Genomic DNA, 57,525 nt, shown 5'->3' on the forward strand with positions numbered 1-57,525 from the left:
AGGACGATGTCGGAGCAGGCGCGGTTGCGGGCGAGTTCGGTCAGTTCGGCGTGCATGGCCGCGTCCACGCCCTTCTGGGCCCAGCGGCCGTCACTGCGGGTGAGGGCACCGAGCCGGACGGTGACCCGGGGCATGACGCGCAGCCTGCGGTGTTCGGGCTGGGGCACCCTGTCGGGGGCGCCGTCGAACCAGTAGATGCGCAGCAGTGGGCGCTCGGTGTCGGCCTCGGCGCGTTCACGCAGCCCCTGGATGAGGGCGGCATGGTCGACGGTGATCCGGGAACGCGACGGTTCACCGGCGAGGAGACTCGCGGCGGCTCCCAGCAGATACCCGGCGTCCACCAGGACGATGCAGCGGTCCACGCGACTCACCCTCTTCCTGGGAGGATTGCTACAGGCTGTGCTTCGAGTCTGCCCGACCACGCGGGGGTTAACGGCCGGAACTCGATCTTCGGCGTGGCGTTTCGGTGCCGTGGTCACCGACATTCCCTGTCACAGACGGTAATTATCCGACATGCGCCTCCTGTCTGCCTATGTGAATCTGATGGCGGCCCTGGCCCCTCATCCCCCTCAGGAGGCAGATCACCATGGCCAAGAACAAGAACCGCAAGCAGGCCGGCCCGCAGAACCGCGCCTCGCAGGCCGAACAGGCATCGGAGCAGGCGCACCGGTCGGAGACGCACGAGTCCCCGATACCCCAAGTGCAGGGCGGCCCGGCGGATGTTGCGCGTAAGCAGCAGAAGCGCTTCGGCCACAACTGAGGCCGCCGTCCCGGGACTCGATCGACCCGGTGGGGCCGGTGACGGCCCGAGCGCCTGAGAGGGGCGCACCCCACGCGGGGTGCGCCCCTCTTCGTGTCGCGCTCGCTCAGCCGGCCAGGCAGGACGGGCCGAGCAGCACCTTCAGGTCGCCGAACAGGGCCGGGTCCGGCTTCACCCGGTGCCGGTCGAGGCGGAGCACCGTGGTCTTGCGGGGGCCCTGGAGCTTGATGCGGACCTCGCTGTCGCCCTTGTGGTGGCTGAGGATCTCGCCGAGGCGGCTGACCATCGGCGGGGTGACCCGCGTGGCCGGGATGGTGAGGATCACGGGCGCGTTGGTGCCGGCCGTGGACAGGTCGGGGACCGTCAGCTCCATCGCGACGAGGCGCGGCACGTCCTCGCGCTTGTCGAGGCGGCCCTTGACGAACACCACGGCGTCCTCGACGAGTTGGGTGGAGACGAGCTGGTAGGTCGCCGGGAAGAACATGCACTCGATGGAACCGGCGAGGTCCTCCACGGTGGCGATGGCCCAGGCGTTGCCCTGCTTGGTCATCTTGCGCTGGAGGCCCGAGATGATGCCGCCGATGGTGACGACCGCGCCGTCCGCGTGCTCCCCGCCGGTGAGCTGGGCGATGCCCGCATCGGCCTTGTCGGACAGCACGTGCTCCAGGCCGAACAGCGGGTGGTCGGAGACGTAGAGGCCGAGCATCTCCCGTTCCTGGGCGAGCAGGTACGTCTTCTCCCACTCCTCGGTGGTGAACTCGACGTCGAGTCCGAAGCCGGGCTCGCTGCTGGTGTCCTCGCCCATCCCGCCGAAGAGGTCGAACTGTCCCTCGGCCTCCTTGCGCTTGACCGCGACCACGTTGTCGATCATCGGTTCGTACTGGGCGGTGAGTCCCTTGCGGGTGTGCCCCATGGTGTCGAAGGCGCCGGCCTTGATCAGCGATTCCGTGGTGCGCTTGTTGCAGGCGATCGCCTCGACCTTGTCGAGGTAGTCCGGGAAGGACGCGTACTTGCCCTTGGCCTTGCGGCTCCTGATGATGGACTCGACCACGTTGGTGCCGACGTTGCGCACGGCCTCCAGGCCGAACAGGATCACGTCGTCGCCCTGCGCCGCGAAGTTGTGGACCGACTCGTTGACGTTCGGCGGGAGCACCTTGATGCCCATGCGGCGGCACTCGTTGAGGTAGACGGCCGACTTGTCCTTGTCGTCCTTGACCGAGGTGAGCAGACCGGCCATGTACTCGGCGGGGTGGTTCGCCTTCAGGTAGGCGGTCCAGTACGAGACCAGGCCGTACGCGGCGGAGTGCGCCTTGTTGAAGGCGTAGCCGGCGAAGGGCACCAGCACGTCCCACAGGGCCTGGATCGCCTCATCGCTGTAGCCGTTCTTCTGCGCGCCGGCCTGGAAGATGGTGAAGTTCTTGGCCAGTTCGTCGGGCTTCTTCTTGCCCATGACGCGGCGCAGGATGTCGGCCTCGCCGAGCGAGTAGCCGGCGATGATCTGGGCGGCCTTCTGCACCTGCTCCTGGTAGACGATCAGGCCGTAGGTGACGGCCAGGACCTCTTCCAGGGGCTCCTCCAGCTCCTTGTGGATCGGGGTGATCTCCTGGAGCTTGTTCTTGCGCAGCGCGTAGTTGGTGTGCGAGTCCATGCCCATCGGGCCCGGACGGTAGAGCGCGGAGACGGCGGAGATGTCTTCGAAGTTGTCGGGCTTCATCAGGCGCAGCAGCGAGCGCATGGGGCCGCCGTCGAACTGGAAGACGCCCAGGGTGTCGCCGCGCTGGAGGAGCTCGAAGGTCTTCGGGTCGTCGAGCGGCAGGGCCAGCAGGTCGAGGTCGATGCCCTTGTTGGACTTCACCATCTTGACGGCGTCGTCCATGATCGTCAGGTTGCGCAGGCCGAGGAAGTCCATCTTCAGCAGGCCGAGCGACTCGCACTGCGGGTAGTCCCACTGCGTGATGGTCACGCCGTCCGTGTGCCGCACCCAGATCGGGGCGTGGTCGACGATGGGCTCGCTGGACATGATCACGCCGGCGGCGTGCACGCCCATCTGCCGCACCAGGCCCTCGACGCCCTTCGCGGTGTCGATGACCTTCTTGACGTCCGGCTCGTTCTCGTACATCCCGCGGATCTCGCCGGCCTCGTTGTAGCGCGGGTGCGAGGGGTTGGTGATGCCGTCGAGGTCGATGCCCTTGCCGAGGACGTCGGCGGGCATCGCCTTGGTGAGGCGGTCGCCCATCGCGTACGGGTAGCCCAGCACGCGCGCGGAGTCCTTGATCGCGTTCTTGGCCTTGATCTTGCCGTAGGTGCCGATCATGGCGACCTTGTCGGCGCCGTACTTCTCCGTCACGTACCTGATCACCTCGACGCGCCTGCGCTCGTCGAAGTCGATGTCGACGTCGGGCATGGAGATGCGCTCGGGGTTGAGGAACCGCTCGAAGATCAGACCGTGCGGGATCGGGTCGAGGTCGGTGATGCCCATGGCGTAGGCGACGATCGAGCCGGCCGCGGAGCCTCGGCCGGGGCCGACCGCGATGCCGTTGTTCTTGGCCCACATGATGAAGTCGGCGACCACGAGGAAGTAGCCGGGGAAGCCCATCGAGATGATGACGTCCATCTCGTAGTCCGCCTGCTTCTGGCGGTCCTCGGGGATGCCGCCGGGGAAGCGGCGCTCCATGCCGCGGCGGACCTCCTCCTTGAACCAGGTGACCTCGGTGAAGCCCTCCGGGATGTCGAACTTGGGCATCAGGTCGCGCTTCTCGAACATGCCCGTGGTGTCGACCATCTCGGCGACCAGGAGCGTGTTGGCGCAGCCCTCCTGCCAGGCGTCCGAGGAGTCGACGGCGTACATCTCGTCCGTGGACTTCAGGTAGTAGCCGGTGCCGTCGAACTTGAAGCGGTCGGGGTCGGAGAGGTTCTTGCCGGTCTGGATGCACAGCAGGGCGTCGTGGGCGGTCGCCTCGTGCGCGTAGGTGTAGTGCGAGTCGTTGGTGACCAGCGGGGGGATGCCCAGCTTCCTGCCGATCTCGAGCAGGCCGTCGCGGACCCGGTGCTCGATGTCGATGCCGTGGTCCATCAGCTCCAGGAAGTAGCGGTCCTTGCCGAAGATGTCCTGGTAGTCGGCGGCGGCCTTCAGCGCCTCGTCGTACTGGCCGAGGCGCAGCCGGGTCTGGAGCTCGCCGGAGGGGCAGCCGGTGGAGGCCACGATCCCCTCGGACCACTGGGAGATCGTCTCCTTGTCCATCCGGGGCCACTTCTGCAGCCAGCCCTCGGCGTAGGCGTCGGAGGAGAGCCGGAAGAGGTTGTGCAGGCCGGTGCTGTTCACGGCCCACATCGTCTTGTGGGTGTAACCGCCGGAACCGGAGACGTCGTCCCGCTTCTGGTGCGGCTGACCCCACTGGATCTTGCGCTTGTTGCGCCGGGACTCGGGGGCGACGTACGCCTCGATCCCGATGATCGGGGTGATCCCCGCCTTCTTCGCGGTGTGGAAGAAGTCGTACGCCCCGTGGAGGTTGCCGTGGTCGGACATGGCGATGTGCGTCATGCCCATCTCGTTGCAGGCGTTGAACATGTCCTTCAGCCGCGCGGCACCGTCCAGCAGCGAGTACTGGGTGTGGACGTGCAGGTGCGTGAAGGGCGGCTTTGACACGGTTTCTGCCTCCGAGGGAAACATGCGTCGACGATCTTCCGACCGGCTGCGAACGGTCTGGGGGACAGCGCCGAAGTCTATGCCCCGGCACTGACACCTGACGGGCACTCCCACGTACCGTCGTGCGTTGGACACGACAGACCCGCTGTCGTTCACGTCATGCACCAGGAGGCACCCCGCGATGTCGGTTCCCCGGCTCAACGACGAGCAGCGCGGCGAGGAGATCCTCGCCGTCTTCGACACCGCCTTCGGCCAGCTCCTGGCCGCCGATCCGGCCGCGTTCCGCGTCAAGTTCCGCAAGATGGCGGCCTCGGCCTTCGCGTTCTACCGGGGCACGGCGTGCCTCTTCTACCACGACCTCGACGCGGGGAACGCCGGGCGGGGCGGCGGGAGGGTGCTCAGCGGACCGTACCTGGACGAGCGCACCTCCCGCGTGTGGATCCACGGCGACCTCCACGCGGAGAACTTCGGCACGTACATGGACTCCAACGGCCGTCTGATCTTCAACGTCAACGACTTCGACGAGGCGTACGTCGGCCCCTTCACCTGGGACCTCAAGCGCTTCTCCGCCTCCATCGCCCTGATCGGCTATGCGAAGGCGCTCGGCGACGAGCAGATCACCGAGCTGGTGCGGATCTACGCGGGCGCGTACCGCGAGCGTGTGCACGCGCTGGCCACGGGCGCCAAGAGCGACGAGGTGCCGCCCTTCACGCTGGACACCGCGCAGGGCCCGCTCCTGGACGCGCTGCGCGACGCCCGCTCGCTGACCCGCTTCGGCCTGCTGGACTCGATGACCGAGATCCGCGACTTCGAGCGCCGCTTCGCGCCGGGCGGCGGCTCCGTCGAGCTGGACGCGGCCACCCGGTACAAGGTCCTCGCGGCCTTCGACGGCTATCTGGAGACCCTGCCGGAGACCTCCCTGGCCCGCCCCGACTCGTACCGGGTGAAGGACGTCGTGGGCCGCCGCGGCGTCGGCATCGGCTCGGCCGGCCTGCCCTCGTACAACATCCTCCTGGAGGGCCACAGCGACGCCCTGGAGAACGACGTCGTCATCTACATCAAGCAGGCCCAGACCCCGGCGGTCTCCCGCCACGTCACCGACCCGGCGATCCGCGACTACTTCCTGCACGAGGGCCACCGCACGGTGATCTCCCAGCGCGCCCTCCAGGCGCACGCGGACCCGTGGCTGGGCTGGACCGAGCTGGACGGCACGGGCCAGCTGGTCGCCGAGGTCTCGCCGTACGCGGTCGACCTGGACTGGGGCGACATCGACGACCCGGAGGAGATCGCCTCCGTCGTCGCCGACCTGGGCCGGGCGACGGCCACGATGCACGCGGCCGCCGACGACACCTCCGGCGAGTCCCTGGTGCCGTTCTCCACCGAGCGGGCCATCGACGCGGCGATCGCGGCCGACGAGGACGGCTTCGCGGACCTCCTGACCTCGTTCGCCCACGACTACGGCGCCCGCGCGCGGACCGACCACCAGATCTTCGTCGACCTGTTCCGCAACGGCCGGATCCCGGGGCTGTGACCATCCGGACTCACAGGCATCCTTTAGGGGTCCCTTACCCGAGGACGTGACAGACTCTCCACCGTTATGGACATATCCGGGATCCCGCTCAGAGCCGTGCGCGCGGCGCTGTTCACGGCTGTGGTCGTGACGCTCAGCACCGCGTCGCACGTGCTGCTGTCACGGGTCCCGCTGCCCCTGCCGACCGTGGCGGCGGTCGCGGCCGGCGTGTTCGCCACGGCGTACGCGCTGGCCGGCCGCGAGCGCGGCTTCGGCCACATCGCGGCCCTGCTGGTCCCGCTGGAACTGGCCGCCGACACGGTGTTCACCACCGGCCAGCACGCCTGCTACGGCAGGGCGGGCGGCCCGGTCGCCGGCCCGCTGCGCGCGGTCGGCCTGGACGTGCTGTGCCAGGGCGGCACCGTCGGCACCCCGCTGGCCCGGGTGACCGGCGGACACGGCGGACGCGCCGCCGCGCTGCTGGCCGACGCCGACCCGGGCGCCGCCTGGCTGCTGCTCGCCGCGCACGTCGGCATCGGCCTGCTCGCGGCCGGCTGGTTGCGCCGCGGCGAGCGGGCCCTGGCCCAGCTGCTGCGCGCGGTCGCCGCCACCACCTTCCGGCCGCTGCTCGTGGCGGCCGCCGCCGTGGCGGTCCGGCTGACTCCGGCCCGCCGTCTGCCGCGCCCTGCGCCGCGTACGGCCGCCGCCCGCGATCTGCTTCTCGCGCTCTCCCTGGGACGGCGTGGCCCGCCGTGCTCCCGCCTCCGCTCCCCGGCTCCCGCCTGGCGCTGAGCGGCATCCCGCGTCCGTCCGCGGCGGACGGACGCCCTGAGCACGACCGTTCCCCCACACGTATCCCGTGCACAGCGTGTGCGCGTCCCCTAGGGAGATCACCACCATGAGCAAGCGGAACAGCCAGACCGAGAAGTCGGCGGCCCGGGAGCGGCTGCGCGTCGAGCGCGAGAAGCAGGCCAAGCGCGCCAAGGTCAGGCGGCAGGTCATCGTGGCCGGTTCGGTCGTGGCCGTGCTCGCGGCGGCGGGCGGCATCGGCTACGCCGTCGTCCAGGCCAACAAGCCCAGCTACTGGGAGGGCCTGAAGTCCGACAAGGTCGTCGCCCCGGCCAACACCACGGGAACCGACGGCACCACCGTGGTCATAGGCAAGGCCGACGCGAAGAAGACCCTCAAGGTCTACGAGGACCCGCGCTGCCCGATCTGCGCCCAGTTCGAGCAGGCCGTCGGCCCCACGGTGAAGAAGGACATCGACGACGGCAAGTTCAAGATCCAGTACGTCGGCGGCACCTTCATCGACGGCGACGCGCTCGGCAAGGGCACCATCGGCTCCCGCGGCGAGGGCTCCAAGAACGCGATGAGCGCCATGGGCGCCGCCCTGAACGTCAGCTCGGAGGCGTTCCTGGAGTACAAGACCGCCCTGTACTCCAGCAAGTACCACCCCGAGGAGACGGACGACAAGTTCAAGAGCGACGACTACCTGATCAAGGTCGCCGACACCGTCCCCGCCCTCAAGGGCAACACCAAGTTCCAGGACGCCGTGAAGAACGGCACCTACGACGCCTGGGCCCTGGCCATGTCGAAGACCTTCGACACCAACAAGGACAGCGTGACGGGCACCCCGAGCTTCGTCATGGACGGCAAGATGCTCACCGCGCCCGGCAGCCAGAACCCGCCGATGACGGTGGAGGAGTTCAACACGGTGGTGGACGCGGCCCTCAAGGCCTGACCCCCGCCGCGCGCCGAGCGACGGCCGGATGAAGAGCGGGCGAACATTCCCGGTTCGCCCGCTCTGGCATATACCGATCAGTAACCTGATCGGTCGTGACCAGTCGATACAGACCATCCGAGGACACCAACTCCCTTACGCCACGCCGCCGTACGGTCGTCAAGGCCGCGGCGGCGACCGCTGTCCTGGCCGGGCCTCTGGCCGCCGCCCTGCCGGCCCGCGCCGCCACGGACGCCCCCGCCTTCCTGCACGGCCTCGCCTCCGGCGACCCGCTGCCCGACGGCATCCTCCTGTGGACCCGTGTCACCCCCACCGCCGACGCCGTACCCGGCTCCGGGCTCGGTCCGGACACCGAGGTGAGCTGGGTCCTCGCCACGGACAAGGCGCTGACGAACGTCGTCCTCCGGGGATCGACCACGGCCACGGCCGCCTCCGACCACACGGTCAAGGCCGACGTCCGCGGCCTGCGCCCGGCCACCGACTACTGGTTCCGCTTCTCCGCGGGCGGCACCGACTCCCCGGTGGCGCGCACCCGCACCGCGCCGGCGGCGGACGCCGCCGTGCAGGGCCTGCGCTTCGGCGTGGTCTCCTGCGCCAACTGGGAGGCCGGCTACTTCGCCTCCTACCGCCACCTCGCGGCCCGCGGCGACCTCGACGCCTGGCTGCACCTCGGCGACTACATCTACGAGTACGCCTCCGGCGACTACGGCACCCGCGGCACCGTCGTCCGCCCCCACGCGCCGGCCCACGAGATCCTCACGCTCGCCGACTACCGCACCCGGCACGGCAGGTACAAGACCGACCCCGACCTCCGGGCCCTGCACGCCAAGGCGCCCGTCATCGCGATCTGGGACGACCACGAGTTCGCCAACGACGCCTGGTCGGGCGGCGCCGAGAACCACACCGAGGGCGCCGAGGGCACCTGGACCGCCCGGCAGGCCGCCGCCCGGCAGGCGTACTTCGAGTGGATGCCGGTCCGCACGGCCGTCGCGGGCACCACCTACCGCCGGCTGCGCTTCGGCAAGCTCGCCGACCTCTCCCTGCTCGACCTGCGCTCCTTCCGCTCGCAGCAGGCGTCCGTCGGCAGCGGTTCGGTCGACGACCCCGACCGCACGATCACGGGCCGCGCCCAACTCGACTGGCTGAAGGCCGGTCTGAAGACGTCCGACACCACCTGGCGGCTCGTCGGCAACTCCGTGATGATCTCCCCCTTCGCCGTCGGTTCGCTCTCCGCCGACCTGCTCAAGCCGCTCGCCAAGCTGCTCGGGCTGCCGCAGGAGGGCCTCGCCATCAACACCGACCAGTGGGACGGCTACACCGACGACCGGCGCGAACTCCTCGCCCATCTGCGCTCGAACGCCATCCGCAACACGGTCTTCCTCACCGGCGACATCCACATGGCGTGGGCCAACGACGTGCCGGTGGACGCCGGGACCTACCCGCTGTCGGCCTCGGCCGCCACGGAGTTCGTGGTGACCTCGGTGACCTCCGACAACCTCGACGACATCGTGAAGGTCCCCGAGGGCGTCGTCTCCGCGATCGCCGCCCCGCTGATCCAGGCCACCAACCGCCATGTCCACTGGGTGGACACGGACCGCCACGGCTACGGCGTCCTGGACATCACCGCCGACCGCGCGCAGATGGACTACTACGTCCTGTCCGACCGCACGAAGGCCGACGCCACCTCGTCCTGGGCCCGTTCCTACCGCACCCGCACCGGCACGCAGAAGGTCGAGCGCACCTACGACCCCGTGTAGCGGCCGCCCGCCGGCCCCGGGGAGCCGGCCGGTCCTACAGGCTGTCGAGGAAGCCGAGCGCCACCCGCCAGGTGGCCTCGGCCGCCTCCTCGTCGTAGTCCGGCAGACCGGGGTCGGTGTAGAGATGGCCCGCCCCGGCGTACCGGTACACCTCCACGTCGGCTCCCGTCCGGCCCATCCGGAGGTACCAGGCGCTCAGCCAGTCGTCCGTCTCGAACGGGTCCGGCTCCGCCACGTGCAGTTGGACCGGCAGGTCGTCCGCGGTGGCGTTCGGCGCGATGTCGGAGGTGCCGTGCAGGAGCAGCAGCCCGCGCGCCCGCTCGTCGCCGAGTGCCAGCGTCTGGGCGATCGAGGCCCCGAGCGAGAACCCCGCGTACACCAGGCCCCGTTCCGAGTAGGGCGCCGCCGCGAGGACCGCCCGCCTCAGCAACTCGTCCTTGCCGATGGACTCGTTGAAGGCCATGCCCTCCTCGACCGTCTCGAACGTGCGCCCCTCGAAGAGGTCCGGGGTCCACACCTCGTGCCCCGCGTCGCGCAGTCGGCCGGCCGCCTCCCGCACGGCGGGCCGCGGACCGTAGGTCGAGTGAAAGAGCATGATGTTCATGAGGCCATCGTGCCAGCCGTGATTCCCGTCACCGCACCGCGGCCGTACCCACCTCCTTCCCGAACACACATGTTCATGGCCGCTCGGGCCGGTTACGTTCTCCGGCATGGATAACGTTCTCCGCCCACTGATCGTCGTCGGCGGTTCCGTCGTCCTCACCCTGCTGATCGGCTGGGTCACGGACCTGTTGCTGCGCAAGGCCGACGAACGCCACCGGGAGACGCCCCTGTGGGGTCTCCTGCGCCGCGCCCGCGTCCCGTACCAGCTGATGCTGTGCGCGGCGCTGCTGCGCGGCTCCTACGACACGGCGAGGCTGCTGGAGGCCCACCGGGTAGGGATCGGCCGCACGCTGACCTTGGTCCTCATCGGCTCGGTCGCCTGGCTGCTGGTGCGGATCGCGGCGGCGGTCGTCGAGACCTCGTACACCCGCTATGCCCGCGTCCACCACGACGCCGCGCGGGTGCGCCGCGTCCGCACCCAGGTGTCGCTGATCATGCGGGTGGTGACGGCGGTCGTCGGTGTGGTGGCCGTGGCCGCGATGCTGCTGACCTTCCCCGCGATGCGCGCGGCCGGCGCCTCCCTGCTGGCCTCGGCCGGCATCCTGGGCATCGTGGCCGGTGTCGCCGCCCAGTCCACGCTGTCCAATCTGTTCGCCGGTCTCCAGATCGCCTTCGGCGACATGGTGCGGCTCGGCGACACGGTCGTCGTGGACGGGGAGTGGGGCACGGTCGAGGAGATCACCCTGACGTACCTGACCGTGCGGACCTGGGACGAGCGCCGGATCACCATGCCCGTGTCGTACTTCACCGCGAAGCCCTTCGAGAACTGGTCCCGCGGCACCCCCGAGATGACCGGGGTGGTGTTCTGGCACGTCGACCACACGGCGCCCGTCGAGGCGATGCGCGAGAAGCTCCAGGAGATCCTGCGCGACTGCCCCGCGTGGGACGGCCGCGCCTATGGCCTGGCGGTCACCGACTCGACGCCGAGCACCATGGAGGTGCGGGCGATCGTGACCGCGAAGGACGCGGACGACGTGTGGACCGTACGCGTCACGGTCCGCGAGCGGATGATCCGCTGGCTGACGGACGAACACCCCTACGCGCTGCCGCGGGTGAACACGGCGGACGCCGTCCGCCCGCCCGTCACCGGCTGACACCGCACGCTCCTCGACTCCCATGTCCCGCACCTCCCGTGCCGCGCGCCTCTCATGTCGCGCACCTCTCACGCCGTGAGACTACGAGCCCGCCGATTCCGGTGCCGCGAACTGTCCACAGCCCCGGTGTGCTCGTATGACCGGACCGGACCGGCTCGGGCACGGGCACGGGCACAGGCACGGGAGGTGCCTCCTCAGCGCAGGCTGCGCACGTCGAGGTGGCGCAGCACCCGGTCCACGATCTCCGGGTCGGCCCCCGCCTCGCTGCGCGCCGCCAGCACCTCGTGCCGGGCCGCGCTGAGCATCTCCCCCTGGATGCGCCGCACCCGCTTCAGTCTGCGCACCCGCTGCTGATGCGCCTCCCGCCGCTCGTCCTCCCCCACGTCGGGACTGATCCGCACCCCGATCTCGAAGGCCCGCCGCAGCATCTGCTCGGACAGCTCCTCCGGCAGCTCCTCGACCTGCTCGATCTCCCGCAGCCGTGTCTTCGCCGCCTTCGCAGCCCGCAGCGCCAGTTGCTTCTCGAACTCCTTCTCCCGCTCGGTGTCCGCCTGCACCCCCAGCCGTCTCACCAGCCACGGCAGCGTGAGCCCCTGGAGCACCAGCGTTCCGACGATCACCCCGAACGCGATGAACACGATCTCGTCCCGGTCGGGGAACGGCGTCCCCGCCTCGGTGCGCAGCGGCACGGCGAGCGCCAGCGCCACGGAGGCCACCCCGCGCATCCCGGACCACCACATCACTACGGTCTCCCGCCACCCCGTCGGGATCTCCTCGTCGTAGTCGCGGCGGGCGTGCATCCGCTTGGTGAGCCAGGTCGCGGGCAGCAGCCACAGCAGCCGTACGACCACCACGACGCCCACGATCGCCGCCGCCCAGCCCAGCAGCTCGCCCCACCGCCCGGACGCCGTCCGGATCGCGTTGTGCAGTTCGAGGCCGATCAGCCCGAACGCGACCCCGGTGACCAGGGTGTCCACGATGTCCCAGAAGGTGTGCCCCGCCAGCCGTGTCATCACGTCGTCGGCGTCGGTGGCGTACTCGGACAGGAACAGGGCGGTGGTGAGCACCGCGAGCACACCGGAGCCGTGCAGCTCCTCGGCGAGGACGTACGAGGCGTAGGGCACCAGCAGGGTCAGCCCGATCTGGAGGGTCGGGTCCTCCAGCAGGTCCATCAGCCGGTTCGCGCCCCAGCCGAGCACGAGGCCGACGACGAGCGCGACCACCGCGGACAGCACCAGGTCGAGGCCGGCCCGCCAGGGCGAGAACTCGCCGCTGACGACCGCGGCGATCGCCACGTGGTACAGCACGATCGCCGTGACGTCGTTGAACAGCCCCTCGCCCTCCAGGATCGACACGAGCCGGCGCGGCAGCCCGAGCCGTCCCGCGACGGCGGTGGCCGCGACCGGGTCCGGCGGCGCGACCAACGCGCCCAGCGCCACGGCAGCGGCGATCGGCAGGCCGGGCACGATCGCGCCGGCGACGAACGCCACCGAGACCGTGGTGACGAACACCAGGGCGACGGCCAGCAGGAAGATCGGCCGTCTGTTGGCCGCGAACTGCCGCCAGGACGTGCGCCGCACCGCCGCGTACAGCAGCGGCGGCAGCAGCGCGGGCAGGATCAGCTCGGGCGGGATGTCCACGTCCGGCACGAAGTCCAGCACCGCGAGCACGATCCCGAGCAGGGTCATCAGGACCGGCGCCGGCAGCGCGAACCGTTCCCCGACCGGGACGCTCACCAGGGCCCCGAGCAGCAACACGAACAACAGGGCCAGCTGGTCCACGGCACCCTCCGGGCGTCTGCGGTCACACGGCGATGTTCAGCCTGCCCCGGCGGTCGGCCCGGGGTGGGCACGGCACGATGTGTTTGTGCCGTGCTTCGTCTGCGGGTGGTTCGTGGCCGGTCGCGCAGTCCCCGCGCCCCTTGCGTCCTTCGGGGCGCTCCGGTGCCGGGCGCTTCTAGAAGGTGCGGCGCATGGCCCGGTGCGGGATGCCCGCCTCCGGGTACTCCGGGCCGTACGGCTCGTAGCCCAGCCGCTCGTAGAAGCCCAGGGCGTGCGTCTGGGCGTGCAGGTCGACCGCGGTCAGTCCGCGCGCGCGTGCGGCGTCCTCGATGGCCCGCACCAGCGCCACGCCTATGCCGAGCCCGCGGGCCTCCTTCGCCACGGCGAGCCGCCCCAGCGAGCCCACCGACGGGTCGCCGCCGTTCTTCGCGGCCGCCGCCTCGCCGTGCAGCAGCCGGCCGGTGCCGAGCGGCACGCCGTCCGCGCGGACCGCGAGCACGTGCACGGCGCCGGGGTCGTACGCGTCGTACTCGATGTCCTGCGGGACGCCCTGCTCGACGACGAAGACCTCCTTGCGCACCGCGAAGCACGCCTCGCGGTCGTCGGGGTCCTCGGCGACCCGCACCTCGTACGGCGTGCTCACGCGTAGGTCTCCTCACGCACCTGGTCGAGGGCCTGCCGGAGGTCCTCGGGGTAGTCGCTCTCGAACTCGACCCAGCCGCCGTCACCGGGGTGCTCGAAGCCGAGCCGCACGGCGTGCAGCCACTGGCGGGTGAGCCGGAGCCGCTTGGCGAGGGTGGGGTCGGCGCCGTAGGTCAGGTCGCCCACGCAGGGGTGGCGGTGGGCGGACATGTGGACGCGGATCTGGTGGGTGCGGCCCGTCTCCAGCTTCACGTCGAGCAGGGAGGCCGCGCGGAACGCCTCGACGAGGTCGTAGTGGGTCACCGAGGGCTTGCCGTCGGCCGTGACGGCCCACTTGTAGTCGTGCTGGGGGTGACGGCCGATGGGGGCGTCGATGGTGCCGCTGGTCGGGTCGGGGTGGCCCTGGACCAGCGTGTGGTAGCGCTTGTCGACCGTGCGCTCCTTGAACTGGCGCTTGAGCGACGTGTACGCGTACTCGGACTTGGCGACGACCATCAGGCCGGACGTGCCCACGTCCAGGCGGTGCACGATGCCCTGGCGCTCGGCGGCGCCGGAGGTCGAGATCCGGTACCCGGCGGCGGCGAGGCCGCCGATGACGGTCGGGCCGGACCAGCCGGGCGACGGATGCGCGGCCACGCCGACCGGCTTGACGATCACCACGACGTCGTCGTCGTCGTGCACGATCTCCATGCCCTCGACCGGCTCGGCGACGATCTGCACGGGCGCGGGCGCCTGCGGCATCTCGACCTCCAGCCAGGCACCGCCGCGCACCCGCTCGGACTTGCCGACCACCGAGCCGTCGACCTGGACCTTGCCCGAACCGGCCAGCTCGGCCGCCTTGGTGCGGGAGAAGCCGAACATGCGGGAGATGGCGGCGTCGACGCGCTCGCCCTCCAGGCCGTCGGGCACGGGCAGGGTGCGGATCTCGGGAAGCGTGCTCACCCGTCGAGTATGCCGGACGGGGCGGACGGCCCCGTACGCCCGCCCTCAGTCCTTGTGGACGGTCCCGTCCGGGTCCAGGCCGCGGAAGGACAGCAGGACGATCAGGATGCCGCCGCAGACGATCGCCGAGTCGGCCAGGTTGAACACCGCGAAGCCCTTGGGGGCGATGAAGTCGACGACCTCGCCCTCGAAGACGCCGGGCGAACGGAAGACACGGTCGGTCAGGTTGCCGAGCGCACCGCCGAGGAGCAGGCCGAGCGCGATCGCCCAGGGCAGGCTGTAGAGCTTGCGGGCGAGACGGATGATCACCACGATCACGGCCGCGGCGATCACCGTGAAGATGATGGTGAACGCCTGCCCGAAGCCGAAGGCGGCGCCCGGGTTGCGGATGGCGTTGAACTCCAGCCAGTCCCCGACGACCTGGATGGGCGCGTGGTGCTCCAGCCTGGCGACCACGATCATCTTGCTGACCAGGTCGAGGGCGTACGCGAAGGCGGCCACCGCGAAGAGCACGGCGACACGGCGTCCGCGCCGGGGGCGCCCGTCCGCGACGGCCCGCACGTCCGCGCCGAGGCCGTCCGACACGCCGGGCGCGGGGGCCGCCGGCTGATCTCCGCTGCCGTCCGGGGTGTCCGGCGTACCGATGATGCGCTCCGCCTCTGCCACGTGAGTCCCTCAACCTAGGTGCCTGACTGAGGACGAGAGTACGGCACGCCCCGGACGACCCACACGCTCAGTAGCGGCGTTCCTGCTTCTGCTTGCACTCCACGCACAGGGTGGCCCGCGGGAACGCCTGCATGCGGGCCTTGCCGATGGGATTGCCGCAGTTCTCGCACAGGCCGTACGTGCCCGCGTCCAGCCGGGCCAGGGCGCGCTCGGTCTGGACGAGCATCTCGCGCGCGTTGGCGGCCAGCGCCAGTTCGTGCTCGCGCGTGATGTTCTTCGTGCCCGTGTCCGCCTGGTCGTCGCCCGCGCCGTCCCCGGAGTCCCGCATCAGACCCGCGAGGGCCTGCTCGGACGAGTCGAGCTCGGCCCTCAGCCGCGCCCCCTCCGAGAGCAGCTCCGCGCGGGCCGCCTCGACCTCCTCCGGCGTCCACGGGTCCTCACCGGGACGCACCGCGAGTTCGCCGGGCTCCACCGCGGCGGCCCGCGCCTTGGGGACGGCGGTCTTGGCCGCCGTGGCCGTGCCAGGAGTCTTCTTCGCAACCACCGTCGTGGCTCCCGTCTGCTTCGCGGCCCGCGCCGCGCCCGCCTTCTTGGCCTTGCTCTTGCCGCCCGCGGTCTTCTTGCGGGGCGCACTCGCCGCCCCGACGGCCTCGTCGGCCGCCCCGCCCTCCGCGCGGGTGCTCCTCGCGCCTGTCCTCCTCGCGGGTGCCTCGGCGTTCGGCCTGGTCGCACCGGGCTTTTCGGCAGCCGCCTTCCTGGCGGTCGCCTCCGCACCCCCGGCGGTCCCGGCCTCCGCCTTCTTGGCGTCCGTCGCCTTCTCGGCCGTCTTCCTGGCCCCCGTCTTCTTGGCAGCAGCCTTCTTGGCAGCCGTCTTCTTGGCGGCCGCTTTCCCGGCGGCGTTCTTCCTGCCCCCTGTCTCCCCGGCCGGGCCGCCGGAGGCCCCCGCGCCCTTCGGGCTCCTGGACGCCGACTGCTGTACGGCGGTCTTCTTCGCCACCATGGCCGCGGCCCCTTCACATACTGTGATTTTGCTCGCGAATCGTGCTGGGACGATAAATCGACTTCAGTCCCGCGGCAACGGGGCACGCCGCCCGATCCGCCCGGCCCGCGCCCCCCTCCTCACGAGCATGCATCCGTTGTGCCCAGCTCCCCGCCGGGTAATCCGCCGAGCCCCTCGTCCCAGGATGCGAACACCCGTGCAACGCCGTTCGGGTCACTCCGGCCCCCGGTCCGGCCCGCCCTCCGGACCTTCGAAATCCGGTCGGCCGCTGTCCGCGGGGCGCCGTACACTGGGCGGAGCGAAAAGCGTGGATGGGGACGAGTAGCGGCGTACGCAGCCGAGAGCGACCCGGGGACGGTGGGAGCCCGGGGGCGAGCGCGACGCGAAGATCACCCCGGAGCCGCCGGAAGAAAGCCCAGCAGGGCGAGTAGAGCCGGCATCGCGACCCCAATGAGGGGGCTCACCGGCGCACACGGCGCCCGGCGGGCCAAGGAGGGTGGTACCGCGGGAGCGCGCCGCACACGGCGTAGGCACAAGGCTCTCGTCCCTCCGACGGAAGGCAGCACGTCCGTTGGAGGAAGCTCCCAGATGACAGAGCCGACGTACCGATCGGTCCCCGCCCAGGTCGACCTGCCCGCGCTGGAGCACGCGGTGCTCGACTTCTGGCGCGAACAGAAGATCTTCGCCAAGAGCCTGGACCAGTCCGCGGGCCGTCCCGAGTGGGTGTTCTACGAGGGCCCGCCGACCGCCAACGGCATGCCCGGTGCGCACCACATCGAGGCCCGCGTCTTCAAGGACGTCTTCCCCCGCTTCCGCACCATGCGCGGCTACCACGTGGGCCGCAAGGCCGGCTGGGACTGCCACGGCCTGCCGGTGGAGCTGGCGGTCGAGAAGGAGCTGGGCTTCTCCGGCAAGCAGGACATCGAGGCGTACGGCATCGCCGAGTTCAACGCCAGGTGCCGCGAGTCCGTGACCCGCCACACCGACGCCTTCACCGACCTGACGACCCGCATGGGCTACTGGGTCGACCTGGACGACGCCTACCGCACGATGGACCCCGAGTACATCGAGTCGGTCTGGTGGTCGCTGAAGGAGATCTTCGACAAGGGCCTGCTGGTCCAGGACCACCGGGTCGCACCCTGGTGCCCGCGCTGCGGCACCGGCCTGTCCGACCACGAGCTGGCGCAGGGCTACGAGACGGTCGTCGACCCCTCCGTCTACGTCCGCTTCCCGCTCACCTCCGGTCCGCTCGCCGGCGAGGCCGCCCTCCTGGTGTGGACGACGACCCCCTGGACCCTGGTGTCCAACGCGGCGGTCGCCGCGCACCCCGAGGTGACCTACGTCGTCGCGACGGACGGCACGGAGAAGCTCGTCGTCGCCGAGCCGCTCCTCGCCAAGGCGCTCGGCGAGGGCTGGGAGCCCACCGGTGAGACCTTCACCGGCGCCGAGATGGAGCGCTGGACGTACGAGCGGCCCTTCGAGCTGGTCGAGGTCCCCGAGTCCACGGGCGGCGCCCTGTACGTGGTCAACGCCGAGTACGTCACCACCGAGGACGGCACCGGTCTGGTCCACCAGTCCCCCGCCTTCGGAGAGGACGACCTCAAGGTCGGCCGCGCGTACGGCCTGCCGGTCATCAACCCCGTCCGCCCCGACGGCACGTTCGAGGAGGACGTGCCCCTGGTCGGCGGCGTCTTCTTCAAGAAGGCCGACGAGCGGCTCACCGAGGACCTCGCCGCGCGCGGGCGCCTGTTCCGGCACGTGCCGTACGAGCACAGCTACCCGCACTGCTGGCGCTGCCACACCGCGCTGCTCTACTACGCGCAGCCGTCCTGGTACATCCGCACCACGGCGATCAAGGACCGGCTGCTCGCGGAGAACGAGCGGACCAACTGGTTCCCGGACACGGTCAAGAACGGCCGGTACGGCGACTGGCTGAACAACAACATCGACTGGGCGCTGTCCCGCAACCGCTACTGGGGCACGCCGCTGCCGATCTGGCGCTGCGCGGAGGACCACCTCACGGTCGTCGGCTCCCGCGCGGAGCTGACCGAGCTGACCGGCACCGACCAGTCCGGGCTCGACCCGCACCGCCCGTACATCGACGAGGTCACGTTCGCCTGCCCGCAGTGCTCGGCGACGGCCACGCGCGTGCCGGAGGTCATCGACGCCTGGTACGACTCGGGGTCCATGCCGTTCGCGCAGTGGGGCTACCCGTACAAGAACAAGGAGCTGTTCGAGAGCCGGTACCCGGCGCAGTTCATCTCCGAGGCGATCGACCAGACCCGCGGCTGGTTCTACACGCTGATGGCGGTCGGCACGCTGGTCTTCGACAAGTCGTCGTACGAGAACGTGGTCTGCCTCGGTCACATCCTCGCCGAGGACGGCCGGAAGATGTCCAAGCACCTGGGCAACATCCTCCAGCCGATCCCGCTGATGGACCAGCACGGCGCGGACGCGGTGCGCTGGTTCATGGCGGCCGGCGGCTCCCCGTGGGCGGCCCGCCGCGTCGGCCACGGCACGATCCAGGAGGTCGTCCGCAAGACGCTGCTGACGTACTGGAACACGGTCGCCTTCCAGGCGCTGTACGCCCGTACGTCGAACTGGGCGCCGTCCGCCGCCGACCCGGCCCCGGCCGAGCGCCCGGTCCTGGACCGCTGGCTGCTGTCCGAGCTGCACGCGCTCACCGACCAGGTCACGCAGTCCCTGGAGGCGTACGACACGCAGCGCGCCGGCAAGCTCCTGTCCGCGTTCGTCGACGACCTGTCCAACTGGTACGTACGCCGCTCCCGGCGCCGCTTCTGGCAGGGCGACAAGGCCGCGCTGCGCACCCTGCACGAGGTCGTCGAGACGGTCACCAAGCTCATGGCGCCGCTGACGCCGTTCATCACCGAGCGGGTCTGGCAGGACCTGGTCGTGCCGGTCACCCCCGGTGCGCCGGAGTCGGTGCACCTGGCGTCCTGGCCGGAGACGGACCTGTCCGCGATCGACCCGGAGCTGTCGAAGGACATGGTGCTGGTGCGCCGGCTGGTGGAGCTCGGCCGTGCCACGCGCGCGGAGTCGGGCGTCAAGACCCGGCAGCCGCTGTCGCGGGCGCTCATCGCGGCGGCCGGCTTCGAGTCCCTGCACCCCGAGCTGCACGCGCAGATCACGGAGGAGCTGAACGTCTCCTCGCTCGCCTCGCTGTCCGAGGTGGGCGGCTCGCTGGTCGACACCACGGCCAAGGCGAACTTCCGCGCGCTGGGCAAGCGGTTCGGCAAGCGGGTGCAGGACGTCGCCAAGGCGGTCGCCGACGCGGACGCGGCGGCGCTGTCGCTGGCGCTGCGGGAGGGCACGGCGTCGGTGGAGGTCGACGGCGAGACGGTGACGCTGGCGCCGGACGAGGTGATCATCACCGAGACCCCGCGCGAGGGGTGGTCGGTGGCGTCCGACTCCGGTGCGACGGTGGCGCTCGACCTGGAGATCACCGAGGAGCTGCGGCAGGCCGGGCTCGCCCGGGACGCGATCCGGCTCATCCAGGAGGCGCGCAAGAACAGCGGGCTGGACGTCGCCGACCGGATCGCGCTGCGGTGGACGTCGACGGACACCGCGGTGATCGCCGCCCTGAGCGAGCACTCGGGGCTGATCTCGGACGAGGTGCTGGCGGTGGAGTTCGGGCAGGGGGAGGCCGACGCCACGTACGGCTCCGCCTTCACCGACGAAGGTCTGTCGCTGACGTTCCGTCTCCGCAAGGTCTGATCCCCCGGGCACCACCCGGCCGGCCGGGAAGCGGGCGTCGCCCGCGGGGGCCGATCGCCGTCGGCCCCCACCGGCCGCCCCGGCGATCGGCCCCGCCCGTCCGGCCTGGCACGAACCCGGTGCGCGGGGAACATGTGGGGATCAAGTGTGTGCGGTTGGCCCATAAACCGTGAACACGCGTAGCACAAGGGCGGGGCCCCGGAAGGTGATCCGGGGCCCCGCCCTGTTGAACGATGCCGACGCCTCTGGCGTGCTCCTGGCCGTCAGGCCACTCAGTTGTCGTCCTCGTCGATCAGGAACCCGCGCATCGGCGAGGGAGCCTGACCCATCGGGGACGGACCCTGCGGGCGCACCGGCGCCATCGGCTGGGTCATCGCCGGGGACATCTGCTGCTGGCCGCCGTAGGACGGACCCGCCGGGGCGGGGCCACCCATGCCCTGGTTGCCGCCGTAGGACGGGGCGCTCGCGCCGGCCGGGGCCATCGAGGGCGCCGGGGACGGCGGGAGGGAGGGCGCCGTCGGGGTGCGCGGCGGGGCGAGCGAGTCGTCGGCCTGGGTCTCCAGCTGACGCAGCTGCGACTCCAGGTACGACTTCAGGCGCGTGCGGTACTCGCGCTCGAAGCCGCGCAGGTCCTCGACCTTGCGCTCCAGCGTGGCGCGCGCGGACTCCAGGGAGCCCATGGCGACGCGGTGCTTCTCCTGCGCGTCCCGCTCCAGCGCGTCGGCCTTGGCACGGGCGTCGCGCTCCAGACCCTCGGCACGGCTGCGCGCCTCGCCGACGATCTTGTTGGCCTCGGAACGGGCCTCGGCGATCGCCTGGTCGGCGGTCTGCTGGGCCAGCGAGAGGACTCGGGCGGCACTGTCGCCACCGGGGCCCTGACCGGGGCCGCCCATGGGACCACCCATGGGGCCGCCCATCGGACCACCCATCTGCTGCTGCATGGGCGGCTGACCGCCCATGGGGCCCTGGCCCATCGGACCCTGACCCATCTGGCCCTGGCCCATCGGACCTTGACCCATGGGTCCCTGACCCATGGGACCGGGACCCTGCGGACCCGGACCCTGACCGCCCGGGCCGGCGGGCAGCTGCGGGGCACCGCTCGGCAGCTGGGGCGGACCACCCATGGGGCCACCCATCTGCTGCTGCGGCGGGCCAGATATGCCGGCGGGCACCGGAGCGCCCGGACCTCGCATACCCTGCTGAGGCATGCCACCCGGAGGCATTCCACCCTGAGGCATGCCGCCCTGGGGCATTCCACCCTGCTGGGGCATACCCTGCTGGGGCATTCCGCCCTGCTGGGGCATTCCGCCCTGCTGCGGAGGCATGCCGCCCTGCTGCTGGTCCTGGGGCTCCGGAGGCTTGCGCATGTTCTGCTGGTTCTGCGCTGCCGCACGGGTCGCCGCGGCCAGCTTGGCCCGCAGGTCCTCGTTCTCACGGAGCAGACGGGTCAGCTCGGCTTCGACCTCGTCGAGGAAGGCATCGACCTCGTCCTCGTCATAGCCTTCTCGGAGGCGGACGGTCGTGAACTGCTTGTTCCGCACGTCCTCGGGGGTCAACGGCATCTCTTCACCTCAACGTAGTCTTCGGCATCGGCAAGACGGTAGTTCACATCGCTCACAGCCGGCTCACGATCGAGATCAGGATGTAGACGATGATCATCAGTACGAAGAAGGACAGGTCGAGCGCCACGCCCCCGAGACGCAGCGGCGGAATGAACCGCCGCAGAAGCTTGAGCGGTGGATCGGTGACAGTGTAGGTGGCCTCAAGAACGACCACCATCGCCTTGCCGGGCTGCCATGAGCGGGCGAACTGGAAGACGTAGTCCATGACCAACCGGAAAATGAGCACGATGAGGAAGCACATCAGCGCGATGTAGACGACATCCAGGACCACGCCCATGACCCGTGTTTCCCTCTCCCCTGTTTCCGTGCCTCTTGCCGGTGTTGCGTCTCAGCTCTGGTTGAAGAACCCGCCCTCTGCGATACGGGCCTTGTCCTCCGCCGTGACATCGACGTTAGCAGGCGACAACAGGAACACCTTCTGCGTCACCCGCTCGATGCTGCCGTGAAGACCAAACACCAAACCGGCCGCAAAGTCGACAAGTCGCTTGGCGTCTGTGTCATCCATCTCAGTCAGATTCATGATCACCGGTGTGCCCTCACGGAAGTGTTCCCCGATGGTACGGGCCTCGTTGTAGGTCCGGGGGTGGAGCGTGGTGATCCGGTACGGCTCTCGTTCCGACACGACCTTGGGCATGATCACCGGCGCGTTCTTCTCCAGGGACTGACGTTCTTGTGTGATGGACGCCACGGGTGCGATGCGCGCCGGGCGGCCGGATTCCGCGGGTAGCGAAGTCGCGTGGGACACCGGGTCGCGCGGCGCCGGAGGCTGCACCACCCGTACCGGTTCGTCCCTTTGGGGCTGGTGTGCACCATGTGACTGGTGTGACGGCTCGTGCCGCCGGTGGTCCCGCTCCGGCTCCGGGTCCAGTTCGGGCTCGAAGTCGTCGTCGGGGTCGAATCCCCGGCCGTCGTACCCATCGTCCTCCACGAGGCCGAGGTAGACCGCCATCTTGCGCATCGCGCCGGCCATGCTCTGAGTCCTCCGCTCTGTGGTGGATCGACCGACTACCGCCAAGTGCCCGCGATCCACGTGGCCTTCATGTCCACCTTTCGGCGACATTGACCATATTTTCTGCTGTGGTCCGACTTCTTGGCGACGTTACCCGAGCCTGGGGCGGACTCCGAGTACCGCGGTGCCGACGCGCACATGTGTCGCTCCGGCCGCCACGGCCTCCTCGAGGTCCGCACTCATCCCCGCGGACACCATGTTCGCAGCCGGATGGGCTCGGCGCAGGTCGGTCGACAAATCCATCAACCGCCCGAACGCATCGCGTTGACGCCCGGCGTACTCCCCGGTGAGCGGGGCCACGGTCATGAGTCCGCCGAGCCTGAGACCCGGGGCGTCCGCGACGAGGCCGGCCAACTCCTCGACCCCGCCGGGCGCGACGCCCCCGCGTTCACCCCGCCCGTTCTCGTCCGCGTCGAGCGCGACCTGGATCAGACAGCCGACCTCGCGGCCCGCCCGCTCCGCCTCCTTCGAGAGCGCGGTGACGAGCCGGGCCCGGTCGACGGACTGCACGACATCGGCGTAGCCGACCACGGAGCGCACCTTATTGGTCTGCAACTGGCCGACGAAGTGCCAATCGAGGGGCAGATCCGCGCATTGCGCGGCCTTGGGCGCCGCGTCCTGGTCCCGGTTCTCGGCCACATGACGCACACCGAGTTCCGACAGGATCCGCACATCACTCGCCGGGTAGGTCTTGGTGACCACGATCAGGGTCACCTCCTCCCGCTTGCGGCCGGCCGCCGCGCACGCGGCGGCGATGCGCTCCTCCACCTTCGCCAGGTTCGCGGCGAGTTCACCCTTACGGTCCGTCATGCCCCATCAGTCCAGCCACACATAGCCCGCGAGCCGCCCGGTGGTGCGGTCGCGGCGGTACGAGAAGTGGTCGTGCGACTCCAGCGTGCACACCGGCGACTGCTCCCGGTCGCGCACCCCGAGCCTTTCGAGCTGCGCGTGCACCCCGGCGCTCACGTCGACCGCCGGTGTGCCCCAGCTCGTCTCGGAGTGCGCCGCCGGCTCGACGGCGCTCACGTCGGCGCGCATCCGCTCCGGCACCTCGTAGCACCGGCCGCAGACCGCGGGTCCGGTGCGGGCGACGATCCGGGCCGGGTCCGCACCCAGTTCCATCATCGCGCGCACGGCCGCGGGGACGACCCCGGCGACCATGCCGGGCCGTCCCGCGTGGGCCGCGGCGGCGACCCCCGCGACGGGGTCGGCGAGCAGGACGGGGGTGCAGTCGGCGGTGAGCACGGCGAGGGCGAGCCCCCGCCGCACGGTGACGATGGCGTCGACCTCGGGCACCGGGCGCTCGCCCCAGGGGCCGTCGACCACAGTGACGTCGGCGCCGTGCACCTGGTTCATCCAGACCACGTGGGCCGGGTCGAGGCCGAGCGACTTGGCGGCCAGCTCCCGGTTGGTCCGTACCACCTCGGGGTCGTCGCCGACCGCGCCGCCGAGATTGAGCTCCTCGTACGGAACGGCGCTCACCCCGCCCCACCGGTCGGTGAAGGCGAAGTGCGCGCCGTTCGCGGTGTCGCGCTGTCCTATCACTTCAGGAAGTCCGGCACGTCCAGCTCCTCGGCGGCGCTGTCCGCGTAGGTCCGCGGCGCCGGCGGGATGGGCGGGGCGACCGGGGCCTCGTTCACCGGGGCGGAGACGGGCTGCGGGTCCTCCTTCGGCGTCACGCTGCCGAGCGAGCCGAAGGAGGGGCGGCTCTCCTGCTGCCGCGCCGGGGCGGGCTCGTCGCGGCGGGCCGAGGAGGACGAGGACGAGCCGATGACGTTCTCCCGGCGGGCCGGCGGCTGTCCGCCGTCGAAGCCGGCCGCGATCACGGTGACCCGGACCTCGTCGCCGAGCGCGTCGTCGATGACCGCGCCGAAGATGATGTTGGCCTCGGGGTGAGCGGCCTCGCTGACCAGCTGGGCGGCCTCGTTGATCTCGAAGAGGCCGAGGTCCGAGCCGCCGGAGATCGACAGCAGGACGCCCCGGGCGCCGTCGATGGACGCCTCCAGGAGCGGCGAGGAGATCGCCATCTCGGCGGCGGCCACCGCGCGGTCGTCGCCGCGGGCCGAGCCGATGCCCATGAGGGCCGAACCGGCCTCGGACATGACCGACTTGACGTCGGCGAAGTCGAGGTTGATGAGGCCGGGCGTGGTGATGAGGTCGGTGATGCCCTGGACACCGGAGAGGAGGACCTGGTCGGCCGACTTGAAGGCGTCGAGCACCGAGACCTGGCGGTCCGAGATGGACAGCAGCCGGTCGTTCGGGATGACGATGAGGGTGTCGACCTCTTCGCGGAGTTCGGCGATGCCGTCCTCGGCCTGGTTGGCGCGGCGCCGGCCCTCGAAGGTGAAGGGGCGCGTGACCACGCCGATGGTGAGGGCGCCCAGGGAGCGGGCGATGTTGGCCACGACGGGCGCGCCGCCGGTGCCGGTGCCGCCGCCTTCACCGGCCGTCACGAAGACCATGTCGGCCCCCTTGAGGACCTCCTCGATCTCCTCACGGTGGTCCTCGGCTGCCTTGCGGCCGACGGCCGGGTTGGCACCGGCGCCGAGTCCTCGCGTGAGTTCACGGCCGACGTCCAGCTTAACGTCGGCGTCGCTCATCAACAGCGCCTGCGCGTCGGTGTTGATGGCGATGAACTCGACGCCCTTGAGACCGACCTCGATCATCCGGTTGATGGCATTGACACCACCGCCGCCGACACCGATGACTTTGATGACTGCGAGGTAGTTCTGCGGTGCTGCCACGTCGAAGGCCTCTCGCCTCGAGTTACGTGTCGCCGCTTCGCTGTCCTGCCGCGATCCGACGACTGATGCCGAATGGGACGGTCCGAGTGCCGACCCGAACCCTAAAGCTGAAGTTTAGGGTTACCAGTGTGCCTGTTCCTTGGAGTCTTCTGAACAGGACACTAAGTCGACAAGTGGCGCACGTTCAACGAACACGCCGAACCTCCCGTTTTTCTTTTCACCCTATGTGATCAGGCACGGCGGTGCCCAACCAGGGTGCTGGCCTGCGCTGATGTGCGTCAACTCCCCGATGACGCGGGGGCGGTGGGAGCACTGACGTCGAAGTGCCGTGCGCCGGGGGCGGCTTTCATCAGCGCCAGGAGGGCACGGGCCTTGGTACGCCCGTTCTCCCCGCTCCCCCACGCGACCGTGCGGCCCCCGCTCAACTCCAGTGAGATGTCGTCGTAGGAGACGACCTTGACGGTCCGGGCGTCCCGGGCGACCGCGGCTGGAATCACACCCGCGACGTCCACCGCTTCGCGCACGAGACGGTCGGTTCCGAATCGGCGCAGACTCGCGGTGGCCGAACCGGAACGAGAAACAGCCAATTCCAGTTCCGGAACTCGCCGGGGAGCCTTCGGAACCGTGGCGAACCGGACACCTTCGTCGTCCACTTCGACGAACTTCCCGTCCTTCCGGATCACCAGGACGGGAGTACGCTCGGTCACTTTCAGGCCGATTCCGCCGGGCCAGGAGCGGGCGACGTCCACATGGTCGATTCGCGGCAGTTCGCGCAGCAGCCGGGCCTCGATCGCGTCCGTGTCGACGGAGACGAGAGGCTCCCCGAGGGGGACTTGGGCGGCTGCTCGGACCTGGGCGGGTGTCAGCACGCGGGTGCCGGAGACGGAGACGCGCTTCGCCCGCAGCCACGAGGAGCCGTACAGCAGCCAGATGGTTCCGGCGCCGACGAGGACAACAACTACCGCCAGAATGACGATCGTACGAAAGCGTGGCCGACGCAGCCGCCGGACGAGCGGCGGGCCGGACGACCCCCGCTGGCGTTCACCGCGCTCGGCGGTGGTCGGTCCGGCCACGCTCACTGCCCTTTCGTCATACGGTCCTAACGGCGCGAGGCGATGGCCTCGTACACCATGCCGACGAGCAGCTCGTCGGCGTCCCGGCGGCCGAACTCACCGGCGGCACGGGACATCTCGTACAGCCGGTGCGGGTCGGCGAGCACGGGCAGGACGTTCTGCTGGATCCACTCCGGGGTCAGCTCCGCGTCGTCGACCAGCAGCCCACCGCCGGCCTTGACCACCGGCTGGGCGTTCAGCCGCTGTTCACCGTTGCCGATGGGCAGCGGGACGTAGGCGGCCGGGAGTCCGACGGCGGAGAGTTCGGCGACGGTCATCGCGCCCGCGCGGCAGAGCATCATGTCGGCCGCGGCGTACGCGAGGTCCATCCGGTCCAGATAACCTACCGGGATGTACGGGGGCATACCCGGCATCTGGTGCACCTGCGGCAGTTCGTTCTTCGGTCCGACCGCGTGCAGGATCTGGATGCCGGCCTGCTGGAGCCACGGGGCGACCTGCTGGATCACCTCGTTGAGGCGGCGGGCGCCCTGCGAGCCGCCGGAGACCAGCAGCGTGGGCAGGTTGGGGTCGAGGCCGAAGCGGGCGCGGGCCTCCGGGCGCGCCGCGGCGCGGTCCAGGACGGCGATCGAGCGGCGCAGCGGGATGCCGATGTAGCGGGCGTCACGCAGCTTGCTGTCGGGGGTCGAGACGGCGACCCGGGCCGCGTAGCGCGAGCCGATCTTGTTGGCCAGGCCCGGCCGGGCGTTGGCCTCGTGGATCACGATGGGCACACCGAGGCGCTTGGCGGCGAGATAGCCGGGCAGGGCGACGTAGCCACCGAAGCCGACCACGGCGTCCGCCTTGGTGCGCTCCAGGATCTGCTCGGCGGCCTTGATCGTGCCGCGCAGCCGGCCCGGGACGGTGATCAGCTCGGGGGTGGGCTTGCGGGGCAGCGGCACGGCCGGGATCAGCGCCAGCTCGTAGCCGCGCTCCGGTACGAGCCTGGTCTCCAGGCCCCGCTCCGTGCCCAGGGCCGTGATCCCCACGGTCGGGTCCTGCCTGCGCAGGGCGTCCGCGAGGGCGAGCGCGGGCTCGATGTGGCCCGCGGTACCCCCGCCGGCGAGTACGACATGCACCGAAATTCACCGCTCTCCGGACGGGCGCGCCACCGAGGCACGCCGTCGCATCGTGTTCCATCTCCGGGGTTCCCGGTCCAGCACAGCACCCCCGGCCCCCCGCTTTCTACCAAAGCGGGGTTGCCGCATCGCAAGCGCCGCCCGCGCAGCGGGCTCGTCTCGTGCGAACGCGATCAGCAGCCCGATGGCGAACATGGTCGGCAGCAGGGCGGACCCTCCGTAGGAGAACAGCGGGAGCGGGACGCCGGCGATCGGCAGCAGACCGAGCACCGCACCGATGTTGATCACCGCCTGGGCGGTGATCCAGGTGGTCACGCCTCCCGCGGCATACCTCACGAAGGGGTCCTCCGTGCGTCCGGCCACGCGGATACCCGCATAGCCTAGAGCCGCGAAGAGGGCGAGCACCGACAGTGTCCCCGCGAGGCCCAGTTCCTCACCGGTGACGGCGAAGATGAAGTCGGTGTGGGCTTCCGGGAGTTGCCCCCATTTCTCCACACTCGCGCCGAGTCCGGAACCGAAGAGGCCCCCGGAGGCAAGGGCGTAGATGCCGTGCACGGCCTGCCAGCAGCTGTCGCCCGGCCCGGGTTCGGTGGCGCCGATGCACTGGAGGCGGGCCATCCGGTTGGGGCTGGTCTTGATCAGGATCACACCGATGGTGACGGCGACCGAGAGCACGCCGACGAACAGCCGGGTCGGCGCCCCGGCGAGCCACAGCAGGCCGAACAGGATCGCCGTGAGGATGATCGCCGTGCCCATGTCGCCGCCGAGCATGATCAGCCCGAGCAGCAGGAAGGCGACCGGGACCAGCGGCACCAGCATGTGCTTCCACTGGGCCAGCAGCTTCCTCTCGTGCTTGCGCGCGATGAGGTCGGCGCCCCACAGCACGAGCGCGAGCTTGCCGAACTCGCTGGGCTGGATCTGGAAGGAGCCGCCGAGCGAGATCCAGTTCTGGTTGCCGTTGACCGACATCCCTATCCCCGGGATCTGCACCAGGGCCATCAGGAAGACGGCGCCCGCGAGGATCGGGTAGGCCAGCGCCCGGTGCAGCTTCACCGGCATCCGGGAGGCGGCGAGCATCAGGCCGCCGCCGAGGACCGCGGCCAGGAACTGCTTGCGGAAGAAGTACGAGCCGGGCAGCGACAGCTGGAGCGCGGTGATCTGCGAGGCGGAGTACACCATCACCAGACCGAGCACGGTGATCAGCAGACTGCCGCCGAGGATCAGGTAGTACGCGGTCAGCGGCCGGTCCCACGCCTTGCGGGCGCGCGTGTACAGCCGCAGCACGGGGTGGTCGCGCGGGATGCCCGGAACCGGGGACCGCCCGACGGCCCGCTGCACGGGCGGCCGGCCCCCGGTGCGGCTACCGGGCATGGCCGGCTCCGCGGAGCTCCGTCTGCCTGGACGATCCCACGCGTCCCTCCCAAGGTCGCCCGGCAGGCGGCCGGGTCAGGCGTCGAGTTCGCGAACCGCCTGCGCGAACGCGTCACCGCGCTTGTTGTAGTTGGTGAACATGTCCATGGAGGCGCAGGCCGGGGCCAGCAGCACCGTGTCACCGGCGACGGCGAGGCGCCGGGCCTCCTGGACGGCCTGGAGCATCGCCCCAGTGTCGGTCCGGGCGAGGTCGACGACGGGTACTTCCGGCGCGTGTCGCGCGAGGGCTTCGCGGATCAGCGCCCGGTCCCTGCCGATGAGGACGACGCCCCGCAGCCGCTTCGCCGACCGGGCGACGAGCTCATCGAAGGCGGCGCCCTTGGCGAGTCCGCCGGCGATCCACACGACCGACTCGTAGGCCGCCAACGAGGCTTCCGCCGCATGGGTGTTGGTGGCCTTGGAGTCGTCGACGTAGGCGACCCCGTCCACGTCGGCGACGTGGGCGATGCGGTGGGCGTCCGGGGTGAAGGCCCGCAGACCGTCCCGTACGGCCGTGGCGGGCACCCCGAAGGCGCGGGCGAGGGCCGCCGCGGCGAGGGCGTTGGCGACGTTGTGCGGGACGGGCGGGTTCACGTCGGACACCAGGGCCAGCTCCTGGGCGTTCTTCTGCCGGTTCTCGACGAAGGCACGGTCCACCAGGATGCCGTCCACGACGCCGAGTTGGGAGGGGCCCGGCGTGCCCAGGGTGAATCCGACGGCGCGGCAGCCCTCCTCGACGTCGGCCTCGCGCACCAGGTCCTCGGTGCGCTTGTCGGCCACGTTGTAGACGCAGGCGACCCGGTTGCCCTCGTAGACGCGGCCCTTGTCGGCGGCGTACGCCTCCATGGAGCCGTGCCAGTCGAGGTGGTCGGGCGCCAGGTTGAGGACGACCGCGGAGTGGGCGCGCACGGAGGGCGCCCAGTGGAGCTGGTAGCTGGAGAGCTCGACGGCGAGGACGTCGTAGGTCTCGTCGCCCAGGACCGCGTCGAGGAGCGAGACGCCGATGTTGCCGACGGCGGCGGTGCGCAGGCCCGCCGCCTCCAGGATGGCGGCGAGCATCCGGACGGTGGTGGTCTTGCCGTTGGTGCCCGTGACCGCGAGCCAGGGCGCCGCGTCGGGACCGCGCAGCCGCCAGGCCAGCTCCACGTCGCCCCACACGGGTACGCCCGCCCGCCCGGCCGCCGCGAAGAGCGGCTTGCCGGGCTGCCAGCCGGGCGCGGTGACGATCAGCTCGGTGCCCTCCGGCAGGGTGTCGCCGTCACCGAGGCGGACGGTGACGCCGAGCGCCTCCAGCTCCGCGGCCTGCGCCCGGGCGCGTTCGTCGTCGCCGTCGTTGACGACCGTGACGACCGCGCCGAGGCCGTGCAGGACCTTGGCCGCCGGTACCCCGGAGACGCCGAGTCCGGCGACGGTGACGTGCTTGCCCTGCCAGTCGGTCACTTGTCTGCTGCCCATCCCGCGTAGAAGAGGCCCAGTCCGACGATCACACAGATGCCCTGAATGATCCAGAACCGGACCACCACAAGGACTTCGGACCAGCCCTTGAGTTCGAAGTGGTGCTGGAGTGGCGCCATCCGGAAGACGCGCCTGCCGGTGAGCCGGAACGAGCCGACCTGGATCACGACCGACATCGTGATGAGGACGAACAGACCGCCCAGGATGGCCATCAGCAGCTCGGTGCGGGAGCAGATCGCGAGGCCCGCGAGCACACCGCCGAGCGCCAGCGAACCGGTGTCGCCCATGAAGATCTTCGCCGGCGAGGTGTTCCACCACAGGAAGCCCAGGCAGGCGCCCATCAGCGCGGAGGAGACCACCGCGAGGTCGAGCGGATCGCGCACCTCGTAGCAGGCGTTGGGGTTGGTCAGGGTCGTCGCGTTGGCGCAGGACTCCTGCCACTGCCACACGCCGATGAACGTGTACGCGCCGAAGACGAGCACGGAGGCGCCGGTGGCCAGACCGTCCAGACCGTCGGTCAGGTTCACGCCGTTGGACATGGCGAGGATCATGAACAGCGCCCACACGACGAACAGCACCGGGCCGATCGTCCAGCCGAAGTCCGTGATGAACGACAGCTTCGTGGAGGCCGGGGTGTTGCCGCGGGCGTCCGCGAACTGGAGCGAGAGCACCGCGAAGGCGATGCCGCCGAGCAGCTGGCCCGCCATCTTCGCCTTGGCCCGCAGACCCAGCGACCGCCGCTTCACGATCTTGATGTAGTCGTCGAGGAAGCCGACCAGGCCCATGCCGGTCATCAGGCCCAGCACCAGCAGGCCCGAGTACGTCGGCGGATTGCCGGTGATCACCTTCGACAGGAAGTACGCCGCGATCGTCGCCAGGATGAAGGCGATGCCACCCATCGTGGGCGTACCGCGCTTGCTGGCGTGCTCCCGCGGGCCGTCGTCGCGGATGTACTGACCGTAGCCCTTGCGTGCGAGGAGCTTGATCAGCAGCGGCGTGCCGATCAGGGTCAGGAAGAGGCCAATGACTCCTGCGAACAGGATCTGCTTCATCATCGGGCAGCGACCTCACCCTCGGCCCCGGCCGAGAGCAGCGCCTGCGCGACGCTCTCGAGACCGACCGAACGGGACGCCTTCACGAGTACGACGTCTCCCGGGCACAACTCGCTGCGCAACAGGTCGACCGCCGCCTGCGCGTCGGACACGTGCACCGACTCCTCACCCCACGAACCCTCGTTATATGCGCCCAGTTGCAGCCAGGACGCTTCCCTGCCCCCGACCGCGACGAGCTTGCTGACGTTGAGCCGGACGGCGAGCCGCCCGACCGCGTCGTGCTCGGCGAGCGCCTCGTCCCCGAGCTCGGCCATCTTGCCGAGCACTGCCCACGTGCGGCGCCCCTTGCCCATCGCCGCGAGCGCGCGCAGAGCGGCTCGCATGGACTCGGGGTTGGCGTTGTAGGCGTCGTTGACGATGGTCACGCCGTCAGGGCGCTCGGTGACCTCCATCCGCCAGCGGGAGAGGGAGCCCGCCTCGGAGAGCGCGGTGGCGATCTCGTTCGGGGACATCCCCAGCTCATGGGCGACGGCGGCCGCGGCGAGCGCGTTCGACACGTGGTGCTCACCGTACAGGCGCATGGTCACATCGCTTGCACCGGAGGGTGTGTGAAGCCTGAACGAGGGCTGCCCGGTGTCCGTGAGTCGCACGTTCTCGGCCCGTACGTCCGCTTCGGCCGACTCTCCGAAAAGGAGCACCTTCGCCTCGGTACGGGAGGCCATGGCGCGGACCAACGGGTCGTCGGCGTTGAGGACGGCCACCCCGCCCGCGTCCGCCGGCGGCAGCGCCTCGACGAGTTCGCCCTTCGCCTGCGCGATCTGCTCGCGGCCGCCGAACTCGCCGATGTGGGCGGTCCCGACGTTCAGGACGAGGCCGATCCGAGGGGGTGTCAGACCGGCGAGGTAGCGGATGTGCCCGATGCCGCGGGCGCCCATCTCCAGCACGAGGAACTTCGTCTCCTCGGTGGCGGACAGGGCGGTCAGCGGCAGCCCGATCTCGTTGTTGAGCGAGCCGGGCGTGAACACGGTGGGCGCCTTGCGCCGGAGCACCTGGGCGATCAGGTCCTTGGTGCTGGTCTTGCCCGCGGAGCCGGTCAGGGCCACGAGGGTGGCGCCGAGGCGGGCCACGACGTGCCGGGCGAGGGCGCCGAGGGCGGTCTGGACGTCCGCCACGACGATGGCGGGCACGCCGACGGGGCGCGACGCCAGTACGGCGACCGCGCCCGCCCCGACGACCGCCGCCGCGAAGTCGTGGCCGTCCACCCGTTCACCGACGAAGGCGGCGAAGAGGCTGCCGGGTCCCGCCTCGCGGGAGTCCCGGACGACCGGCCCGGTGACCAGGACGGACGGATCCGGTATGTCGTGCGTCTGCCCGCCGACGACTTCTGCGATCTCGGCGAGGGAGAGGGCGATCACAAGTTCATCCCTGGGTCTTCTGGATAGCTTCGCGGAGCACCTGGCGGTCGTCGAAGGGACGGACCACTCCGGCGATGTCCTGGCCCTGCTCGTGGCCCTTGCCTGCGACCAGCACGGTGTCCCCGGGCTGTGCGCGCCCGACGGCGGCGGCGATCGCGGCGGCCCGGTCCTCGAACAGGAGCACCTCGCCGCGTTCGTGCGCGGGCACGGAGGCCGCGCCCTCCAGCATGGTGGCGAGGATCGCGAGGGGGTCCTCGGAGCGGGGGTTGTCGGAGGTCAGTACGGCCGTGTCGGCGAGCCGGGCCGCGGCGGCGCCCATCGGGGCGCGCTTGGTGCGGTCGCGGTCGCCGCCGCAGCCGAGGACGATGTGCACCTGGCCCTTGGTGACCTTGCGCAGCGCCTTGAGGACCGACTCGACGGCATCGGTCTTGTGGGCGTAGTCGACGACCGCGAGGTAGGGCTGTCCGGCGTCCACGCGCTCCAGCCGGCCCGGCACGCCCGGCACGGCCGCGATGCCGTCGGCGGCGGCCTGCGGGTCGAGCCCCGCGGCGGCCAGGGCGACGATCGCGGCGAGCGTGTTGGCGACGTTGAACGGGCCGGGCAGCGGCGAGCGGGCGGCGACGCGCTCGCCGCCGGGGCCGACGGCCGTGAACGTCGAGTCCATCGGGCCGACATGGACGTCCTGGGCCCGCCAGTCGGCGTCCGGGTGGCCCTCGGCGGAGTACGTGACGACCGGGACGCCGGCCTCCCGGACGAGCCTGCGGCCGTACTCGTCGTCGGCGTTGACCACACCGCGTTTGCTGCGTGCGGGTGTGAACAGCTGGGCCTTGGCCTGGAAGTAGTCCTCCATCCCGGAGTGGAACTCCATGTGCTCCGGGCTGAGGTTGGTGAACACGGCGATGTCGAAGACGCAGCCGTCGACCCGGCCGAGGACCAGGGCGTGGCTGGAGACCTCCATGGCGACCGCCTCGACGCCGCGTTCGCGCATGACGGCGAACAGGGCCTGGAGATCGGTGGCTTCGGGGGTCGTGCGCTCGGACTTGATGCGTTCGTCGCCGATGCGCATCTCGACCGTGCCGACGAGCCCGGTGGACCTGACGGTGCGCAGGCCGCCCTCGACGAGGTAGGCCGTGGTGGTCTTGCCCGAGGTGCCGGTGATGCCGATCTGGAGCAGGTCGTCGCCGGGGCGGCCGTAGATGGTGGCCGCGAGTTCGCCCATCCGCGCGCGGGGGTCGTCGGCCACCAGGACCGGCAGGCCGGTCGCGGCGGCGCGCTCGGCGCCCGTGGGGTCGGTGAGGACGGCGACCGCGCCGAGGCCGGCGGCCTGGGTGACGAAGTCGGCGCCGTGCAGACGGGCGCCCGGGAGGGCGGCGTACAGGTCGCCGGGGCGGACGGCGCGCGAGTCGTGGGTGATGCCCGTGACGTCGGCGGCGGGCCGTGGCGCGGCGACACCCAGCTGATCGGCGAGCTCCGCGAGGGGTGTGGCGGAGACCTGTTCCGGCCGTGGCGGTCCCGGGTGGGTCACGGAAGCGCCCTTCTGGGTGGTTTGGGACTGATCAGCGTGTGGCACGGCGGTGAGCGTACCGGGCGTGACCGCCGCGGGGCGAAGCGAGGGCGTGGACGGGTCGTGGTTCCCGGGGTCGGGAGTGATCGTTGTCACGGGCTGGTTCCTGGTGCTCTTTCCCTGGGGTGCCGGTCACGGCTTGTAGGTGACGGGCAGCTTGGCGGGCGCGGCGCCGGTGGGCGGGATCTGGAGGGTCTTGAGGGCGAACTCCATCACCTCCTTGTAGATGGGGCCGCAGATCTGGCCGCCGAAGTAGCTGCCCGACGTGGCGTTCTGGATGGCGCAGTACACGGTGATCCGGGGCTTGTCGGCGGGTGCGAACCCGGCGAACGACGAGGTGTAGCCGTGATACTTGCCGGTGGCCGGATCCACTCGGTTGGCGGTGCCGGTCTTGCCCGCGACCCGGTAGCCGGGGATGCGTGCCTTGGTGCCGGTGCCCTCCTCGTCGTCGACGACGGACTCCAGCATGTGGGCCAGGGTCGTGGCGGTCTTCTCGCTGACCACGCGGGTCTTCGCGGGCTGCGGCGAGGGTGCGAAGCGCCCGTCGGCGCCCCGCTCGCCGCGCACCAGGGTCGGTTCGACGCGGACGCCGCCGTTGGCGATCGTCGAGTACACGGAGGCGGCCTGCATGGCGTTGAGCGACATGCCCTGACCGAAGGGGATCGTGTACTGCTGCGACGTGGACCACTTGTCGGCGCTCGCGAGGATGCCCCGGGTCTCGCCGGGGAAGCCGAGTCCGGTGTAGCTGCCGAGGCCGAACTTGTGCAGGTACGAGTAGAGGACCTGGTTGGCCTGCGCCTGCGTCCTGCCGAGCTGGCCGGTGGCCAGGATGGTGCCGATGTTGCTGGACTTGGCGAGGACGCCGTTGAGCGTGAGGTACCAGGTGGCGTGGTCGACGTCGTCCTGGAAGAGCCGGTCGCCGCGGTGCAGCCGGTTCGGCACGACAACATGGGTGAGCGGCGTGGCGGCGTTCTCCTCCAGGACGGCCGCCATCGACATGATCTTGGCGGTGGAGCCGGGTTCGAAGGCGTCCTGGAGGGCGGCGTTGCCGAGCGCGGCGGGGTCGGCCTTCGACAGGTCGTTGGGGTCGAAGCCGGGCGAGTTGGCCATGGCGAGGATCTGGCCGGTGCGGGTGTCCTGGACGATGACGTAGCCGCGGTCGGCCCTGGACTTCTTCACCTGCTCGGTGATGGCGTTCTGGGCGGCCCACTGGATGTCGCGGTCGATGGTCAGCTCGACGTCGGTGCCGGGCACGGCGGGGGTCTCGGTGGAGCCCGCGGTGGGCACCTCGCGGCCGCCGGACTGGGCGTAGCGGATCTTGCCGTCCTTGCCGGTCAGCTTCTTGTCGAGCTGCTGCTCGATGCCTCCGCCACCCTTGCCCTCGGCGTTGACCCAGCCCAGTATCCCGGCGGCGAGGTCGCCGTTGGGGTACACGCGCTGGCTGCTGGGGTCGGAGAAGACTCCGGCGAGGACGTTGACGGTGGACTTGTCGGTCTGCGCCTTCTGGGAGAGCGCGGACTTCAGGTCCTTGATCTGCTTCCAGACCTGCGGGGTCTGCCGGCCGGCGAGCTTGACGTAGCGGGCGTCCTTGTTCCGGGGCCGCAGCTTCTTGACGAGGTCGGCCTGGTCCTGGCCGAGGATGGGCGCGAGGAGCGCGGCGGCCCGTTCGGGGCCGTCGCCGATGTGGAGCTGCTCGCGGGTGAACATCGTCGGGTCGGCCGTGATGTCGTTGGCGTCCTCGCTGACGGCGAGGGCGACGCCGTTGCGGTCGGTGATCTCGCCGCGCTCGGCGGCGAGGGTGTGCACGACGTACCGGTTCAGCTCGGCCTTGGCGGCGTAGGCGCCGGCGTCCACGGCCTGCACCTGGAGGAGGCGTACGACGAAGGTCAGCAGCACCAGGCCCAGCGCGAGGCCGACCAGGCGCAGCCGGGGGCGGGGACTGCCGAGCCGCAGGACGGGCGGGGCCGGGGGCCTGCGGGGACCGCTCGGGCGCCGGACCGGCCGGGCGCCGGGCCCGGGGCGCCGCGGTGTGCCGCTCGCGACACGGCGGGGGTCCGCGCGCTGCCGGGGCGTGAGCGGTTTGGCGGGGCCGGGCACACGACGGCGCGGCGGTTCCCTGTCGGACACTTCCGTCACCTGCCGGGGGTCGTGGTCGTGGCGGGCTGGGCGGGGGTGAGGGGCGCGGTGGTACCGGGGGGCGCCGCGGGGGCGACCGGCGCGGAGGGCGTGAGGGGTGCCGAGGGGGTGGGGTCCGTCACGCCGAGCGGGAGCGACGAGGCCGACGAGGCCGACGCAGACAACGGGGACACCGGGGCCGACGGGGCCGAGGGGCCGACGGTGATCGTCTCGGGGACGGTGGGCCGGGGCGGGCGGACGTCCGCGGCGGCGCTGGGCACGCCCTTGACCGTGCCGTCGGGGCCGAGGAAGGCGGGGTCCCCGCCGGGGACCATGCCGAGTTCACGGGCACGGCGCTGGAGGGCGTCGGGCGCGGAGTAGGCGTCGATGTCGCGCTGGAGCGCCTGCTGCTCGTCGGTGAGGTTCTTGGTCTGCTTCTGGAGGTCGTCGAGCTGGAACGAGCCTTCGCTGAGCGCCGAGTTGAGCACCAGCAGGCCGATGAGGCCGCCGCCGAGGAGCAGGACGACGAGCAGGACGAACGGGGTGCGGGCGGCCTTGGCCCGGCCGGCCGGGAAGAGCCGCGCGAGCCGGGCGGCCCGCCCCCTCAGTTCGGGTTTCCTGCTCACATGCCCTCCGGCGAGTTCGTCGGCCCCACGCGGTTCGCGCCCCTCATTCGACGTCTTCCCTGACGCGCTGGGCTCCGCGCAGCCGCGCCGGTGCCGCCCGCCGGTTGTCGGCCACCTCTTCCTCGGTGGGAAGTTCGGCACCGCGTGTGAGCAGCTTGAGCCGGGGCTGGTAGCGCTCGGGCACGACGGGCAGTCCGGGCGGCGCGGTGGTGGCGGCGCCGGCCGCGAGCACCTGCTTGACCAGGCGGTCCTCCAGCGAGTGGTACGACAGGACGGCGATGCGTCCGTCCACGGCGAGGGCCTTGACGGCGGCGGGGATCGCCCGTTCCAGGACGGACAGTTCGCCGTTGACCTCGATGCGCAGGGCCTGGAAGGTGCGCTTGGCCGGGTTGCCGCCGGTGCGCTTGGCGGCCTGCGGCAGCGCGTCGCGGATGAGTTCGACGAGGCGGGCGCTCGTGGTGAAGGGCTCCTTGTCGCGCTCACGCACGATCGCGGAGACGATCCGCTTGGCCTGCTTCTCCTCGCCGTACGCGCGCAGCACGCGCACGAGTTCGCCGGCCGGGTAGGTGTTGAGGACCTCGGCGGCGCTGATGCCGGTCGTCTGGTCCATGCGCATGTCGAGGGGCGCGTCCTGCGCGTAGGCGAAACCCCGGTCGGCCTCGTCGAGTTGCATGGAGGAGACGCCGAGGTCGAACAGGACGCCCTGGACGCGCGGGAGGCCGAGCCGGTCGAGCACGTCCGGGAGTTCGTCGTAGACGGCGTGCACCAGGGTGGCCCGCTCGCCGTAGGGGGCGAGGCGTTCGCCGGACAGGCGCAGGGCCTCCTTGTCGCGGTCGAGGGCGACGAGCCGGGCCTCGGGGAAGCGGGCCAGCAGGGCCTCGCTGTGTCCGCCGAGGCCGAGGGTGCAGTCGACGACCACCGCTCCGGGCCGCTCCAGGGCGGGTGCCAGCAGGTCCAGGCACCGCTGGAGCATCACCGGGACGTGTCGACTCTGGCTCAACGAGGGCCTCTCAGGTCCGGCACGGGCCGCACGCACCGCCGGGTCCCCGCCCCGGAGAGCGTCAGCCGACCGGGAGCCGGAGGAGGCCGAGCCGTACGCACGCGCCGCGCACATGGGGAGACGGTCCGCGTCAGCGGGGTCTCCGGGGGATTCAGTCCAGCAGGGAGAGCCTCGCCTCCCGCTTCGCGTCACTTTAGTCCACCCTGTCGCGCGGTCAATCAACCGGCCTGCGCGTCGCGCGGTGGAGTGCCGAGGGGGTCGTGAGGCGGAAAGAAACGCTCTTACGGAGCAGTTTTATCCTCCGTGTGGGTTAGCTCACAACAAGCCCCGATGACGTTCTTTGTCCCCTCTCACAGCAGGACCGGAACGCGGGTGACCAGTACCGTCGGGACCATGACGACTTCTCCCGCTGTTCCCACCGGATCCTCGGACGCCATATCGGGCGCCGGCACCGTCACGGACCGTCTCGTAGAAGCCAACGAGCAGTACGCGGCCGAGTTCACCGACCCCGGGATGGACGCCCGGCCCGTCCTGCGGGTGGCCGTGGTGGCCTGCATGGACGCCCGTCTCGACCTGCACGCCGCGCTCGGCCTCCAGCTCGGCGACTGCCACACGGTCCGCAACGCGGGCGGTGTGGTCACCGACGACGTGATCCGCTCCCTCACCATCAGCCAGCGCGCGCTCGGCACCCGCAGCGTCGTGCTCATCCACCACACGGGCTGCGGCCTGGAGTCCCTCACCGAGGAGTTCCGGCACGACCTGGAGATGGAGGTCGGCCAGCGTCCCTCCTGGGCGGTGGAGTCCTTCCGGGACGTGGAGCAGGACGTGCGGCAGTCCATGCAGCGGGTGCGCACCTCGCCGTTCCTGCTGCACACCGAGGACGTACGCGGGTTCGTGTTCGACGTCAGGACGGGTCTGCTGCGCGAGGTCGACCCGGCCTGAGCGGGCGGCGCGCCCCGGTCGTCCGCGGCGCGCCGGCCGCCGTCCACCGTCCATCGAAGCCCCTCCGACGACCCCTGTCCGCCATCGAATATCCGGTCGAAAAGTCCGGTCGAAAAAGTCATAAGACCGACATGGCGCGGGCAGTTGTCCACAGGCGAGTGACACGAATCGGTAACGGCGGCAAGAATGCGGGTGTGGCGTCACGCGGAACTTTTCCCGTGTGGTGTCCGTGTTTCGGGGTGGGCCTGTCCGCATCGCAGAGCGACGGCCCGGAGTGAGAACGGGCCGAGGAGGGCCGGGTGACGACCTATGACGATCGAGCGAACCTCACAGATCTGACCTCCACCGTGGAGCGTGTCCGCAGTTCGGTGGAGGGAGTGATCGAGGGAAAGCCCGAGGTCGTACGGCTTTCGCTGACCGTGCTGCTCGCCGAGGGACACCTCCTCATCGAGGATGTACCCGGCGTGGGCAAGACGATGCTCGCCAAGGCGCTGGCACGGTCGATCGACTGCTCGGTGCGGCGTATCCAGTTCACGCCCGACCTGCTGCCCTCGGACATCACGGGTGTGTCCATCTGGGACCAGCAGCGCCGGGACTTCGAGTTCAAGCCGGGTGCGATCTTCGCGCAGATCGTGATCGGCGACGAGATCAACCGCGCCTCCCCCAAGACCCAGTCCGCGCTGCTGGAGTCCATGGAGGAGCGCCAGGTCACCATCGACGGGCAGAGCTACGAGCTGCCGAGCCCGTTCATGGTGGTCGCCACGCAGAACCCGGTCGAGATGGAGGGCACGTACCCGCTGCCCGAGGCCCAGCGCGACCGCTTCATGGCACGGGTGTCGATCGGCTACCCGAGCCCGGAGGCCGAGCTCCAGATGCTCGACGTGCACGGCGGGGTCAACCCGCTGGACGACCTCCAGCCGGTGGCGCACGCGCACGAGATCGGCAAGCTGATCGAGGCGGTGCGCGGCGTGCACGTCGCGGAGACCGTCCGGCGCTACGCGGTGGACCTGGTCGCCGCCACACGCACCCACCCCGACCTGAGACTCGGCGCCTCCCCGCGCGCGACGCTGCACCTGCTGCGCGCAGCGAAGGCGTCCGCGGCCCTGGCCGGCCGGGAGTACGCGCTGCCGGACGACGTGCAGGCCCTCGCCGTCGCCGTCCTCGCCCACCGGCTGCTGCCCACGGCCCAGGCCCAGCTCAACCGGCGCACGTCGGAGCAGGTCGTCCAGGAGATCCTCCAGCGCACCCCGGTGCCCGCCGCGCCGCAGCAGCAGGCCGGCCTCGGCGGCCTGGGCCGGGCCGCTCCCGCGTACGGCCAGCAGCCGCCCCGGAGGCTGTGATGAGCACCGGGGGGATCGGCCGGCCGGAGACCGACCGCGGGGAGAAGGGCGGCATCCGTACGGCCCTGGCCGGGCTCACCACACGCGGCCGGTCCTTCTTCGCGGCGGGCATCGCCGCGGCGATCTGCGCCTATGTGCTGGGCCAGAGCGATCTGCTGCGGGTCGGGCTGCTGCTCGCGGTGCTGCCGCTGATCTGCGCCGCGGTGCTCCACCGCACGCGGTACCGGGTGGCCGCTGGCCGCCGGCTGTCCCCCTCGCGCGTGCCGGCGACCGGCGAGGCGCGTGTCCATCTGCGGATGGACAATGTGTCGCGGCTGCCCACGGGGCTGCTGATGCTCCAGGACCGGGTGCCGTACGTGCTCGGTCCGCGGCCCCGGTTCGTGCTGGACCGGGTGGAGCCGGGCGGTCGGCGCGAGGTGTCCTACCGGGTCCGTTCGGACCTGCGCGGGCGCTATCCGCTGGGGCCGCTCCAGCTGCGGCTGACCGACCCGTTCGGGATGTGCGAGCTGACGCGCTCCTTCTCGACCCACGACACGCTGACCGTCGTCCCGCGCGTGGAGCCGCTGCCGCCGGTGCGGCTGAGCGGCGAGGCGAAGGGGTACGGCGACGGGCGGCAGCGCTCCCTGGCCCTGGCCGGCGAGGACGACGTGATCCCACGGGGCTACCGGCACGGCGACGACCTGCGCCGGGTCCACTGGCGTTCCACCGCGCGCTACGGCGAGCTGATGGTGCGCCGCGAGGAGCAGCCCCAGCGGGCCCGCTGCACCGTGCTGCTGGACACACGGGGCATCGCCTTCGCGGGCGCGGGACCGGAGTCGGCCTTCGAGTGGGCGGTGTCGGGCGCCGCGTCCGCCCTGGTCCACATGCTCGAACGCGGCTACTCGGTGCGGCTGTTGACGGACACCGGGAGTTCGGTGCCCGGCGAGGGGTCCGACGGGTTCGCGGGCGCCAGCCAGGAATCCGCGGACGCGGCCGGGCTGATGATGGACACCCTCGCCGTGATCGACCACTCGGACGGCTCGGGCCTGTCGCGCGCCTACGACGTGCTGTGCGGCGGCGGCGAGGGGCTGCTGATCGCCTTCCTCGGCGACCTGGACGAGGAGCAGGCGGCGGTGGTCGCCAAGATGCGGCAGCGCAGCGGCGCCGCCGTCGCGTTCGTCCTGGACCCCGACGTGTGGGTGCGGGAGACGGGCGGCGCCCCGGAGGCGGACGATCCGCACGAGGAGCGGCTGCGGCTGCTGCGCGACGCGGGCTGGACGGCCGTGGGCGTGCCGCGCGGGAGTGCCCTGAGCGACCTGTGGCGCCAGGCGGACCGGGAGCGTACGAGCGCCGCGGCGGGCGGAGGCGGGGAGGCACGGCGATGACGGGCCGGGAACGGCGGGGAGGGGGCGCGGCGGTGCGGACATGTCCTCACAACGGTTCGCGCGGGCACGCGGAGGTGTTGACATGAGCGGGCGGGCACGGCTGTCGCTGTTCGCCGCGGCGGCCACGATGGCGGCGGCGTGCTCGCTGCTGCCCCTGGTCTCGCCGGCGACGTGGATCGTCCAGGCGGCGCTGCTCCTCGCGGTGCAGACGGGTGTCGGGATGGCGGCCCGGCGGGTGCCGCTGGCGCGTCCGCTGACCGTGGCGGCGCAGGCGGTCGTCACGCTGCTCCTGCTGACGCTGGTCTTCGCCCGGGAGCACGCGATCGCCGGGCTGATACCCGGGCCGGGCACCTTCCGGTTCCTCGCGGACCTGCTCCAGGAGGGCTCGGACGACGTCGGCCGGTACGCGATCCCGGCGCCGCTGAGCCCCGGCATACGGCTCATGGTCGTCGGCGGTGTCCTGGTGATCGGCCTGATCGTGGACACCCTGGCCGTGACGTTCCGCAGCGCGGCGCCGGCGGGTCTGCCGCTGCTCGCGCTGTACTCGGTGGCCGCCGGGCTCTCGGACGGCGGCGCCGACTGGCTGTGGTTCCTGGTCGCGGCCGCCGGCTATCTGATGCTGCTGCTCGCGGAGGGCCGGGACCGGCTCTCGCAGTGGGGCCGGGTCTTCGGCGGCGCCCCGCGCGGGCCGGGCACCCTCGGCGGCGGCTCCTCGGGCGGGGCGGTGGCCCCGGTGCGCACGGGCCGCCGTATCGGTGTGGTGGCGCTGGGCGTCGCCCTCGTGGTGCCGCTCGCCCTTCCCGCGATGCAGGGCGGTCTCCTGGACGGCGCGGGAGCGGGCGTCGGCGCGGGCAGCGGGACCGGCGGGACGATCTCCGCGGTGAACCCGCTGGTGTCCCTGCGCGACAGCCTCAACGTGGACGAGGACCGCCAGGTCCTGTCCCTGAAGAGCGACACGAACGACGTCTCGGACCTGTACCTGCGGATCGTCTCGCTCGACGACTTCGACGGCACCACCTGGAAGCCGTCCCAGCGGCGCATCGAGAGCGTGCCCGACCCGATGCCGACGCCGGTGGGCCTCGGCCCGGACGTCAAGCGTTCCCAGGTCAGGACGACGGTCTCGGCGGCGGGCTGGTACGCGCAGGACTGGCTGCCGATGCCGTACCCGCCGAGCCAGGTGCGCATCGGCGGCAAGTGGCGCTACGAGCCGGTGGGCATGACCCTCGTCGGCGACCACGGGCAGACGACGCGCGGGGCGACGTACCAGGTCACCAGTCTGGCGGTGCAGCCGACGGCCGAGCAGCTCGCGGACGCGCCGCGGCCGCCGGAGGCGCTGGAGCGCGAGTACACCAGGGTGCCGTCGTCGCTGCCGTCGGTGGTGGCCGAGACGGCGAAGCAGGTCACCGAGGGCGCGACCACGCACTACGCCGAGGCGGTCAAGCTCCAGGACTACTTCGCGTTGACCGGAGGGTTCCAGTACGACACCGAGGTCGAGGTCGGCCGCGGCCCCAACGCCATAGCGAACTTCCTGAGGCGGAAGGAGGGCTTCTGCGTCCACTTCTCCTTCGCGATGGCCGCGATGGCCCGCACGCTGGGCATACCGGCCCGGGTGGCGGTCGGCTTCGCGCCCGGTTCCCCGCAGGCGGACGGCACGGTGTCGGTCGGCCTCAAGGACGCGCACGCCTGGCCCGAGCTGTACTTCGAGGGTGTGGGCTGGACCCGCTTCGAGCCCACCCCGACCCGGGGCTCGACTCCGTCGTACACGCAGACGAACACCCCCGGCACCGCGCTGCCGGACCCGGGCAGCCCCTCGCAGTCGGCGTCCGCCGAGCCCTCGACGTCGGCCTCGGCGAGCGCGAGCTGCTCCGCGCTGGACCGGAAGCTGGAGGCGTGCGACAGCCCGACGGCGCAGGCCGTGGCGGTCGGCGGCGGCGACGGCCCGAAGTGGTGGCAGCTGGGGCTGTGGGCGCTGGGCGGACTGGTCGTCGTGGCGATCCCGCTGTCGCCGCTGCTGTGGCGCAGGCGGCTGCGGGCCGTACGGCTCGGGGCGCACGCCCGCACGGAGGAGGGCCAGGCCGCGCACGCGCTGGCGGTGTGGCAGGAGCTGGCCGACTCCGCGTGGGACGTCGGCATCCCGCCGGACGAGTCCCAGACCCCGCGCCGGGCCGCCGCCCGGATCGTGCGCCTCGGGCATCTCGACGAGACGGCGGGCGCGGCGGTGCACCGGGTGGCCGACGCGGTGGAGCAGGTCCTCTACGCCCCGCATCCGCGCCCGACGGCGGGCCTCGCGGAGGACGCGCGCCGGGTGATCACCGCGCTGGGCGCCACGGTCGGCCGCGGCACCCGGCTGCGGGCGCTGCTGGCGCCGCGGTCGTCCGTGCGCGTGGTGTGGGCGGCGTCGGCCTGGTGGACGTCGCTCACGGTACGGGCTGCGGCGGCCCGCCCGAGCTGGCGCAGGCCGACGGGCGAGCAGGGTTAGGGCCCCGCGGGGGCCGGGCACACGGCCCCCGCGCACGGCCCTGTGGACACGACCGACCCGTGGACACGACCGAGGGGACACGACCGAGGGGTGATCGCCCGGCCGGGCGATCACCCCTCATGTGTGCTCGTGTGCGGTCCCGAGGACCGCTGCGCCGTTACTGGCCCTGTTCGTCGCGGCGCCGCTGCCAGCGCTGCTCGATGCGGTCCATCACGGAGCGCCTCGACCGTCCCTGACGGCGGGCGTGCGGGCCGCCCGCTGCGGGCTGCTCTCCCGGTTTGGGCGCCTTGCGCCACCCCGTGACGGCGAGCACCGCACAGCCCAGCATGACGAGGAAGCCCACCACGCTGACCCAAATCTGCTGTGCGACCATTCCGGCCATGAGGAGCGCGATACCTACGAGGAAGCCGGCGACCGCTTGGTAGACCCGTCGCCGGGTGTACGTACGCAGCCCGTTTCCCTCAAGCGCTGTCGCGAACTTGGGATCTTCGGCGTACAGCGCTCGCTCCATCTGCTCGAGCATGCGCTGCTCGTGCTCGGAGAGCGGCACGGAGTCCTCCTCATCGTGCAGTCGCCGGGGCGACCCGGGGGTCCCTTCAGGATAGGCAGGGAATCGCCCCCGTGAAACCCGCCCCTCTACGCCAATTGGCCAACCGGTTCCCGTCATGGCCGTCCCGGCTCGCTGAGGCTTCCATTCCCCTGCGGCCGACCCGTCATGCCGGAAGGTCTCCCTCGATCATACGGCGCAAACCCCTCGATCGGGGGGTCTGTGGCGTACTCCATGTGCGTCCGCGCCCCTGATCAGCGGCGCTTCCCCACCGCTCGCTCAGGCCTCTTCGGCACCCGGTGCCTCACCGAGCACATGGAGCTGTGTGGCCACGGAGTGGAAGGCCGGCAGGGCCGCCGCCGCGGCCTCCAGTTGCAGCAGCGCGTCGAGGGCGCCGGGCTCGGTGTCGACGAGGACCCCGGGGACCAGGTCGGCGAAGACCCGCACGCCGTGCACGGCGCCCACCCGCAGGCCCGCGCCCTCGACGAGCGCGGTCAGCTGCTCGGCGGTGAAGCGCCGCGGGACGGGGTCGCCGGTGCCCCAGCGGCCGTCGGGGTCGCCGAGCGACTGGCGGGCCTCCTTGAAGTGGCCGGCGAGGGCGCGGGCGAGCACGGCGCCCCCGAGGCCGGCCGCGAGCAGGCTGAGGACGCCCTCGGGGCGCAGGGCGGCCACGGCGTTGCGCAGGCCCTCGGCGGGGTCGTCCACGTACTCCAGGACGCCGTGGCACAGCACCACGTCGTGGCCGCCGCGCTCGACCACGTCGAAGAGGCCCTGGGTGTCGCCCTGGACGCCCCGGACGCGGTCGGCGACACCGGCCTCGGCCGCCCGGCGCTCCAGCGCGAACAGCGCGTTGGGGCTGGGGTCCACGACGGTGACGCGGTGTCCGAGACGGGCGACGGGCACCGCGAAGTTGCCGCTGCCGCCCCCGGTGTCGAGGACGTCGAGGCAGTCCCGGCCCGTGGCCTTGACCCGGCGGTCCAGGGCGTCCTGGAGGACCTCCCAGACCACGGCGGTACGGAGAGAGGCGCGGGGGCGGCTCGGGTCCGGCACGACAGTCGACTCCTCGGCGCGGCACCGCCTGTTGCCCGGCGGCGCGAACGGGGTGCCCGCCCCGGTCCGGACGCGGACACGGGGTGGGCTCAGGCTCCTCCACCCTATTGCCTGTGCCGCCGTCCCAGGTCACCACCGCGGTGTGCGGCGCCCCGCGTCTCGTACGGCGGACACCGGGGTGGTCGCGTGGCCGCTCAGCCGGCGTCCGGGAGGTCCCCCCTGCCGTCCGGACGGTCGGGTTCGCCGGGGTCCCGGCGGGGCTGCGGGAGGACGGGCTGGAGCACCAGCAGACGCTCGACGATGCGAACGAACATCGCCACGTCGCGTATGAGGTCGTCGGCGTCCCTGCGGGTGGCCGCGCCCTGGATGCCGGCCTCGGCGCGGGCGCGGCGGCGGGCTCCGGAGGCGAACAGGGCGCTCCATTCGGTGAGTTCGGGCGCGATCTCGGGAAGCACCTCCCAGGCGCTGCGGATGCGGGCGCGGCGCCGGGGCGAGGTCTCGGGACGGCCGCGGGCGGCGAGCACGGCGGCGGCGGTGCGCAGGGCGGCGAGGTGGGCGGTCGCGTAGCGCTCGTTGGGGGTTTCCAGGACGGATGCCTCGTCGAGTCCGGCACGGGCCTGGGCGAGCAGGTCGAGGGCGGCGGGCGGGGCTGTGGCCCGGCGGAGCACGGGGTGCACGTCGCTCGCCGGGCCGGTCAGTGAGGGGGCAGGGCCGGTGGCGCGGCGCCGCCGGGCGGCGGCCGCTGAAGAGTTGGCCATGACGAACCTCCTGTCGTCTGGTTGACGGCACACCCGCTACGAGGTGCCGTATGTGCCCATCGTGCGGTATGCCACTGACAATCCGTTCCGACCTGGGACTTCGTGGCCGGGACCGGGCGCGTCACCTCGTCCCGCGGCCCCCGCCGGGGCACCCGTTGCTGTGAGAATCGGGGCATGGAACGCAGCAGCACCACGTCGGGCGGCGGCACCCGCCGCGAGGCCACCCGGCAGAAGCTCTACGAGGCCGCCGTCACGCTCATCGCCGAACAGGGTTTCTCCGCCACGACGGTGGACGAGATCGCCGAACGGGCGGGCGTCGCGAAGGGCACGGTCTACTACAACTTCGCGAGCAAGTCGGTCCTCTTCGAGGAGCTGCTGCGGCACGGCGTGGGGCTCCTCACCGCCTCCCTGCGCGAGGCGGCGGAGCGCACGGCCCGCGCGGGCGGCGGCCGGGTGGACGCCCTGGACGAGATGATCCGCGCGGGGCTGGTCTTCATCGACCGCTATCCGGCGTTCACCCAGCTGTACGTGGCCGAGCTGTGGCGCACCAACCGGGCCTGGCAGTCGACGCTGACGGTGGTGCGGCAGCAGGCGGTCGCGGTCGTGGAGGAGGTGCTGCGCGAGGGGGTGGACAGCGGCGAGTTCAGCGAGGAGATCGACGTGCCGCTGACCGCCGCCGCGCTGGTGGGCATGGTGCTGGTGGCGGCGCTGGACTGGAAGTCGTTCCAGCCGGAGCGCTCCCTGGACGACGTGCACGCGGCCCTGTCGCGCCTCCTCCAGGGCCGGGTGAGCGGCAGGCGCTGAGCCGCCGGGCGCGCGGGCGAAGGCGCCGGTCCGGGTGGCCGCGTCCCCCGCGGGCCACCGGTGGACCGGCGCCTTCCGTGCTCCCCCGTACCCTCCCCGTGCAGTCGCCCCCGGCGGGAACCGCGTCGCGGACCCTCCGGGTTCTCCCCCGCTCCCCCGTGGCTCGCTTCCGCCGACGGATCGGCGGAAGGAGCGGTCAAGGGCGAGGGCTCCGTTCCGCCGCCCCGTGTCGGCGGTGCCGGCGCCCTGCCCCCTTCCGTGTCTCCACTGTCTCGTTCGCGCAGGTCGGCCCCCATCCGCGCGCGTACTCATCTTGGCGTCTAGGTACGGATACTCAGGCGTGCGCACCCGGGCCCAGGACACGGTGTCGCCACCTGGTTACGATGCCGTCCGTGTCCGTACTCCCCCTGGTGTTCACCAGCGGCTGGGCCAGCGGTGTCAACGCCTATGCCGTCGTGCTGCTGCTCGGCGTCCTCGGGGCGACCGGGGTGAGCGACGACGTCCCGGACACGCTCCAGCGCCCCGAGGTGCTGGCCGTCGCCGCCGTGCTGTTCCTGTGCGAGGCCGTCGCCGACAAGATCCCGTACGTCGACTCGGTGTGGGACTCCGCGCACACCGTGGTCCGGCCGCTCGCCGGCGCCTGGGTGGGCGCGCTGCTGGCCGGTCACAGCGGCTCGCTGCCGGACGTGGCGGCGGCGCTGATCGGCGGGTCGACGGCGCTGGCCAGCCACACGGTCAAGGCCGGCACCCGGATGGCCGTCAACACCTCGCCCGAGCCGTTCAGCAACATGGTCCTGAGCACGGCCGAGGACCTGGGGGTCGGCGGGATCGTCACCTTCGCGGTGTTCCACCCGCGGGCCGCGGCGGTCGTCGCCGCGGTCCTGCTCGCGGCGGGCCTGGTCGTGCTGTTCCTCCTGGTCTCGCGGATCCGCCGCTTCCTGCGCGGCCGGGCGCGGCGGCGGGAGGAACGCAGGGTGGCAGGGCGGGAGGCGCCGCCGTACTGACGGCCCGCGGGGCGGATTGTCGGTGGCGGTCGATAGGGTCGCCGACATGGGACGGATCGCGGTGATCGGCGCCGGGACGGGCGCCATGGCGGCTGCCGCCCGGCTGGCCGTGGCGGGCCACCGGGTGGTGGTGTACGAGCGTGGGGAGACGTACGGCGGGGCGCTGCGCCGGTTCGAGCGGGACGGCTTCCGCTTCGACACCGGCCCCGGACTGCTGCCGCTGCCCGCGGTGTACCGCGATCTGTTCGTCAAGACCGGCAAGGAGCCGCTGGAGGACACCGTCGAGCTGGTTCAGGTCGACCCGTCCTCGCGGCACGTCTTCGCGGACGGCACCGAGGTGTCCCTGCCGAACGCCTCGCGCGCGGGTGTCGTCGCGGCGCTGGACGCGGCGCTCGGCGAGGGGGCCGGCCGGCGCTGGGGAGACTTCCTGGTGCGCGCCCGCGAGGCGTGGGACCGCACCCGCAGGCCCCTCCTGGAGGAGCCGCTGTGGCCGAACTGGGAGGTGCTGGCGGAGCGCGAGCCCTATCCGGCCGTTCCGCACAAGCGACTGCTGCGCACCCGTACGGCGTCGACGCTCGCCGAGGTCGGCGCCTGGGAGCTGCGCGACCCGCGGCTGACCGCGCTCCTCGACGGCCACGCGCTCGCGCACGGTCTCGATCCCCGCACCGCCCCGGCGGCCGCGGCCGTCCTGCCGTACCTGGAGCACGCCTTCGGGACCTGGTACGTCCGGGGCGGGATGCGGGAGTTGGCGCGCGCGGTGTACGAGCGCTGTGTGCGGCGCAGGGTGGAGTTCGTCTTCGGCGCCGAGGTGACCGGGGTGCTGGAGAAGGACGGCCGGGCGGCCGGCGTGGAGTTGGCGGACGGGGGGACGGCCGAGGCGGACTTCGTGGTCGCCGGGGTCGCGCCGGACACGCTGGACCGGATCACGGGCACGCCCTCGCGGGGCGGGGGCGGGGTGGCGCCGCAGCGGGGGCTGCCGAGCCGGCTGACGGTGCTGCTGGCGCTGCGCGGGGGGCGTCCGGAGGGGACGGCGCACCGGACGGTGGTGCACGCGCAGGACCGGGACGCCGAGTTGAAGCTGCTGTTCGGCACGCCGGGCGGCACCGCAAGCAGCACTGCGGAAAGCGGCACCGCAAGCAGCACCACGGGAAACGGCACGGCCGGGCGGCCCACGGTCACCGTGCTGCGCCCCGACGACCCGACGCTCGTCCCGGACGCGGACCACGAGGCGGTCACCCTGACGGCCACGGTCCCGGCGGGGGCGGACCCGGGCCGGGGGGACGTCGCCGAGCGGGTGGAGACCATGCTGTCGGTCGCCGAGCGTGCCGTGCCGGGGCTGCGGGGGCGGCTGCTGTGGACGGAGGTGCGCACCCCGGCCGACATCGCCGAGGAGACGGGCGCGACGGGCGGTGCCGTGCCCGCGCCCGCACTCGCCGCGGCGGGCGGGCGGCTGCTGCACCCGGCCAACTCCACCGCCGTGCCCGGTCTGTTCACGGTCGGGGGCTGGTCGCATCCCGGGGGCGGGCTGCCGCACGCGGGCATGTCCGGCGCGCTGGTGGCCGGACTGATCGTGGAGGGACCGGAGTTCCGCGGCTCCCGCTGAGCGGACGGACGTCCGGGCGGCCGGACGTCCGGGGCGGGCGGCCGGGTCGGGCGGTCCGGTCAGAAGCGGTACTGCTCGTCGTAGCCGTTGCCCTGCTGCTGGCCGCCCTCGTGGCCCTGGTAGGGGTACGGCTGTTCCTGCGGGAGTTCGCCGCCGTAGTTCTCGTCGGTGCGCTGCTGCGGGACCCAGACGCCGCCGGCCGGTGTCTCGTAGCCCTGCTGGGCGTACTGGTCCTGGGCGTAACCCTGCTGGCCCTGCTGCCCCTGACCCTGCTGCCCCTGGCCGTACTGCTGCTGGCCGTAGGCGTCGTAGCCGGTGCCGTCGTAGCTCTGCGTGCCCGCGTAGGGGTCGGCGTAGGTGCCGTACTGGCCCTGGTCGTAACCCTGTTGACCCTGCTGGCCGCCCTGGTCGTACTGCTGGCCGTAGCCGGAGTAGTCGTAGCCGTACGTCTGGTCGGTGCCCGCCGTCGCGTAGCCCTGGTCCTGGGGCTGGCCGGCGGCCGCGTAGGCCGGGTCGGTGCCCTGCGTGGCGTACGAGGAGGGCGAGTTGCCGTATATGCCGTAGGAGCCGGTCTCGTCGGGCAGGGGCTGGGGCTCGTAGACCGTGGACGGTCCGCCTGCGCCGTCGTGGTCGGGGCGGCCCGCGGTGAAGACGTCGTCGTGGTCGTCGTCGTAGGCGAGGGTCTCCCGGCCGTAGCCGGGGGCCTGGACGTCGTGACCGCCGGTGGGCGACTCCAGGTCGGAGACCTCCAGGGAGGGGTCCTGGTGCTCGGGCTCGCCGCGGCGGCGCTTGCTGCCCTCCGCGCCGGGGCGGTTGAACGCCCAGCCCTCCTCGAAGCCGCGGCGGAACGACAGGGTGACGTAGGTCTGGCCGACCACGAAGGCGGCCGCGCCCAGACCGATGACGAGGACGGAGTGGGACAGCACACCGAGCACGACACCGAGGAAGCCGGCGAAGGCGACCAGGCGCCAGCGCAGCCGCGCCTTGTACTGGAGCAGCACCTCGCCCAGCAGCCACAGTGCGACGATGCCGAACGCGATGTAGAGGACCGTCAAGCCCATGTACGCCCCTCTCCCAATGACCGCTACGCAGTGTGTCGTATGCCGGTGCGACAGGTCTAGGTCCGCGGTGGGTGGTGCAGACCCAGGTTCTCGTAGATCTCCAGCGGCGCCGTGGAGTTGTTGAGCGTGATGAAGTGCAGACCCGGTACGCCCTCGGCCAGCAGACGCGCACAGAACTCCGTGGCGAACTCGATACCGATGGAGCGTACCGCCGCCGGATCGTCCTTGGCTGTGAGGATGCGCTCATTCAGGGCATCCGGGAACACGGCGTTGCTGAGTCGCGGCAATCTCTCCAGCAGCTTCACGCTCGTCACCGGCATGACCTCGGGGATGACCGGGGTGTCGCAGCCCGCGGCGGCGACCCGGTCGCGCAGGCGCAGATAGGAGTCCGGCTGGAAGAACATCTGCGTGATGGCGTAGTCGGCGCCGGCGCGGCACTTGTCGACGAAGTGCGCGACGTCCGTGTCCCAGTCGGTGGAGCGCGGGTGCATCTCGGGGAAGGCGGCGACGCCCACGCAGAAGTCGCCGGACTCCTTGATGAGGCGCACGAGGTCGGCCGCGTAGGCCAGGCCCTCGGGGTGCGCCACCCAGTCGCCCATGGGGTCGGCGCCGGGCGGGTCGCCGCGGACGGCGAGCATGTTGCGGATGCCGGCGTCCGCGTACTGGCCGATGATGTTGCGCAGTTCGGCGACGGAGTGGTCGACCGCGGTGAGGTGGGCGACCGGGGTGAGCGTGGTGTCGGCGACGATCTGCTGGGTCTCGCGGACCGTGCCCGCGCGGGTGGAGCCGCCGGCCCCGTAGGTGACGGAGACGAAGTCGGGGGCGACCGCCTCGACCCGGCGCAGCGCGTTCCACAGGCTCCGCTCGCCCTTGGGGGTCTTCGGCGCCGAGAACTCGAAGGAGTACGTCGTCTTGCCTGCGGCGAGGATGTCACGCACGGTGCGCGCGCGGTCGGTCCTGGTGGATGCGGTTCCGAGGGCCATACCGGCAGGTTAGCCAGGGGTGGGCGGTCCCCCAACCGGGCGTCGGTGAATTGCCCGATTCGCCGCCTTCTTGTCCACCCCTTGGACAGTCGCCGCCGGGCGGGGCTACGCCTTGCGCAGGCGCTCGGCGAACTCGGCCGCCGCGGCGCCGGGGTCGTCGGCCTCGGTGATCGCGCGGACGACGACCACCCGGCGGGCGCCGGCGTCGAGGACCTGGTCGAGGTTGCCGAGGTCGATGCCGCCGATGGCGAACCAGGGGCGGTCGGTGCCCAGGGCGGCGGTGTGGCGGACCAGGTCGAGGCCGGGGGCGTGGCGGCCGGGCTTGGTGGGGGTGGGCCAGCAGGGGCCGGTGCAGAAGTAGTCCACGCCGTCCTGGACGGCGGCCGCGTCGGCCTCGGCCTCGGCGTGCGTGGAGCGGCCGATCAGGACGTCGTCGCCGAGGATCGCGCGGGCCGCGGGGACGGGGAGGTCGCCCTGGCCGAGGTGGAGGACGTCGGAGGCGGCGGCGTGGGCGACGTCCGCGCGGTCGTTGACGGCGAGCAGCCTGCCGTGCCGGGCGCACGCCTCGGCGAACACGGCGAGGTGCTCCAGCTCCTCGGCGGCCTCCATGCCCTTGTCGCGCAGCTGCACGATGTCGACCCCGCCGGCGAGCACCGCGTCCAGGAACTCGGGCAGGTCGCCCTGGCGCCTGCGGGCGTCGGTGCAGAGGTAGACCCGCGCGTCGGCGAGCCGGGCACGGGCGGTGACGTCGGACATGGGGTCCCCCGGGGTGCGTGCGGTGACGGTGAGTACGGGCCGCGAGAGCGTAGCGCCCGGGCCGCGCCGGCACGGCCACCGGGCACCGTGTCCCGGCGGCGGTACGGCCCGGTGGGCACGGCGGTGCTCCGGCCGGCGGGGCACGGTGCCACCCGGCCGTGAGCACCGGCGCCCGCCCGGCGGGAACGCGGGTGCGGGGCGGGTCAGACGGCGAGGGCCTGGGCCCGGCGTTTCACCTCCGTGCCGCGGTTCTCACCGAGGGCCTGGGCGGGGGTGCCCGGCAGGCTGGGGTCGGCGGTGAAGAGCCACTCCAGCATTTCCTCGTCCGTGAAGCCGTCGTCCCGCAGCAGCGTCAGGGTCCCGGACAGCCCCTTGACGACCTTGTCCCCGTCGATGAAGGCGGCGGGGACGTGCAGCGCGTGGTTCTCACCACGGCGTACGGCGATGAGCTGGCCCTCCTTGACCAGCTGCCGCACGCGTGTCACCTCGACGTCCAGCATCTCCGCGATGTCGGGGAGGGTGAGCCAGTCGGGGACGAGCGCATCGATCTTCGTGTCAATCTCGGTCACGGAAACAGCCTGCCATCCCGGACCGACAGTCGGAAGCCGGGCCGGACGGAACCTGGACTTTCCGGGTCAGGCCGTCGCCGCCTTCAGGGGCCGCGCCGGGTCCACGAGCAGGGCGGGGTCCATCACCGTGCCCGCCTCGATCAGCCGTCGCCCCTGCGCAAGGTCACGCGGACGGCCCACCGCCAGCAGGGCGACGAGCCGGTCCTCGCGGAGCCAGCAGACCGTCCAGGCGGGCCCGGCGGGGTCACCGCGCCACAGGAGCGTGTCGGCCGCGCCGTGGTGTCCGGCGTACTGCACGAACCGTCCGAACTGCTCGGACCAGAAGTACGGCACCGGGTCGTACACGGCGGAGGTGTCGCCGACGATGTTCGCGGCGACGGTGCGCGGCCCCTGGAGGGCGTTGTCCCAGTGGTGCACGAGCAGGCGGGCGCCGTAGCGGCCGGACGGGAAGGAGGCGCAGTCCCCGACCGCGTACACGTCCGGCGCGGAGGTGCGCAGCCGGTCGTCGGCGACGACCTCGTTGTGCGCGCCGAGCTCGATGCCGGAGCCGGTCAGCCAGGCGGTGGCGGGGCGGGCGCCGATGCCGACCACGACGGCGCCCGCGGGCAGCCGGGTGCCGTCGCCGAGGACGACCGCGCCGGGTTCGACGCTTTCCACCCGCGTGTGGGTGCGCAGGTCGGTGCCGCTGTCGGCGTACCAGGCGGTCATCGGGGCGGCCACCTCCGCCGGGACGGCGCCCGCGAGCGGCCGGTCGGCGGCCTCGACGACGGTCACCGCGCAGCCGGCCTCGCGGGCCGCCGTGGCGAACTCTGCGCCGATCCAGCCCGCGCCGACGACCACCACGTCGTGCTGCCGGGCGAGCACCGGCCGCAGCCGCTCGGCGTCGTCCAGGGTGCGCAGCAGATGCACACCCTGGACGCCGTCGGCGCCGGGCAGCCGGATCGGTTCGGCGCCGGTGGCGAGGACCAGCACGTCGTACGGCACCGGCCCGGCCTCGGTGTCGAGCTCGTGGTCGGCGGGGCGCACGCCGAGCGCCTCGCGGCCCAGTTCGAGGTCGATGCCGAGGGTGTCGAAGTCGATGTCGAACGCGGAGCCCTCGGCGGTGCCGAGCAGCACCGCCTTCGACAACGGAGGTCGGTCGTAGGGCTGGTGCGGCTCGGCGCCGATGACGGTGACCGGGCCCTTGAAGCCCTGCTCCCGCAGGGCGACCGCGGTCTGCACCCCGGCCATGCCCGCGCCCACCACGACGACGCGCCGGTCCTGTGACATGCCTCGTTCCCGTGTCTGCTCGCTCACCTGATCACCATAGACAACTGACAAAGAGTCAGTCAGGGGTCGCGTTCCGTGACGTGTTGCACAGCGGCCGTCCGGCCCCGGCCCCGGGACCACGCGCCCTTACCGAGCCGCGCGGCCAAGGGCTAGGGTGGCGGACGTACACGCACTCGCGGGAGCCCGGACGCACCGGGCTGAGAGGGAGGCTGGCGGCCTCCGACCGTACGAACCTGATCCGGGTCATGCCGGCGAAGGGAGGGGCTGGACGCCCATGTCGTCACGTACGTCAGACGTCCTCGTCATCGGGGGCGGGATCATCGGCCTGGTCACGGCCTGGCGCGCGGCGCAGCGCGGGTTCACGACGGCCGTCGTGGACCCGGAGCCCGGCGGCGGGGCCGCGCAGGTCGCGGCCGGGATGCTGGCCGCGGTCACCGAGCTGCACCACGGCGAGCAGACCCTGCTGGGGCTCAATCTGGAGTCGGCCCGCCGCTACCCGGCCTTCGCGGCCGAGCTCGGCGAGCTGACCGGCCGGGACCTCGGCTACCGGCGCTGCGGCACGCTCGCCGTCGCGCTGGACGCCGACGACCGCGCGCAACTGCGCGAACTGCACGTCCTCCAGCGGGAGTCGGGGCTGGAGTCGGAGTGGCTGTCGGGCCGGGAGTGCCGGCAGCTGGAACCGATGCTCGCGCCGGGGGTGCGCGGTGGGCTGCGGGTGGACGGCGACCACCAGATCGACCCGCGGCGGCTCGCGACGGCGCTGGTGACGGCGTGCGAGCGCGCGGGCGTGGTGTTCCACCGCGCGTGGGCGGCACGGCTGCGGGTCCTGCGGGAGCGGGCGGCCGGGGTCACCACGGCGGACGGCACGGAGCTGGACGCGCAGCAGGTGGTCCTCGCGGCGGGCAGCCTCAGCGGGCGGCTCGCGGGGGTGCCTGACGAGGTACTGCCCGCGGTACGGCCCGTGAAGGGTCAGGTGCTGCGGCTGACCGTGCCGGAGCGGTTCGGGGCGTTCCTGAACCGGACCGTGCGGGCCGTGGTGCGCGGCAGCCACGTCTACCTGGTGCCCCGGGAGAACGGCGAGCTGGTCGTCGGCGCCACCAGCGAGGACCTGGGCTGGGACACGACGGTGACCGCGGGCGGCGTCTACGAGCTGCTGCGGGACGCGCACGAGCTGGTGCCGGGCATCACCGAGCTGCCGCTCACGGAGACCCGGGCCGGGCTGCGGCCGGGCTCGCCCGACAACGCGCCGCTGCTCGGGCCGAGCGGCCTCGACGGGCTGCTGCTGGCCACCGGGCACTACCGCAACGGTGTGCTGCTGACGCCGGTCACCGGCGACGCGCTGGCGCACGCCCTGGCCACCGGGGAGCTCCCCGAGGAGGCCCGCCCCTTCACGCCCGCGCGCTTCGGCGCCGTCCTCTCGGAGCAGCCCGCATGACCGCCTCCGTCACCATCTCCGTCAACGGCGAGCACCGCCGGGTCGCGTCCGGCACGGCCCTCGACGCGCTCGTGCGGACCCTCACCGCGGCGCCCTCCGGGGTGGCCGCCGCACTCAACGAGACCGTCGTCCCGCGCACGCAGTGGCCGTCCACGGCGCTGCGCGAGGGCGACCGGGTCGAAGTCCTCACCGCGGTCCAGGGAGGCTGAGCCATGGCCGACGATCCCTTTGTCCTCGGCGGTACGGCGTTCTCGTCCCGCCTGATCATGGGTACGGGCGGTGCGCCCAGCCTGGACGTGCTGGAGCGGGCGCTGGTCGCCTCCGGCACGGAGCTGACGACCGTGGCGATGCGGCGGGTCGATCCCGGGGTGCACGGGTCGGTGCTGTCGGTCCTGGAGAAGCTCGGGGTGCGGGTGCTGCCGAACACGGCGGGCTGCTTCACGGCGGGCGAGGCGGTGCTGACGGCGCGGCTGGCGCGGGAGGCGCTGGGGAGCGATCTGATCAAGCTGGAGGTCATCGCCGACGAGCGCACGCTGCTGCCGGACCCGGTCGAGCTGCTGGACGCGGCGGAGACGCTGGTGGACGACGGGTTCACCGTGCTGCCGTACACCAACGACGACCCCGTGCTCGCGCGGAAGCTGGAGGACGTGGGGTGTGCGGCGGTGATGCCGCTGGGGTCGCCGATCGGGTCGGGGCTCGGTATCCGCAACCCGCACAACTTCGAGCTGATCGTGGAGCGGGCGGGGGTGCCGGTGATCCTGGACGCGGGGGCCGGTACGGCGTCCGACGTGGCGTTGGCGATGGAGTTGGGGTGTGCGGGGGTGATGCTGGCGTCGGCCGTGACGCGGGCGCGGGATCCTGAGCGGATGGCTTTGGCGATGCGGTACGGAGTGGAGGCCGGGAGGTCGGCTCGGCTGGGTGGGCGGATACCCCGGCGGTACTTCGCGGTGGCGTCGTCGCCGGGGGAAGGCTTGGCCGACCTGGACCCCGAACGCCCGGCGTTCTAGCCGTCTCTTCCCCCACCCGCCCGCCCGTTCCCGGTCCCTCAAGAGGTGGACCTCGCCCGTGGGGGCCGTTCGCCGTCGGCGGCTGCGGGTCGTGGACCCTTCGTTTCCCACCCACCCACCCGTTTGCGGTCGGCTGCCGGGTGGGCGGGCGGGAGGGCGAGGTGCGCCGCTACGTGGGGTGGGCGGGGCGGGTTGTGGAGTGGGGGTGGTGTCACGGGTCTGCTTCAGGTTGGGTGGATCGGAGGGGGTGTGCGTGGGGGCTCGTAGACTCGTGCGGGTGGATATGACCCTTCAGGACCCTCTCGTCGGGCAGGTGCTCGACGGCCGTTACCGCGTCGACGCGCGGATCGCGGTCGGCGGGATGGCCACGGTGTACCGGGCCCTGGACACACGTCTGGACCGGGTGCTCGCGGTCAA

The 57,525-nt window shown here is 72.0% G+C and carries 50 protein-coding genes and 1 riboswitch (2 of these 51 running past the window's edge); of the genes, 18 read left to right on the forward strand and 32 right to left on the reverse strand.

Features of this window, described 5'->3' with window-relative positions; genetic code table 11:
- Positions 1-362, reverse strand: partial view of an NYN domain-containing protein gene (locus tag AB0F77_RS17295; RefSeq protein ID WP_361948467.1) — the 5' portion only. The gene continues 856 nt to the left of window position 1, outside the view; the window shows 362 of its 1,218 coding nt (coding positions 1-362); its start codon is at positions 360-362; the stop codon falls past the left edge of the window.
- A 224-nt stretch (positions 363-586) separates the two neighbouring features.
- Here AB0F77_RS17295 and AB0F77_RS17300 point away from each other — a divergent pair, with 224 nt between their 5' ends.
- Positions 587-760, forward strand: coding sequence for a hypothetical protein (locus AB0F77_RS17300; RefSeq protein ID WP_361948470.1), 174 nt, complete (start codon positions 587-589; stop codon positions 758-760).
- Positions 761-866: 106 nt separating this feature from the next.
- On the opposite strand, the gene dnaE is transcribed toward AB0F77_RS17300, so the two are convergent.
- Complete coding sequence (dnaE, locus tag AB0F77_RS17305; RefSeq protein WP_361948473.1) at positions 867-4,406, reverse strand: DNA polymerase III subunit alpha; 3,540 nt, start codon at positions 4,404-4,406, stop codon at positions 867-869.
- A gap of 181 nt (positions 4,407-4,587) precedes the next feature.
- Between dnaE and AB0F77_RS17310 the strand changes: the two genes are divergently transcribed.
- From AB0F77_RS17310 to AB0F77_RS17325, 4 genes are all read left to right on the forward strand, one after another.
- The gene (locus tag AB0F77_RS17310; protein WP_361948475.1) at positions 4,588-5,937 is read left to right on the forward strand and encodes a DUF2252 domain-containing protein; all 1,350 of its coding nucleotides are present in this window, start codon (positions 4,588-4,590) and stop codon (positions 5,935-5,937) included.
- Positions 5,938-6,003: 66 nt separating this feature from the next.
- The gene (locus tag AB0F77_RS17315) at positions 6,004-6,708 is read left to right on the forward strand and encodes a hypothetical protein (protein WP_361948478.1); all 705 of its coding nucleotides are present in this window, start codon (positions 6,004-6,006) and stop codon (positions 6,706-6,708) included.
- A 106-nt stretch (positions 6,709-6,814) separates the two neighbouring features.
- Positions 6,815-7,657 carry a thioredoxin domain-containing protein gene (locus tag AB0F77_RS17320; RefSeq protein ID WP_361948481.1) on the forward strand — a complete coding sequence of 281 codons (843 nt, stop codon included), beginning with the start codon at positions 6,815-6,817 and terminating at the stop codon, positions 7,655-7,657.
- 95 nt (positions 7,658-7,752) lie between these two features.
- Entirely contained in the window at positions 7,753-9,414 is a 1,662-nt protein-coding gene (locus AB0F77_RS17325) for an alkaline phosphatase D family protein (protein WP_361948484.1), read from the forward strand.
- Between the two features lie 34 nt (positions 9,415-9,448).
- Here the strand turns inward: AB0F77_RS17325 and AB0F77_RS17330 are convergent, their stop codons facing one another.
- Positions 9,449-10,018: a dienelactone hydrolase family protein gene (locus AB0F77_RS17330; protein ID WP_361948486.1), complete on the reverse strand. Its 570-nt coding sequence runs from the start codon at positions 10,016-10,018 to the stop codon at positions 9,449-9,451.
- A gap of 106 nt (positions 10,019-10,124) precedes the next feature.
- On the opposite strand from AB0F77_RS17330, the gene AB0F77_RS17335 reads away from it, so the two are divergent.
- Positions 10,125-11,171, forward strand: a complete 1,047-nt coding sequence (locus AB0F77_RS17335) for a mechanosensitive ion channel domain-containing protein (protein ID WP_361948489.1) — start codon at positions 10,125-10,127, stop codon at positions 11,169-11,171.
- Positions 11,172-11,365: 194 nt separating this feature from the next.
- Here the strand turns inward: AB0F77_RS17335 and AB0F77_RS17340 are convergent, their stop codons facing one another.
- The 5 genes from AB0F77_RS17340 to AB0F77_RS17360 form a co-directional block, all read right to left on the reverse strand.
- The gene (locus tag AB0F77_RS17340; protein ID WP_361948492.1) at positions 11,366-12,952 is read right to left on the reverse strand and encodes a Na+/H+ antiporter; all 1,587 of its coding nucleotides are present in this window, start codon (positions 12,950-12,952) and stop codon (positions 11,366-11,368) included.
- A gap of 175 nt (positions 12,953-13,127) precedes the next feature.
- Positions 13,128-13,595 carry a GNAT family N-acetyltransferase gene (locus tag AB0F77_RS17345; protein WP_361948495.1) on the reverse strand — a complete coding sequence of 156 codons (468 nt, stop codon included), beginning with the start codon at positions 13,593-13,595 and terminating at the stop codon, positions 13,128-13,130.
- Positions 13,592-14,536, reverse strand: coding sequence for an RluA family pseudouridine synthase (locus tag AB0F77_RS17350; protein WP_361948498.1), 945 nt, complete (start codon positions 14,534-14,536; stop codon positions 13,592-13,594). The genes AB0F77_RS17345 and AB0F77_RS17350 overlap by 4 nt, the downstream gene beginning before the upstream one ends.
- A gap of 45 nt (positions 14,537-14,581) precedes the next feature.
- Complete coding sequence (gene lspA / locus AB0F77_RS17355; protein ID WP_361948501.1) at positions 14,582-15,202, reverse strand: signal peptidase II; 621 nt, start codon at positions 15,200-15,202, stop codon at positions 14,582-14,584.
- A gap of 67 nt (positions 15,203-15,269) precedes the next feature.
- Positions 15,270-16,202, reverse strand: coding sequence for a TraR/DksA family transcriptional regulator (locus AB0F77_RS17360; protein ID WP_361948504.1), 933 nt, complete (start codon positions 16,200-16,202; stop codon positions 15,270-15,272).
- A 588-nt stretch (positions 16,203-16,790) separates the two neighbouring features.
- Between AB0F77_RS17360 and ileS the strand changes: the two genes are divergently transcribed.
- The gene (gene ileS / locus AB0F77_RS17365) at positions 16,791-19,937 is read left to right on the forward strand and encodes an isoleucine--tRNA ligase (protein WP_361948507.1); all 3,147 of its coding nucleotides are present in this window, start codon (positions 16,791-16,793) and stop codon (positions 19,935-19,937) included.
- Between the two features lie 272 nt (positions 19,938-20,209).
- Here ileS and AB0F77_RS17370 read toward each other — a convergent pair whose 3' ends face one another.
- The 16 genes from AB0F77_RS17370 to rsmH form a co-directional block, all read right to left on the reverse strand.
- Positions 20,210-21,499, reverse strand: coding sequence for a DivIVA domain-containing protein (locus AB0F77_RS17370; protein WP_361948510.1), 1,290 nt, complete (start codon positions 21,497-21,499; stop codon positions 20,210-20,212).
- 52 nt (positions 21,500-21,551) lie between these two features.
- On the reverse strand, positions 21,552-21,836 hold the full coding sequence (locus tag AB0F77_RS17375; protein ID WP_067014924.1) for a YggT family protein: 285 nt from the start codon (positions 21,834-21,836) through the stop codon (positions 21,552-21,554).
- Positions 21,837-21,887: 51 nt separating this feature from the next.
- On the reverse strand, positions 21,888-22,529 hold the full coding sequence (gene sepF, locus AB0F77_RS17380; RefSeq protein WP_361948513.1) for a cell division protein SepF: 642 nt from the start codon (positions 22,527-22,529) through the stop codon (positions 21,888-21,890).
- Positions 22,530-22,658: 129 nt separating this feature from the next.
- Positions 22,659-23,378 carry a YggS family pyridoxal phosphate-dependent enzyme gene (locus tag AB0F77_RS17385; protein ID WP_361948516.1) on the reverse strand — a complete coding sequence of 240 codons (720 nt, stop codon included), beginning with the start codon at positions 23,376-23,378 and terminating at the stop codon, positions 22,659-22,661.
- A 6-nt stretch (positions 23,379-23,384) separates the two neighbouring features.
- Positions 23,385-24,113 carry a peptidoglycan editing factor PgeF gene (gene pgeF / locus AB0F77_RS17390; protein ID WP_361948519.1) on the reverse strand — a complete coding sequence of 243 codons (729 nt, stop codon included), beginning with the start codon at positions 24,111-24,113 and terminating at the stop codon, positions 23,385-23,387.
- Positions 24,110-25,312 carry a cell division protein FtsZ gene (ftsZ, locus tag AB0F77_RS17395; protein WP_361948522.1) on the reverse strand — a complete coding sequence of 401 codons (1,203 nt, stop codon included), beginning with the start codon at positions 25,310-25,312 and terminating at the stop codon, positions 24,110-24,112. The genes pgeF and ftsZ overlap by 4 nt, the downstream gene beginning before the upstream one ends.
- Positions 25,313-25,590: 278 nt before the next feature.
- The gene (locus tag AB0F77_RS17400; RefSeq protein ID WP_361948525.1) at positions 25,591-26,385 is read right to left on the reverse strand and encodes an FtsQ-type POTRA domain-containing protein; all 795 of its coding nucleotides are present in this window, start codon (positions 26,383-26,385) and stop codon (positions 25,591-25,593) included.
- A gap of 26 nt (positions 26,386-26,411) precedes the next feature.
- The gene (gene murG / locus AB0F77_RS17405) at positions 26,412-27,500 is read right to left on the reverse strand and encodes an undecaprenyldiphospho-muramoylpentapeptide beta-N-acetylglucosaminyltransferase (protein WP_361948528.1); all 1,089 of its coding nucleotides are present in this window, start codon (positions 27,498-27,500) and stop codon (positions 26,412-26,414) included.
- 6 nt (positions 27,501-27,506) lie between these two features.
- A complete protein-coding gene (ftsW, locus tag AB0F77_RS17410) occupies positions 27,507-28,871 on the reverse strand; it encodes a putative lipid II flippase FtsW (RefSeq protein ID WP_361948531.1) in 1,365 nt (454 codons plus the stop codon).
- Between the two features lie 75 nt (positions 28,872-28,946).
- The gene (gene murD, locus AB0F77_RS17415; protein ID WP_361948534.1) at positions 28,947-30,365 is read right to left on the reverse strand and encodes a UDP-N-acetylmuramoyl-L-alanine--D-glutamate ligase; all 1,419 of its coding nucleotides are present in this window, start codon (positions 30,363-30,365) and stop codon (positions 28,947-28,949) included.
- On the reverse strand, positions 30,347-31,420 hold the full coding sequence (gene mraY, locus AB0F77_RS17420; RefSeq protein WP_361948537.1) for a phospho-N-acetylmuramoyl-pentapeptide-transferase: 1,074 nt from the start codon (positions 31,418-31,420) through the stop codon (positions 30,347-30,349). The genes murD and mraY overlap by 19 nt, the downstream gene beginning before the upstream one ends.
- Positions 31,417-32,832 (reverse strand): UDP-N-acetylmuramoyl-tripeptide--D-alanyl-D-alanine ligase, encoded by a 1,416-nt coding sequence (gene murF / locus AB0F77_RS17425; protein WP_361948540.1) that lies wholly within the window; start codon positions 32,830-32,832, stop codon positions 31,417-31,419. The genes mraY and murF overlap by 4 nt, the downstream gene beginning before the upstream one ends.
- Positions 32,833-32,836: 4 nt before the next feature.
- The gene (locus AB0F77_RS17430) at positions 32,837-34,492 is read right to left on the reverse strand and encodes a UDP-N-acetylmuramoyl-L-alanyl-D-glutamate--2,6-diaminopimelate ligase (protein WP_361948543.1); all 1,656 of its coding nucleotides are present in this window, start codon (positions 34,490-34,492) and stop codon (positions 32,837-32,839) included.
- Between the two features lie 36 nt (positions 34,493-34,528).
- A complete protein-coding gene (locus tag AB0F77_RS17435; protein ID WP_361948546.1) occupies positions 34,529-36,523 on the reverse strand; it encodes a penicillin-binding protein 2 in 1,995 nt (664 codons plus the stop codon).
- A gap of 5 nt (positions 36,524-36,528) precedes the next feature.
- On the reverse strand, positions 36,529-37,137 hold the full coding sequence (locus AB0F77_RS17440; RefSeq protein WP_361948549.1) for a septum formation initiator family protein: 609 nt from the start codon (positions 37,135-37,137) through the stop codon (positions 36,529-36,531).
- Positions 37,138-37,180: 43 nt separating this feature from the next.
- On the reverse strand, positions 37,181-38,137 hold the full coding sequence (gene rsmH / locus AB0F77_RS17445; protein WP_361948551.1) for a 16S rRNA (cytosine(1402)-N(4))-methyltransferase RsmH: 957 nt from the start codon (positions 38,135-38,137) through the stop codon (positions 37,181-37,183).
- A 393-nt stretch (positions 38,138-38,530) separates the two neighbouring features.
- On the opposite strand from rsmH, the gene AB0F77_RS17450 reads away from it, so the two are divergent.
- The 4 genes from AB0F77_RS17450 to AB0F77_RS17465 all read left to right on the forward strand — a co-directional run bounded on the left by AB0F77_RS17450 (position 38,531) and on the right by AB0F77_RS17465 (position 44,262).
- Positions 38,531-39,079 carry a carbonic anhydrase gene (locus AB0F77_RS17450; RefSeq protein ID WP_361948554.1) on the forward strand — a complete coding sequence of 183 codons (549 nt, stop codon included), beginning with the start codon at positions 38,531-38,533 and terminating at the stop codon, positions 39,077-39,079.
- A gap of 299 nt (positions 39,080-39,378) precedes the next feature.
- The gene (locus AB0F77_RS17455; RefSeq protein ID WP_361948557.1) at positions 39,379-40,419 is read left to right on the forward strand and encodes a MoxR family ATPase; all 1,041 of its coding nucleotides are present in this window, start codon (positions 39,379-39,381) and stop codon (positions 40,417-40,419) included.
- Positions 40,419-41,783: a DUF58 domain-containing protein gene (locus AB0F77_RS17460; RefSeq protein ID WP_361948559.1), complete on the forward strand. Its 1,365-nt coding sequence runs from the start codon at positions 40,419-40,421 to the stop codon at positions 41,781-41,783. Before AB0F77_RS17455 ends, AB0F77_RS17460 begins: the two co-directional genes overlap by 1 nt.
- 82 nt (positions 41,784-41,865) lie before the next feature.
- The gene (locus tag AB0F77_RS17465; protein WP_361948562.1) at positions 41,866-44,262 is read left to right on the forward strand and encodes a DUF3488 and transglutaminase-like domain-containing protein; all 2,397 of its coding nucleotides are present in this window, start codon (positions 41,866-41,868) and stop codon (positions 44,260-44,262) included.
- A gap of 157 nt (positions 44,263-44,419) precedes the next feature.
- Here the strand turns inward: AB0F77_RS17465 and AB0F77_RS17470 are convergent, their stop codons facing one another.
- The 3 genes from AB0F77_RS17470 to AB0F77_RS17480 all read right to left on the reverse strand — a co-directional run bounded on the left by AB0F77_RS17470 (position 44,420) and on the right by AB0F77_RS17480 (position 46,617).
- A complete protein-coding gene (locus AB0F77_RS17470; protein ID WP_361948565.1) occupies positions 44,420-44,812 on the reverse strand; it encodes a DUF3040 domain-containing protein in 393 nt (130 codons plus the stop codon).
- A gap of 276 nt (positions 44,813-45,088) precedes the next feature.
- Complete coding sequence (locus tag AB0F77_RS17475) at positions 45,089-45,859, reverse strand: methyltransferase (protein ID WP_361948568.1); 771 nt, start codon at positions 45,857-45,859, stop codon at positions 45,089-45,091.
- Between the two features lie 194 nt (positions 45,860-46,053).
- Positions 46,054-46,617 carry an SAV_6107 family HEPN domain-containing protein gene (locus tag AB0F77_RS17480; RefSeq protein WP_361948571.1) on the reverse strand — a complete coding sequence of 188 codons (564 nt, stop codon included), beginning with the start codon at positions 46,615-46,617 and terminating at the stop codon, positions 46,054-46,056.
- Between the two features lie 174 nt (positions 46,618-46,791).
- On the opposite strand from AB0F77_RS17480, the gene AB0F77_RS17485 reads away from it, so the two are divergent.
- From AB0F77_RS17485 to AB0F77_RS17495, 3 genes are all read left to right on the forward strand, one after another.
- Positions 46,792-47,421 carry a TetR/AcrR family transcriptional regulator gene (locus tag AB0F77_RS17485; RefSeq protein ID WP_361948574.1) on the forward strand — a complete coding sequence of 210 codons (630 nt, stop codon included), beginning with the start codon at positions 46,792-46,794 and terminating at the stop codon, positions 47,419-47,421.
- A gap of 392 nt (positions 47,422-47,813) precedes the next feature.
- Positions 47,814-48,425 carry a DUF4126 domain-containing protein gene (locus AB0F77_RS17490; RefSeq protein ID WP_361948577.1) on the forward strand — a complete coding sequence of 204 codons (612 nt, stop codon included), beginning with the start codon at positions 47,814-47,816 and terminating at the stop codon, positions 48,423-48,425.
- A gap of 46 nt (positions 48,426-48,471) precedes the next feature.
- Entirely contained in the window at positions 48,472-50,028 is a 1,557-nt protein-coding gene (locus AB0F77_RS17495; protein WP_361948580.1) for an NAD(P)/FAD-dependent oxidoreductase, read from the forward strand.
- 59 nt (positions 50,029-50,087) lie between these two features.
- Here the strand turns inward: AB0F77_RS17495 and AB0F77_RS17500 are convergent, their stop codons facing one another.
- From AB0F77_RS17500 to AB0F77_RS17520, 5 genes are all read right to left on the reverse strand, one after another.
- Complete coding sequence (locus tag AB0F77_RS17500; protein WP_361948583.1) at positions 50,088-51,089, reverse strand: hypothetical protein; 1,002 nt, start codon at positions 51,087-51,089, stop codon at positions 50,088-50,090.
- A gap of 56 nt (positions 51,090-51,145) precedes the next feature.
- A complete protein-coding gene (gene metF / locus AB0F77_RS17505; RefSeq protein WP_361948586.1) occupies positions 51,146-52,072 on the reverse strand; it encodes a methylenetetrahydrofolate reductase [NAD(P)H] in 927 nt (308 codons plus the stop codon).
- A gap of 105 nt (positions 52,073-52,177) precedes the next feature.
- Positions 52,178-52,828, reverse strand: coding sequence for a thiamine phosphate synthase (thiE, locus tag AB0F77_RS17510; RefSeq protein WP_361948589.1), 651 nt, complete (start codon positions 52,826-52,828; stop codon positions 52,178-52,180).
- A 203-nt stretch (positions 52,829-53,031) separates the two neighbouring features.
- Entirely contained in the window at positions 53,032-53,397 is a 366-nt protein-coding gene (locus tag AB0F77_RS17515) for an Rv2175c family DNA-binding protein (protein WP_361948592.1), read from the reverse strand.
- A 66-nt stretch (positions 53,398-53,463) separates the two neighbouring features.
- On the reverse strand, positions 53,464-54,693 hold the full coding sequence (locus AB0F77_RS17520) for an FAD-dependent oxidoreductase (protein ID WP_361948595.1): 1,230 nt from the start codon (positions 54,691-54,693) through the stop codon (positions 53,464-53,466).
- 138 nt (positions 54,694-54,831) lie between these two features.
- A riboswitch (TPP riboswitch) is annotated at positions 54,832-54,943 on the forward strand.
- On the opposite strand from AB0F77_RS17520, the gene thiO reads away from it, so the two are divergent.
- From thiO to pknB, 4 genes are all read left to right on the forward strand, one after another.
- Positions 54,941-56,101, forward strand: a complete 1,161-nt coding sequence (gene thiO, locus AB0F77_RS17525; protein WP_361948598.1) for a glycine oxidase ThiO — start codon at positions 54,941-54,943, stop codon at positions 56,099-56,101. It overlaps the preceding riboswitch by 3 nt.
- Entirely contained in the window at positions 56,098-56,310 is a 213-nt protein-coding gene (gene thiS, locus AB0F77_RS17530) for a sulfur carrier protein ThiS (protein ID WP_361948601.1), read from the forward strand. The genes thiO and thiS overlap by 4 nt, the downstream gene beginning before the upstream one ends.
- A gap of 3 nt (positions 56,311-56,313) precedes the next feature.
- Positions 56,314-57,108 (forward strand): thiazole synthase, encoded by a 795-nt coding sequence (locus AB0F77_RS17535; RefSeq protein WP_361948604.1) that lies wholly within the window; start codon positions 56,314-56,316, stop codon positions 57,106-57,108.
- A 277-nt stretch (positions 57,109-57,385) separates the two neighbouring features.
- A protein-coding gene (gene pknB / locus AB0F77_RS17540) for a Stk1 family PASTA domain-containing Ser/Thr kinase (protein WP_361948607.1) crosses the window boundary here: on the forward strand, positions 57,386-57,525 show its 5' end (the start). 1,783 nt of this gene lie beyond the right edge of the window; 140 of the gene's 1,923 nt are visible here — the first part of the coding sequence; it begins with the start codon at positions 57,386-57,388; its stop codon lies off the right edge, out of view.

This window comes from Streptomyces sp. NPDC026672 (genome assembly GCF_040638185.1).
Taxonomy (GTDB): Bacteria; Actinomycetota; Actinomycetes; order Streptomycetales; family Streptomycetaceae; genus Streptomyces.

What these genes read in the sequence shown, in the direction of transcription:
- ileS (WP_361948507.1), top strand. Translation starts at nt 16,791, where the DNA reads ATGACAGAGCCGACGTACCGATCGGTCCCCGCCCAGGTCGACCTGCCC.
- AB0F77_RS17385 (WP_361948516.1), bottom strand. Translation starts at nt 23,378, where the DNA reads ATGACGGACCGTAAGGGTGAACTCGCCGCGAACCTGGCGAAGGTGGAG.
- AB0F77_RS17315 (WP_361948478.1), top strand. Translation starts at nt 6,004, where the DNA reads ATGGACATATCCGGGATCCCGCTCAGAGCCGTGCGCGCGGCGCTGTTC.
- ftsW (WP_361948531.1), bottom strand. Translation starts at nt 28,871, where the DNA reads ATGCCCGGTAGCCGCACCGGGGGCCGGCCGCCCGTGCAGCGGGCCGTC.
- AB0F77_RS17300 (WP_361948470.1), top strand. Translation starts at nt 587, where the DNA reads ATGGCCAAGAACAAGAACCGCAAGCAGGCCGGCCCGCAGAACCGCGCC.
- AB0F77_RS17450 (WP_361948554.1), top strand. Translation starts at nt 38,531, where the DNA reads ATGACGACTTCTCCCGCTGTTCCCACCGGATCCTCGGACGCCATATCG.
- sepF (WP_361948513.1), bottom strand. Translation starts at nt 22,529, where the DNA reads ATGGCCGGCGCGATGCGCAAGATGGCGGTCTACCTCGGCCTCGTGGAG.
- AB0F77_RS17495 (WP_361948580.1), top strand. Translation starts at nt 48,472, where the DNA reads ATGGGACGGATCGCGGTGATCGGCGCCGGGACGGGCGCCATGGCGGCT.
- mraY (WP_361948537.1), bottom strand. Translation starts at nt 31,420, where the DNA reads ATGATGAAGCAGATCCTGTTCGCAGGAGTCATTGGCCTCTTCCTGACC.
- AB0F77_RS17320 (WP_361948481.1), top strand. Translation starts at nt 6,815, where the DNA reads ATGAGCAAGCGGAACAGCCAGACCGAGAAGTCGGCGGCCCGGGAGCGG.
- AB0F77_RS17375 (WP_067014924.1), bottom strand. Translation starts at nt 21,836, where the DNA reads ATGGGCGTGGTCCTGGATGTCGTCTACATCGCGCTGATGTGCTTCCTC.
- metF (WP_361948586.1), bottom strand. Translation starts at nt 52,072, where the DNA reads ATGGCCCTCGGAACCGCATCCACCAGGACCGACCGCGCGCGCACCGTG.
- AB0F77_RS17500 (WP_361948583.1), bottom strand. Translation starts at nt 51,089, where the DNA reads ATGGGCTTGACGGTCCTCTACATCGCGTTCGGCATCGTCGCACTGTGG.
- AB0F77_RS17460 (WP_361948559.1), top strand. Translation starts at nt 40,419, where the DNA reads ATGAGCACCGGGGGGATCGGCCGGCCGGAGACCGACCGCGGGGAGAAG.
- AB0F77_RS17360 (WP_361948504.1), bottom strand. Translation starts at nt 16,202, where the DNA reads ATGGTGGCGAAGAAGACCGCCGTACAGCAGTCGGCGTCCAGGAGCCCG.
- AB0F77_RS17485 (WP_361948574.1), top strand. Translation starts at nt 46,792, where the DNA reads ATGGAACGCAGCAGCACCACGTCGGGCGGCGGCACCCGCCGCGAGGCC.
- AB0F77_RS17335 (WP_361948489.1), top strand. Translation starts at nt 10,125, where the DNA reads ATGGATAACGTTCTCCGCCCACTGATCGTCGTCGGCGGTTCCGTCGTC.
- AB0F77_RS17465 (WP_361948562.1), top strand. Translation starts at nt 41,866, where the DNA reads ATGAGCGGGCGGGCACGGCTGTCGCTGTTCGCCGCGGCGGCCACGATG.
- AB0F77_RS17370 (WP_361948510.1), bottom strand. Translation starts at nt 21,499, where the DNA reads ATGCCGTTGACCCCCGAGGACGTGCGGAACAAGCAGTTCACGACCGTC.
- AB0F77_RS17330 (WP_361948486.1), bottom strand. Translation starts at nt 10,018, where the DNA reads ATGAACATCATGCTCTTTCACTCGACCTACGGTCCGCGGCCCGCCGTG.
- thiE (WP_361948589.1), bottom strand. Translation starts at nt 52,828, where the DNA reads ATGTCCGACGTCACCGCCCGTGCCCGGCTCGCCGACGCGCGGGTCTAC.
- murD (WP_361948534.1), bottom strand. Translation starts at nt 30,365, where the DNA reads ATGGGCAGCAGACAAGTGACCGACTGGCAGGGCAAGCACGTCACCGTC.
- thiO (WP_361948598.1), top strand. Translation starts at nt 54,941, where the DNA reads ATGTCGTCACGTACGTCAGACGTCCTCGTCATCGGGGGCGGGATCATC.
- AB0F77_RS17480 (WP_361948571.1), bottom strand. Translation starts at nt 46,617, where the DNA reads ATGGCCAACTCTTCAGCGGCCGCCGCCCGGCGGCGCCGCGCCACCGGC.
- thiS (WP_361948601.1), top strand. Translation starts at nt 56,098, where the DNA reads ATGACCGCCTCCGTCACCATCTCCGTCAACGGCGAGCACCGCCGGGTC.
- AB0F77_RS17310 (WP_361948475.1), top strand. Translation starts at nt 4,588, where the DNA reads ATGTCGGTTCCCCGGCTCAACGACGAGCAGCGCGGCGAGGAGATCCTC.
- AB0F77_RS17535 (WP_361948604.1), top strand. Translation starts at nt 56,314, where the DNA reads ATGGCCGACGATCCCTTTGTCCTCGGCGGTACGGCGTTCTCGTCCCGC.